Raw genomic sequence first — 57,671 nt, 5'->3', positions numbered from 1 at the left:
GCGCGGCATCGTCTTCGGGCGGCGGGCGCGGCCGGGCTGGTAGTCCGCCCCTACCGGCCGGCTGTCCCGTGCTCGTCCGCGGGGGTCATGGGCAGGCGCAGGGCCAGCAGGGCCACGTCGTCGTCGTTGTCCACGGTGAGCTGGTCGGCGAGCAGCGCGTCGCAGAAGGCCTCCAGCGGGTGTCCGACGGCGGCCGAGGCGTGCAGCCGCAGCCGCTCCAGGCCGACGGCCAGGTCCTCCTCGCGGCGCTCCACCAGCCCGTCGGTGTACAGCAGCAGGGTCGAGCCGGGCAGCAGCGGCTCCACGGCGCTGGCGTACTCGGGCTGGGGATCGAGTCCGAGCATCGGGGACCGGGCCCCGGTCAGGAAGCGCGCGGTGCCGTCCGCCCCGACCAGCAGGGGCGGAGGGTGTCCCGCCACGGAGTAGTTGAGCTGGAAACGGCCGGGGGCCGGGCGTTCGACGCGGGCCAGGACGCAGGTGGCGGTGAACTCCAGGTAGAGGGTCTGCACGGCGACGTCCAGCCGGCGCAGGATCGTGCCGGTCGGTTCCTGGCGGTCCAGGGTGAGCCCGCGGAGCATGTTGCGCAACTGGCTCATGGTGACGGCGGCGGGCAGGTCGTGGCCGGAGACGTCGCCGATGGTGAGGACGGTGGCGCCGTCGCGCAGCACGAACGAGTCGTACCAGTCGCCGCCGACCTCGGCGGCCGCGGTGCTGGGCCGGTAGCGGACGGCGATGTCGAGGCCGGGCACGTCCGGCGGATCGGTGAGCAGGCTGCGCTGGAGGGCCAGCGCCACCTGCCGGGTGCGCTGGTACTCCAGGGCGTTGCTGAGGGGGGTGTGGGCCCGTTCCAGGAGGGTCTGCAGCAGGCCGATCTCGGTCCGGCCGAGGGGAGGGCGGTCGCCGCTGGTGGAGACGGTGACCAGGGCGGCGGTGGTGCCGCCGACGACGACGGGGAACACCACGACGCTGTTGACCCCCTCGGCCAGCCAGGGTTCGCCGTCGGGCGGGGCGATCTCCGGCGGGGGTTCGCCGGGCGGGAAGACGGCGTGGAGCGGGCTGCGCCGGTCGGCGGCGCGGGCGAGCGGGCTGCCGGGCCGCAGGTGCTCCTCGCGGTGCGGGGGCAGGTCGGGCAGGCCCTCGCAGGTGGTCGCGGTGATGCGCTGCGCGGTCAGCGGGGTGCCGGGCAGCCGGTGCAGGGCGTGCGGGAGGATGTGGACGGTGCAGCCGTCGGCGATGTCCGGCACGATCACATCGGCGAGGGCGGTGAACATCTCGTCCAGCCGTACGATGCCGGCCGTGGCGGTGGTGGCCCGCGCCAGCAGTTCCTCACGGCGGGTCTCCTGCCACTGCTGTTCGACGTCCGCGCAGGTGCCCATCCACTCGATCACCGTGTCCCCGTCGCGCACCGGTGCGGCGTCGACGGCGAAGTGACGGTAGCCGCCGGTGGCCAGCCGCAGCCGGTAGGTGTGGGTCCAGCGGGGCGCCTGCTCGTCCAGCGCCCGCTGCCACGACTCGACGGTGGCGGCGCGGTCGTCGGGGTGGAGGGCGTCGATCCATCCGTCGCCGCGGAACTCCTCCCAGCTCTGCCCGGTCACTCGCTGCCAGCCGGGACTCGGCTCGGTGACCCCGCCCATGGGGCCCGTCACCCACACGATCTGGGAGCTCGCGTTCACCAGGCTGCGGTAGCGCTGCAGCGCGCGGCGGCGCTCCTCGGACAGGACACGGATCCGTTCCTCGCTGGTCACCTGCTCGGTGACCTCGACGATCACGCCGAGCACGCCGTGCCGGCCGTCGCTCATCGTGGCGTGGGAGATGCTGAACGAGAAGTAGCGGGTTCCGCCGTCCGCCGAGCCGGGGTAGGCCAGGTCGACGGGTACGGCGGTGAGCACCTCGGCCGTGCCCGTGGCGAAGACCCGGTCGAAGATGTCGAAGTAGCCGGACTGCGCGAGGTCGGGAAAGGCGTCGCGGATCGTCCGGCCCAGCGGACGGTCGCCGAAGATCTCGCGGTAGACCTGGTTGGTGTACGCGAGCCGGTGGTCCGGCCCCTGGGTGAAGACCACACCGATCGGGGCGGGGTCGAACATCTCGAGCCTCATGGGGCCTCCACCTGCCGGTACCCGGGAGCGAACATGGCGGGCGACGTGTGCCCAGTACCCCGCCCCCGGGTTCCGACGCGCGCGGCGCGTACGCGGTGGGTTCAGTGCGCCGTCTGTGTGTGGACGTACTCCACGAGGCGGGTCAGGGCGTCCGGGTCGGTGGACGGCATGACGCCGTGGCCGAGGTTGAAGATGTGGCCCTCCAGGCCGGCGGCCGTGTCCAGGACCTCCCGTGCCTTGGTCTCGACGGCCTCCCGGCCGGCGAACAGCACGGTCGGGTCCAGGTTGCCCTGGAGCGCCTTGCCGGGGCCGACGCGGCGGGCTGCCTCGTCCATCGGGACGCGCCAGTCGACGCCGACGACGTCCGCGCCGGCCTCGCCCATGAGCCCCAGCAGCTCGCCGGTGCCCACGCCGAAGTGGATGCGCGGGACGCCGTGGCCGGCCACCGCGTCGAACACCTTCGCCGAGGCGGGCAGCACCGAGCGCCGGTAGTCGGCGGGGGCGAGCGCGCCGGCCCAGGAGTCGAAGAGCTGGACGGCGGAGGCGCCGGCCGCGATCTGCACCTCCAGGAACGCGGCCGTGATGTCGGCGAGGCGGTCGAGCAGGTCGGCCCAGAGCTCCGGGTCGCCGTACATCATCGCCTTGGCGTTCTCGTACGTACGGGACGGGCCGCCCTCGACGAGGTAGCTCGCGAGGGTGAACGGGGCGCCCGCGAAGCCGATGAGCGGGGTGGACCCGAGCTCGCGGGTCAGCATGCCGATCGCCTCGGTGACGTAGGAGACGTCCTCGGGGGTGAGGTCGCGCAGCCGGGCGAGGTCGGCGCGGGTGCGCACGGGCTGCTCGACGACCGGGCCGATGCCGGGCTTGATGTCGAGGTCGATGCCGATGGCCTTGAGAGGTACGACGATGTCGCTGAAGTAGATCGCCGCGTCGACGTGGTGGCGGCGCACCGGCTGGAGCGTGATCTCGGTGACCAGGTCGGGGCGCATGCAGGAGTCGAGCATCCCGATGCCCTCGCGGACCTTGCGGTACTCCGGCAGTGAGCGCCCGGCCTGCCGCATGAACCACACCGGCGTGTGCGGCACGGGCTCGCGCCGGCACGCCTTGAGGAAGGCGGATTCCTGGACTGCGTCGTTCCTGACGGGATCGGGGGTCGCGGTCGGCGTCTGGCCCGTCGGGCTTGCGTTGGCACTCACACCGGCAAGTCTCGCACGACCCGCCGGCGCGCCCGGACCCCAGGGCCCGCCCGGCGGGATCCGGACACCGCCGGGCGGCGCGGGTGTCCCTCCCTGCGCCGGAAGCCCGTTCCGCTTAATCTTCCCCGCATGGCTGCGGCTCAGGGACGACTGTCGGACGGCGCTGGCGGAATGGACGAACGGAAGGAGACCGGAGGGGACTCCGGACAGGGGGGTGCGGGGGGTGCGCCCCCGCTGCCCTTCCGGACCGCTGTCGAGGCGCTGCGCGGCGCGCGGCTGCGGACACAGATCGAGGTGGATCCCGCGCCCGCCCCGAAGCGGCTCGCCCCGTACGCGTACGCGCTGGAGGCGGCGGTCGTCGACGGCGAGGAGGATCTGGCCGACGGGCGGCTGGTGCTGCTGCACGATCCGGCCGGGCACGACGCCTGGCGGGGCACCTTCCGTCTGGTGACGCTGGTGCGCGCGGAGCTGGAGCCGGAGATGGCGGCGGACCCGCTGCTGCCGGACGTGTGCTGGTCCTGGCTGACCGGTGCGCTGGCGGCGCGCGGACTGACGTACGGCGAGCCGAGCGGCACGGTGACGCGGGCGAGTTCCCACTACTTCGGCGGGCTGTCCGCGCGGCCCGCCGCCTCGCAGATCGAGATCAGGGCCTCCTGGACGCCCCGGGAGGGCCTGGGCGGGGCCCCGGACACGGCCGCCCATCTGGTGGCGTGGTCCGATCTGCTGGCGCAGGTCGCGGGGCTGCCGCCGGCCGCCGCCGGGGACGCGTCCGTGGTGACGCTGCCGCAGCGGAGGGGGCCGCAGTCGCGCTGAACCTCCCGCTCGGGACTCCCGGCGATCACCATCGCCCATCTCTTTGTCGACACGGCCACTTTCGGAAGCGTTACGACGCGGATCGAAACCGTTCGGTCTTCGAATGATCGCTCGTGCGTCCGAATTGCTCGGATTGTTACTCATCACTTCGTGATCATTCGTTAAAGGACACCAGGTTTATTGCCGAAGACGACTGTGACCTTGAAAGCACGGTTCGTCCCCACTGCACCCCCCACGAGCCGGCCCCGTCCCGCACCCAGGAGGCCTGGTGTCCGTTCTCCTCGAGCAGCCCGCAAGCCTGGTCGCCTACCGCCCGAACAAGCCGACCGCCATGGTGGTCGTGGCCGACCCGCGCGTCCGTTCCACCGTCACCCGCCATCTGTGGGCGCTCGGTGTACGCGATGTCATCGAGGCCTCGTCCGTCGCGGAGGCTCGTCCCCGCATCGGCAACCCCCGCGACATCTGCGTCGCCGAAGTCCATCTGCCGGATGGTTCCGGCCTCACCCTCCTCTCCGAGACCCGCGCCGCCGGCTGGCCCAACGGCCTCGCCCTCTCCGCCGCCGACGACATCGGCGCCGTACGCAACGCGCTGGCCGGCGGAGTGAAGGGGTACGTCGTCACCGGCACCCGCACCAACCTCGGGCTCCCCACCCGCCCCGGTGCCGCCCCCATCGGCGCCGCCGCCCGCCTGCACCGCCGCCCCCCGGGTGCCCCGAGCCACCCGGGCGGCTACCGGGAACTGTCCGGCCGCGAGGTCGAGGTGCTGCGACTGGTGGCGGAGGGCCAGTCGAACAAGGCGATCGGCGTCTCCATGGGCCTGTCCGCACTGACCGTCAAGAGCCACCTCGCCCGCATCGCCCGCAAGCTCGGCACGGGCGACCGCGCCGGCATGGTGGCGGTGGCCCTGCGCACCGGCATCATCCACTGACCACCCCGCCCCGCCCACGGGCTCACGAACACAATCTTTCACCCTGCTGACCGGAATACGACCCACCGGCGCCCGTCACGGAACACAACCGGCGACGGGCGCCTTCACGGCACGGATACCCTTGACAGGTGACCGACGCCCACGACACCGCAGCAGACCGTTCACTGCGCACCACCGGAGGCGCCCCTCCGGACGACGGCGGATCTTCTGCTACGGAGGCGCCGATCCCCTTGCTCGAACCGCGTGAGGGCGTTCCGCCCGTGATCGCGGACGAGGCCGCCCTCGCCGAGGTGGTCGCCGCCTTCGCCGCGGGCAGCGGCCCCGTCGCCGTGGACGCCGAGCGCGCCTCCGGCTACCGCTACGGCCAGCGCGCCTACCTCGTCCAGCTGCGCCGTGAGGGCGCCGGCACCGCGCTGATCGACCCCGTCGCCTGCCCCGACCTGTCCGGTCTCGGCGAGGCTCTGTCCGGCGTCGAGTGGGTGCTGCACGCCGCCACCCAGGACCTGCCCTGCCTCCGCGAGATAGGCATGGTGCCCACCCGCCTCTTCGACACCGAGCTGGCCGGCCGCCTCGCCGGGTTCCCCCGCGTCGGCCTGGGCGCGATGGTCGAGAACGTGCTCGGTTTCGTCCTGGAGAAGGGCCACTCCGCCGTCGACTGGTCCACCCGCCCGCTCCCCGAGCCCTGGCTGCGCTACGCCGCCCTCGACGTCGAGCTCCTGGTCGACCTGCGCGACGCGCTGGAGAAGGAGCTGGACCGGCAGGGCAAGCTGGACTGGGCCCGGCAGGAGTTCGACGCGATCGCCTCGGCACCGCCGCCCGAGCCCCGCAAGGACCCCTGGCGGCGCACCTCCGGCATGCACAAGGTGCGCCGGCGCCGGCAGATGGCCGTCGTACGGGAACTGTGGCAGACCCGCGACCGGATCGCGCAGCGCCGGGACGTCTCCCCCGGCAAGGTGCTCTCGGACGCGGCGATCGTGGAGGCCGCGCTCGCCCTCCCGGCCAACCTCCACGCCCTCGCCGCGCTCAACGGGTTCGGGCAGCGCGTGGGGCGGCGCCAGCTCGAGCAGTGGCAGGCGGCCGTCGACCGGGCGAAGGCGCTGGGCGAGGACCGGCTGCCCCAGCCCGGCCAGCCGGTGACCGGCCCCCCGCCGCCGCGCGCGTGGGCCGACAAGGACCCGGCGGCGGCGGCACGGCTGTCCGCGGCGCGGGCGGGGGTCAGTGCGTTGGCCGAGCGGCTGAACATGCCGCCCGAGAATCTGATCACGCCGGATACGGTGCGGAGGGTTTGCTGGGAGCCGCCGAAAATTGTCAGTGCTGAGGCTGTCGCCTCGGCACTGACGGGATACGGAGCCCGGGTGTGGCAGGTCGAGCAGGTCACGCCTGTGCTGGTTGCCGCACTGTCCGCCTAGTCACCGTACGGCGGGTTTCGTCGTACGGCGGGTGCGGGCTGTGTGTGGCTGGTCGCGCCCACGCGGCGGAGCCGCGAATCGACTCGGCCCCGCGCACCTGTGGGCGCCTCCTTTCAGGCGCCCCTACCTCCTTGGTCCCTACTTCGTCGCCCCCCTCGTGAAGCCGTTGTAGATGAAGCGCTGGAGGAAGAGGAAGACCAGCAGGGTGGGGAGGATGACCAGGACCGCGCCTGCCGAGATGGTTTCCCAGTGGGCGCCGAAGGGGCCCTTGAAGCGGAACAGGGACGTCGAGATCACGCCAAGATCTTCGGAGGGCATGTAGAGGAAGGGGATGTAGAAGTCGTTGTAGACGTTGATCCCCTTCACGATCACGACCGTCGCGATCGCCGGTTTGAGCAGCGGGAAGATCACCTTGCGGTAGATCGCGAAGGCGTTGGCGCCGTCCAGGCGGGCCGCCTCGTCCAGGGAGACGGGGATGGAGCGGATGAACTGCAGGAAGATGTAGATCGACACGATGTCCGTGCCCATGTAGAGCGCGATCGGCGCCCACAGGCTGTCGAACATGCCGAAGCTGTTGACGATCTGGAAGGTCGCCACCTGGGTGGTCACCCCGGGCACCAGCGCGGCGAGCAGGAACAGGGCGACGACCAGCTTCCTGAAGCGGAAGTGGAAGCGGTCGATCGCGTACGCCGTCATCGAACCGATGAGGATCGTGCCGCCGACGGCGACGACCAGGATGATCGCCGTGTTGCCGAACGCGGACAGCATCTGGCCGTCCCGGAACGCCGTCACGTAGTTGTCGAAATTCAGCGGGTCGTCGGGCAGCGCCAGCGCTCCGCTGCCGTTCGCCATCTCCTTCGAGGACTTCAGCGAGGTCAGGAAGACCACGGTGAGCGGCAGCAGCACGACGAGCGTGGCGAGGATCAGGGACAGGTACACGAGGGCGCGGGCCACGGTGCGGCGGGTCATACCAGGTCCACCTTCTCGTCGGGGACGATGCGCCGCTGCACCCAGGTGACCGCCAGGACGATCAGCAGCAGGACGACGGCGGCGGCCGAGGCGAGGCCCGTCTTGTTGAACTGGAAGGCCAGCTTCACGGTCTGGATCACGAAGGTCTCGGTGCCGGTGGCGCCGCCGGTCATGATGTACGGGATCTCGAAGACCGAGAGCGAGCCGGAGACGGAGAGGATCACGCTGAGGCCCAGGATGGGCTTGATGCCGGGCGCGATGATGTACCGGAACTGGTGCCAGCGACTGGCTCCGTCGATCTCGGCCGCCTCGTACAGCTCGCCCGGGATGGACTGGATGGCGCCGAGGAAGAGGACGAAGTTCAGGCCCAGGTAGCGCCAGACGGAGACGCCGGCGAGTGAGGTGTTCGCGGAGAACGGCGTGCCCAGCCAGGCGTGGTCGGTCCCGACGCCGAGCAGGCTCAGTACGGAGTCGAGAGTGCCGCCGTCCTGGAAGAAGTAGAGGAAGACGAAGCCGATCGCCACCCCGTTGATCAGGTACGGGAAGAACAGCACACCCTTGAAGAAGTTCCGGAAGCGGACGTTGAAGCTGAGGACCGTGGCGAAGTAGAGGGCGAGGACGATCTGCACCACGGAGGCGACGAGGTAGTAGCCGCTGACGAAGAAGACCTCGAACAGCTCGGACCGGGTGAGGAGTTCGGTGTAGTTCTCGGTGCCGGTCCAGTTCAGTTCGGGGCTGACGCCGTCCCAGTCGGTGAAGCTGTACGCGAGCATGTTGGCGATCGGCGCGTAGGTGAAGGTCAGCAGCAGGGCCAGCGGGGCGACCAGGAAGAGCCACGGGGTGAGGCGGCGCGACAGCCGGGTGCGGCGCGGGGCCGGCGCGGCCCGCTTCGGCCCGGCGGGCGCGGCCGGGGCGACCGGCCGCGCCGCCTTGCGGGTGGTGTCCGTCATCAGGACCCCAGCGAGTTCCGCGCCTCGGCCCACCGCTTGCCGAGGTCGCCCAGATAGTCGTCGAGGCCGCCCCCGCGGGCGCCGCGGGCGAGGTCGACGAGTTCCTGGCGGTAGTCGGGCTTGTAGATGCCGACCTCGGACTGGTTGTCGATGGCCTTCACCTCGGCGCCCTTGCTGTCGTCGAGGTCGATGAGCTTGACGCCCTTCTCCTCGTACGGCTGGAGGATGTCGGGCAGCGGGGCGTCCTTCAGCGGGGACAGGGCCAGGTTGGCCGCCGCGTAGCCGGACTTGTCGGTGAACCAGTCGATCCAGGCGCGGGCGGCTTCCTTGTGGTCGGAGTTGACGTTGACGGCCTGCTGGTAGTCCGGGGAGGTCACCGCGCAGAAGGCGCCTTCCCGCTGGGCGGGGAAGGGCATGAAGCCGATGTCGGCGGGGTCGGTGCCGGCCTGCTCGGCGGCGTCCTGCATCTGGACGACGGCCCAGGATCCGAGCCACATGGTGGCGATCTCGCCCTTGGCCAACTTGGGCTTGGACCCTTCCCAGTTGGTGGTGGTCGGGTCCTTCTCCGCGAGTCCGCCGCTGACGATGTCGTGGAGCAGGGTGTCGCCCACGCGCAGGTCGGCGCCCTCGGCCCACGGGTCGCCCTCGGCGAGCTCCGTGGTGGCCCCGGTGTCGCAGCTGACGGAGCCGTTGACGTTGGTCCACTGGGTCAGCGGCCACATGTCCTTGAAGTTGGTGTAGTACGGCACCGCGTCGGTCTTCGACTTGATCGCCTTCAGGTCGTCGAGGAACTCGGCGGGGGTGGTGGGCCAGTCGGTGACGCCGGCCTGGCTCCACACCTTCTTGTTGTAGATGAAACCGGGGACGACACCGACGGGGCTCTGGCCGTAGACCTTGCCGTCGACGGTGGAGTAGTCGGTGAAGCGGTACTTGGCGCCGCGTTCGGCCTTGGTGCCGAGGGAGGCGAAGAACTTCGGGTAGTCCTTCTTCTGGATGACGGCCGGGATCATGAGGACGTCGCCGTAGTTCTCCGTGTTCATACGGATCTTGACCTCACCCTCGTAGTCGGTGAGGCCGTCGAACTCGACCTTCACACCGGGGTAGGTCTTGTTGAACTCGGCCGCGTACTTCTTCATCGTCCCGTCCTGCACCAGGTCGGTCCGGTGGGTGAGGACCGTGATGGAGCCCTTGACCTCGGACGGGTCGTCGGGCGCCTCGGCGTCCGCGCCCCTGGAGGAGCCTCCCGTGCCCGTGCAGGCGGATGCCAGCAGGGCGAGGGTGGCGATCGATCCGGCGAGTACCTTGCGGCGGTTCATGTGCACCAGCTCCGTTCACGGGGCGGACGAGCACGATTGGGTTGGCTGGTTCGGCACTCTGGCAGCCACTTATTGAACCGGTAAAGTCGCGATTACGCCATCAATGACGAAACATTTCGCTGAGCTTGCGTAGACCGATTTAGGAGTGTGCATGCGTCAGGTCGCCCCGCTCACCGACGGATGGATCCTGCGGCACCCGGACGGCACGGGGGACGCCCTCCCAGCCTCGGTGCCGGGGTGTGTGCACACCGATCTGCTGGCGGCCGGGCTGATACCCGACCCGTTCCTCGGCCGGAACGAGGCCGAGGTGGCGTGGGTGGGCCGGCGGGAGTGGACGTACGAGACGGAGCTGACCGCCGGGGCGGGCGCGCACGAGCGGACGGATCTGGTCTTCGACGGTCTCGACACCGTCGCCGAGGTCCTGCTCGACGGCCGGTCGCTGGGCCGGACGCGGAACATGCACCGCTCGTACCGTTTCGACGTGACGGGGCTGGGCGGGCGGCTGACGGTGCGGTTCGCCTCCGCGTACGCCGAGGCCGAGGCGGTGCGCGGCACGCTGGGCGAACGGCCGGGAGCGTACGCCGAGCCGTACCAGTACATACGCAAGATGGCCTGCTCGTTCGGCTGGGACTGGGGGCCGACGCTGGTGACGGCCGGGATCTGGCGGCCGGTGCGGCTGGAGCGCTGGTCGACGGCCCGGATCGCCCGGGTGCGCCCGCTGGTGACCGTGGAGGACGGCACGGGGCAGGTCGAGCTGGCGGTCGACGTGGAGCGCTCCCGGACCGGGGCACCGCTCACCGTGGAGGCGGGCGTCGGCGGCGTACGCGCCCGCGCGGAGATCGACGGGACGCGCGGGACCGTACGGCTGCGGGTACCGGACGTACGGCTGTGGTGGCCTCGCGGGTACGGCGAACAGCCGCTGTACGACGTCGAGTTGACGCTGCTGCACGGCGAGGGCGCGCTGGACTCGTGGCGGCGCCGGATCGGGTTCCGGACGGTGGGGCTGGACACCTCGGCCGACACCCACGGCACCGGGTTCACCCTGGTCGTCAACGGGGAGCGGCTGTTCGCGCGGGGCGTCAACTGGATCCCGGACGACGTCTTCCCGTCCCGGATCACCCGTGAGCGCTACCGGCGGCGGCTGGAACAGGCGGCCGGCGCGGGCGTCGACCTGGTCCGCGTCTGGGGCGGCGGGATCTACGAGAGCGAGGACTTCTACGACGCCTGCGACGAGCTGGGGCTGCTGGTCTGGCAGGACTTCCCCTTCGCGTGCGCGGCCTACCCCGAGGAGCAGCCGCTGCGCGGGGAGGTGGAGGCGGAGGCCCGGGAGAACGTCGTACGGCTGATGCCGCACCCCTCGCTGGTGCTGTGGAACGGCAACAACGAGAACCTGTGGGGGTTCAGGGACTGGGACTGGGAGCCGGGGCTGGCCGGGGACTCCTGGGGCGAGGGCTACTACCTGGGCGTACTGCCGCGCGTGGTCGCCGAGTCGGACCCGACGCGGCCGTACACGGCGGGCAGCCCCTGGTCCGGTTCCTGGCTGCACCACCCCAACGACCCGGCGCACGGCACGCACCACTCCTGGGATGTGTGGAACCGCACCGACTACGCCGACTACCGCCTCCATGTACCGCGTTTCGTGGCCGAGTTCGGCTGGCAGGCGCCGCCCGCGTACGCCACGCTGCGGCGGGCGCTGCCCGGGGAGGAGCTCGCGCCGGACTCCCCCGGCATGCTGCACCACCAGAAGGCCGACGACGGCAACGGCAAGCTGGAACGCGGCCTGGCCCGCCACTTCGCCCTCCCCGAGGGGGACTTCGACCGCTGGCACTATCTGACGCAGGTCAACCAGGCGCGTGCGGTCGCCGCCGGGATCGAGCACTGGCGCTCGCACTGGCCGGTGTGCGCGGGCACGGTGGTGTGGCAGCTCAACGACTGCTGGCCGGTGACCTCGTGGGCCGCGATCGACGGGGACGGGCGGGAGAAGCCGCTCTACCACGAGCTGCGGCGGCTGTACGCGGACCGGCTGCTGACCGTGCGGGCGGGCGGGGACGGCGGTCTGGTGGTGGCGGCCGTGAACCAGGCCGCCGAGGGCTGGCACGGCACGCTGCGGCTGCGCCGGATGTCCGTGGACGGCACGGTGATCGGGGAGGCGGACCCGGTGCTGGCCGCCGAGGGGCGGACGGTGGCGGTGACCGAGGTCCCGGCGGGGCTGGTTCCGGTCGGGCCGAAGGAGTTCCTGGTCGCCGACGCGGACACGGTGAGGGCACTGCACTTCCCCGTACCGGACCAGGAGATCCCGTATCCGCGTCCGGAGTTCGAGGTCGCCCTCGCGCCGGACGGGATCACGGTCACGGCCCGCACCCTCGTACGGGACCTGCTGCTCCAGGCCGACCGGCTGGACCCGGAGGCGGTGGCCGACCGGGGGCTGGTGACCCTGCTGCCCGGGGAAGAGGTGACGATCGGGGTGCGGGGCTGGAAGACTCCGGACCCGGACACCGCCCGTTCCGCCCTGTACTGCGTGGAGCCCACTCGATGACGGCAACGCCGCTCCCCCGCGTCACCATCAAGGACGTCGCCGCACGCGCCGGTGTGTCCAAGGGGGCCGTGTCCCTCGCCTTCAACCAGAAACCCGGCCTGTCGGAGGCGACCCGCGACCGGATCTTCCGGGCGGCGCGGGAACTGGGGTGGGCGCCGAGTTCGACCGCGCGCACCCTGGCCGGTTCGCGGGTGGACGTGGTGGGCCTTGCGGTGTGCCGGCCCGCCCGGCTGCTCGGCCTGGAGCCGTTCTACATGGAGTTCATCTCCGGGGTGGAGAGCGTCCTGGTCGAGCGGTCCTGCTCGCTGCTGCTGCGGCTGGTGCGCAGCCCGGACGAGGAGGTCGGGCTGATGGAGTCGTGGTGGAGGGGCCGGCAGATCGGCGGGTCGATCCTGGTGGACTTCCGGGCCGACGACCCCCGCCCTGCGGTGGCCGAGCGGCTGGGGCTGCCGGTGGTGGCCGTCGGGCACCCGTCGCTGACCGGCGGGCTGACCTCCGTATGGACGGACGACGCCACGGCCGTGACCGAGGCGGTGCGGTACCTGGCGGCGCTCGGGCACCGGCGGATCGCCCGGGTGGGCGGCGCGGCGGCGCTCGGGCACACCTCGATCCGTACGACCGCGTTCGACGAGGCGGTAGGGGCGCTGGAGCCGGCCGCGCGGGCGTGGCAGGTGGCGACGGACTTCTCCGGGGACGCGGGCGCGCGGGCGACCCGCTCACTGCTGACCGCCGCGCCGCCGGAGAGGCCGACGGCGATCGTGTACGACAACGACATCATGGCGGTGGCGGGGCTGTCGGTGGCGGCGGAGATGGGGCTGCGGGTACCGGACGACGTGTCGCTGCTGGCGTGGGACGACTCACAGCTGTGCCGGCTGACGCATCCGACGCTGTCCGCGATGAGTCACGATATCCACGGCTTCGGGGCGGAGGTGGCCCGGACGCTGTTCGGTGTCATCACCGGGGAGGGGCCGGGGTCCCACCCCGTGCCGACCCCTGTGCTGACCCCCCGGGGTTCCACCGCCCCACCGTGATTCGCCCCCGCCGCCCCTTCCCATTCCCGTCCCCCCGGGGGCGCTGCCCCCGGAACCCCCGCTCCTCAAACGCCGGAGGGGCTGATTTCCAGCCCCTCCGGCGTTTGAGGAGCGGGGTCTGGGGCGGAGCCCCAGGGCCGGGACGGGAAGGGGCGGCGGGGGCGAAAAACCCCTCACCGGACGCCGCCGGACGTGTGATGTTCGCCGCTCCAGCCGACGGGACTGTGCAGTCACGTTACCCACAAGTAGCATGACCCGTAAGCAAGCGCTCAGCGTCCCGCACCCTGGAGGAGAGCCATCGTGCCTCGTACCGTCAGGGACGTCGTCTTCGTCGACGGCGTCCGTACCCCGTTCGGCAAGGCGGGCCCGAAGGGCATCTACCACGAGACCCGCGCCGACGACCTCGTCGTGAAGGCGATCCGGGAGCTGCTGCGCCGCAACCCCGGCCTCGACCCGAAGAAGATCGACGAGGTCGCCATCGCCGCGACCACGCAGATCGGCGACCAGGGCCTGACCATCGGCCGCACGGCCGGCATCCTCGCGGGCCTGCCCACCTCGGTCCCGGGCTACTCCATCGACCGCATGTGCGCCGGCGCGCTGACCGCCGTCACCACGGTGGCCGGCTCCGTCGCCTTCGGCGCGTACGACGTCGCCATCGCGGGCGGTGTCGAGCACATGGGCCGCCACCCGATGGGCGAGGGCGTGGACCCGAACCCGCGCTTCGTCTCCGAGAAGCTGGTCGACGAGTCCGCCCTGTTCATGGGCATGACCGCGGAGAACCTGCACGACCGCTACCCGCACATCACCAAGCAGCGCGCCGACGAGTACGCGGTCCGCTCCCAGGAGAAGGCCGCCAAGGCGTACGCCAACGGCAAGATCCAGGCCGACCTGGTCCCGGTCTCCGTACGCCGCACCAACGCCGAGGCCGGCGAGACCGGCTGGGGCCTAGTCACCGCCGACGAGCCGATGCGCCCGGGCACCACCCTGGAGAACCTGGCCGGTCTGAAGACCCCGTTCCGCGTCCACGGCCGGGTCACCGCCGGCAACGCGGCCGGTCTGAACGACGGCGCCACCGCCTCGCTCATCGCGAGCGAGGACTTCGCCCGCGAGAACGACCTCCCGGTCAAGATGCGCCTGGTCTCCTACTCCTTCGCGGGTGTGGAGCCCGAGGTCATGGGCTACGGCCCGATCCCGGCCACGGAGAAGGCCCTGGCCCAGGCCGGCCTGTCCATCTCCGACATCGGTCTGTTCGAGATCAACGAGGCCTTCGCCGTCCAGGTCCTCGCCTTCCTGGACCACTACGGCATCGCCGACGACGACGAGCGCGTCAACCAGTACGGCGGCGCCATCGCCTTCGGCCACCCGCTGGCCTCCTCCGGCGTCCGTCTGATGACGCAGCTGGCCCGCCAGTTCGAGGAACAGCCGAACGTCCGCTACGGCCTGACCACCATGTGCGTCGGCTTCGGCATGGGCGCGACGGTCATCTGGGAGAACCCGCACTTCGAGGGGGACAAGTGAGCACCACCGCAGAGCTGTTGAAGGGCGCAGCCGAGCTGTTCCCCGGCGAGGTCGTCACCACGGCCCACGTACGCCACTTCGAACTCCCCCTGGGCGTCGGGCGCTTCGCGCTCATCACCCTGGACAACGGGCTCGACCACACCAAGCCGACCACCTTCGGCCCCCAGTCGCTGGCGAACCTCGACACCGCCGTCGACCAGGTCGAGAAGGAGGCCGCGGACGGCGAGATCGTCGGCGTCGGTATCACCGGCAAGCCGTTCATCTTCGCGGTCGGCGCCGACCTCAAGGGCGTCGAGCTGCTGAAGCGGCACGAGGACGCGCTCGCCATCGGCAAGGGCGGCCACGACGTCTTCAAGCGGCTGTCGAAGCTGGCCGTGCCGACGTTCGCGTACTACAACGGCGCGGCGATGGGCGGCGGCGTCGAGGTCGGCCTGCACTGCACCTACCGCACGGTGTCGGCGGCCATCCCGGCGTTCTCGCTCCCCGAGGTCTTCCTCGGCCTGGTCCCCGGCTGGGGCGGCTGCGCCCTGCTGCCGAACCTGATCGGCGCCGACAAGGCCGTCTCGGTCATCATCGAGAACAGCCTCAACCAGAACAAGCAGCTCAAGGGCGCGCAGGTCCACGAGCTCGGCATCGCGGACGCGATCTTCGAGGGCGCGGACTTCCTGGAGCAGTCGCTGATCTGGACGGCGGCCGTCCTCAAGGGCGAGATCGTCGTCGAGCGTCCGGTGATCGACCGCGGTGAGGCCTGGGACCAGGCCGTCGCGCGCGGCCGGTTCATCGCCGACTCCAAGGTGCACGGCGCCGCCCCGGCCGCCTACCGCGCCCTGGACATCATCGCCGCCGCCAAGGACGGCGACCTCCAGCGGGGCTACGACGCCGAGGACCAGGCCCTCGCCGACCTCATCATGGGCGGCGAACTGCGCTCCGGCATCTACGCCTTCAACCTGGTGCAGAAGCGCGGCAAGCGCCCGGCGGGCGCCCCGGACAAGTCGCTGGCCCGCCCGGTCACCAAGGTGGGCGTCGTCGGCGCCGGCCTGATGGCCTCCCAGCTCGCGCTGCTCTTCCTGCGCCGTCTGGAGGTCCCGGTCGTCCTGACCGACATCGACCAGGAGCGCGTCGACAAGGGCGTGGGCTACGTCCACGCGGAGATCGACAAGCTGCTCGGCAAGGGCCGTATCAACCAGGACAAGGCGAACAGGCTGAAGGCCCTGGTCTCCGGCGTCCTGGACAAGGCCGAGGGCTTCGCGGACGCCGACTTCGTCATCGAAGCGGTCTTCGAGGAGATGAGCGTCAAGCAGAAGGTGTTCGCGGAGGTCGAGGCGGTCGCCCCGGCGCACGCGATCCTCGCCACCAACACCTCGTCCCTCTCCGTGACGGAGATGGCGTCGAAGCTGAAGCACCCCGAGCGGGTCGTCGGCTTCCACTTCTTCAACCCGGTCGCGATCCTGCCGCTGCTGGAGATCGTCCGCGGCGAGCGGACCGACGACGCGGCGCTGGCCACGGCGTTCGGCGTCGCCAAGAAGCTGAAGAAGACCGCAGTACTGGTCAAGGACGCCCCGGCGTTCGTCGTCAACCGCATCCTGACCCGCTTCATGGGCGAGATCCAGAACGTCATCGACGAGGGCACGCCGGTCGAGGTCGCGGAGAAGGCGGTGGAACCGCTCGGCCTGCCGATGTCCCCGCTGGTCCTGCTGGAGCTGGTCGGCCCCGCGATCGGCCTGCACGTCTCGGAGACCCTCAACCGGGCCTTCCCCGAGCGCTTCACCGTCTCCCCGAACCTCAAGGCGGTCGTCGAGGCCGGCAAGCGCGGCTTCTACGTCTACGACAGCGGCAAGCCCGAGCTGGACCCGGAGGTCGCGGCACTGCTGAAGCAGGGCGACACCGTCCTCACCGAGGAACAGGTCCGCGCCCGCGTCCTGGACGCGGTGGCCCAGGAGATCGGCCTGATGCTCGCCGAGGGCGTCGTCGCCGAGGCCCAGGACATCGACCTCTGCCTGATCACCGGCGCCGGCTGGCCCTTCCACCTGGGCGGCATCACACCGTACCTGGACCGCGAGGGCGTGTCGGAACGGGTGAACGGGAAGCGGTTCCTGGAGGCGGGCGTGGCCTCGGTCCCGGCGTGACGGTCGTACGCGACTGAAGGGGGCCTCCGCGGTGCGCGGAGGCCCCCTTCGTCATGCGCCGGCCTTCTCGGCCGCTTCGAGCCGCGCCCTCAGCTCGGCGTTCTCCGCCTCCAGGGCGGCTATGCGCTTGCGGGCGAAGTACAGCTCCATGACGGCGTCGTGGAACTCGGAGACGAGTTGCTCAGGAGTCAGTTGCATGTTCTCGTCCTCACGCCAGCGGGACCGGCTTGCCGTCGCCGCCCTTCCAGAACAGCTTGCCGCCCTGGGCGTAGAGCGAACCGCCGCCGGCGGCGGCGGGCGCGTTGGTGGGGACCGAGTCGACGTCCGCGAGCCGCAGCGCGCCCTCGGCGAGGATGGCCGACTCGGCGTCGGCCCCCTGGACCACGTGGAGCTGGGACTGGGGGGCGTCTCCGCGACTGACGTTGATACCCGTCAGACCGTTGCCCTTGACGACGAAGTCGTCCACGTCCGGGTTGTTCCGCAGGATGATCAGGGCGCCCTTGGTCGGCCCGTCGGTCGCGGTGACGAAGATGCCCTGGGCGGCGGTGCCCTGGGTCTTGAGGTCGATCGAGAGGCCGGAGGCCCCGGGGTCCGACCCGTCGGCGTAACCGACGTGCGCGATCTTCAGGGTGCCGCGCTGGCCCTGCTCATGGCCGGTGATGTACATCGCGGACGACACCGGGTTGACCGATGTCACGTTCAGCGCCGCACGGTCGCCGGTCGTGGCCTTGTAGTTGATGGTGACCACGTGCTCGGTCGGCGAGTCGCCCCAGAACGAGGCCGGCGAGGTGTACGGCGTGTACGCGTCCTCGGCGGCGGCCGCCGCCTCCGATCCGGTGGCGACGGTGACGGCGCCCGCGGTGAAGGCACCGAGGAACACTCTTCGTCCCACTGTCATGCGTTCTCCCCGATCGAGGTTGTCAGGTGAAGATCTTCCCAGGTGATGTTCCCTCACCTTCGGCGGCGAGTCATCCCCGCGCCGATCACAACGAGCGTTCGGGGCGGTGCCCGGCTCTACCAGTCGCCGGTGAAGGGACGGTGCTCACACACGTCACCGCACACGTGGCGCGAGGCGCCGAAGGAGCGGATGGGGCTGTTCTCCGGAACACCGACGACCTTGAACGTCGTGCTGGCCGGCGCCGACTCCGTCGCCCCGAAGAGAGCGATCGCCTCCACCGTATGGGTGCCGGGACGCCAGGGATGACCGTGCCTGAACCCCCATTCGCCCTTCTCGTCGACACCGGTCGCCCCGATGAGCAGGCCGCGTTCCATCAGCACGACCTTCGTGGCGCCGGGCTGGACCTTTCCGGAGAAACGGGGCCGTGGCCCGCAGAACGCTCCCTCCGAGGGCACCGAGATCACGGGCGGCAGCACCTCCGTCCGCACGGTGAACCGGCGCTCCAGCACCGGTGAGCAGCCGTCGCCACGCAGTCCGACGCACTGGACGACGTGCTCCCCCGCCGTCCAGTTGACGGAGCGGCGCCAGATCCACTGGCCGGCGCCGCCGACCTGGGTGCCACCGATGTACTGGCCCTGCTCGAAGAAGAGAATGTAGTCGGTGCCGGGCGCCGCGCTACCGGAGAACTTCACCATGGGACCGGCCAGCGCGCCCGTCGCCGGCTTGGACACGGCGGGAGGCTCACCGACCGGCTGCGCGTAGTGCAGCGCCGACTCGGGTGACTGGATGGTGAACTCGGTGGAGACGGGCGGCAGGGTCGGCGGCGTCATGAGCGTGGTGACGTCCACGTCCGCCTTGTCGAGGACGCCGAGGTTGCACAGCTCGGACACGACGACGCGGGCCACCTGGAAGGCACCGGCGTGGTTCAGGTGGGAGGAGTCGATCTGTCCGTCCGGGTGGAGGGGGTGCTCCCCCGCGTCGACCCAGGAGAAGTACTGCCGCAGGCGGGTCGGGCCGATCTGGGCCCACAGTTCCATGGTGCGGCCGGTCAGGTCAATCACCGGGGCGCCCAGTTCGGCGGCGACCTCCAGCATGGCCCGCGGGTACTCCCCCCGCGTGTTCAGCACCTCGCCGGTGGCCGAGAAGGCGTAGCGCGCGCAGGGGGTCACCAGGACCGGCACGCCTCCCTCCGCGTGGATGTACTGCACGAAGAGCCGGAGCAGTTCCTGGTACTCGGGCACGGGCACGTAGCGCATACCGTTGTGGATCATGTGGTCGACGCCGCCGAAGCCGATGAGCACGATGTCGCCGCGCTTCATGCGGTTGAGCATCGCAGGGAAGCGTTCGGTGAAGTACTTCCGTGTGGTCATGGCGCTCCGGGCGTAGTTGGCCACGGCGACCGTCCCCACCAGAAGGTCCTCGATCTTCTGTCCCCAGCCCGCCATCGGGGCTTCTTCGTCCGTCCGCGGGGCGGGTACGGAGTCCCCGAGGACGAAGATGGTTCGGTTCACTGATTTCTCATTCCTAGCGGTCGACCACGTTCATGGCCATGGCTCCCGAAGCCGAGCAGTAGGGCCGCACCCACACAGGGCGGACCGGGTGGACGACGGCGTACTCCGACGTCTCGTCCCCGACGAGCGGCAGAGACGGGTAGGCGTAGGCGCCCTTGACGTCGGGGAAGTCCTCCAGCAAGTGGCACACGCGCACCTTGCGCCGGTCCAGCGGGTCCGGCTGCAACCACCAGTCCCAGTCCTCCCAGCGCTCCAGCCGGTGGTCGACGACCCGGCGCACCGGCACCTCGGCGCGGAACGCCTGCCGGCCTAGCACCTGCACGGGCACGGTGAAGTTCTTGCCGTACCGGCCTCGGCGGCTGACGACGAACAGTGCTCCCGGCTCGATCCGTCGGCCCCCGCACAGCACGCCCCGCAGGGTGATGGCCCCGTCGCCGATCTCGACTCCGGTGCACTCGGCGTGCTCCTCGCGCAGCACCGTGCGCAACATCAGCCGGCCGTTGGGCTGGGCGTAGGGCAGGTTCCAGGTGGTCGGTCCGGTCGGCGGGCGGCCGACGAGGCGTGCGCGCGCGTCGATGAGCGCCCGGGTGTCACGGAGGCCGGCCTTCATGTGCACGTGTGCCGATTTGGCCGATCGCATCGTCACCTGCCAGCGTCCGTCGCCGAGTTCCTCCAGTGACGCGGGGCTGAGCGCGGCGGTGTAGCGGGTCCCGCCGTTGTCCAGGTGTGTGCGGGACGTGCGCAGCGGAAGGTCGGGGCTCCGGTTGCCGCCCGAGGGCTTGTGGCGCAGCACGTACTGCCAGCGGTGGCGGCCCTCCCCCGGGCCGTCGGCGCTGAAGTGCAGCCAGCCCGCGCCGTCGGCGGTGACGTCCACCGTCGCCGCGCCGAGGGCGGTCGGCGGCACGGTGGCCTGGACGGCCGCGGCCTTGCGCGGACCGGCCGGTGCGCGGTAACCGCGGGCGGCGGCGGCCCGGCGGCGGGCGGCGTCCTCGAACAGCTTCACGTAGCGGTCCGCCACGGCGGCCGGGTCGTAGCGGGCCGCGTTGCGCAGCGCGGCCTCACCCATGGCGCGGCGCAGCGGCTCGTCGGCCATGAGGCGGCGCAGCCCCCAGGTGATCCCCTCGACCTCGCCGTTGGGCACCAGGAAGCCGTCCTCGCCGTCGCGGAGGATTTCCCGGGGGCCCACGGGACAGTCGGTGGAGACCACGGGCAGTCCGCAGCGCATCGCCTCGACCAGGGTCATGCCGAAGGACTCGGCGCTGGAGGTGACGGCCGCGATGGATCCCTTGGCCCACTCGGACTCGATCGGCGAGAAACCGCCCATGAGCAGCGCACGGCCGTTCAGCCCGAGTTCGGTGACCAGCGCCCGCAGCTTGCCGGCCTCGCCGCCGTCGCCGTAGATGCGCAACTGCCAGTCGGGGAACTCCTCGGCCAGACCGGCGAAGGCGCGGATCAGCAGGTCGTACCGCTTGATGCGGTGCATGCGGCCGGCGCTGACCACGATCTTGCGGGTGCAGTCGGAGGGCTCCACGGTCGGCTGTGGCACGCTGTTCGGGATGCCGACCACGGAGATACCGGGGATCGGGGTGTTCTCCATGAAGGAGCGTGCGTCGGCCTCGGTGACCGTCGTGATCGCGTCCAGCCGCGGGTAGACCCGTGCCATCTCGGCACGCACGGCTGGCGGGATGGCCAGGTGGGTCATGTGCTCCTGTGCGACGCGCAGGGCGCCGTCCCTGGTGTGGGCGGCGACGAAGAGGTTGAGGCTGGGCCGGGTGCCGACGACCACGTCGGCGTCGGTCTTCCTCAGCTCCCGGATGATGCGCTCGTCGGTGAACCGGCTGTACTGGGCGTAGAACTCCTCCTGGCGGGGGACCACCTCGCTCGGTTCCTTGCTGCCCGCGGCACTGCGGTCGGCCGACCCGGGACGCAGGTCGACGAGGGCCCGGACCGTGATGCGCGGGGATATCTCGAACTTGGTGGTGTTCGCACGCCGGAAGACGGAGACGATCTCCACGTCGTGGTGGACGGAGAGGGCCTCGGCGAGGTTGATGACGGTTCTGTTGGTGCCGCCGATGCCGTAGATGTTGTTGATGAGGAAGGAGATCTTCACCTGACCTCGCGCTCCTTCCGCTCGAAGGGACTGGGTACCGGGTAGTAGGACTCGAGGAACGCGCCGAGCATCGCCGTCTGGCGGTCGGTGTCGTTGCCGTCGGAGAGGGTGTCGTTGATGCAGAACGCCTGCCGGTCGCGACGGGCCAGCAGGATGCCCAGCCGGCGCTGGATCTCGGGCTTGGCGAGGTCGAGGTAGGCGAACTTGATGTCGGCCGGCACGGCCCGGCCGGTGAAGTAGGCGTAGTAGTGGTACAGCGAGGAGGGGATGGAGATGTCGGTGGGGCTGCGGAACCGGCTGTGCGAGGTCTGCCAGTGCGCTTCCCGGTACTCGTGCTCGATCTCCTGCAGCACGCTGCGGCGCAGGGCGTAGGGCGCGTGCCGGAGCTTCTGGACGATGACCGTGCCGAAGTTCTCCAGGAGCAGCCGCCGGTTGTTCTTCCCTGCGGCGTCGACCGGCCGGTCCACGGGGCTGGAGTCCCAGCGGGGCACCTGGGACGGCGAGAAGAAGGTCCGGGTCATGCCGTTGGACAGGAAGAAATCCTGGGGCGTGACGGGGCGGCCGAGGAACATGTCGTCGTTGAGGTAGAGGAAGTGCTCCGCGAGGCCCTTGATGTGGTGCAGGCGGCTCTCGATGGCGTGCGAGTTGAAGGTGGGCAGCGCGGCCGGGTCGGCGAAGATCTCGGAGTGGTCGACGACGGTCAGGCGCGGATGGCTGTCGTTGAGCCAGGCCGGACGCTGCCGGTCCGTCACCACGTAGACGTGGCGCACCCAGGGGGCGTTCTGTTCCAGGGCCCGTAGGGAGTAGCGCAGTTCGTCGCGGCTGATGTACCGGGCCGCGTTCGCCGACTCGGTGTGGTAGCCGCCCCCGTAGACGCTGCGTCGCTGCTGCCAGGCGGGGTCGTTGCCGTCGACCCAGGTGTAGACGACATCGACGGGGAAACGGACGTCCTCGGGCAGGGGGTCGGCGCACGCCTGGAGGGTGCGCACCGAGCGGGTGCGGCGGGTGTGCAGGGCGGCGAAGCCGGTCAGTCGGCTGACCGGCACGGTGACGCGGGCCTCGTGCGGTGACACGTCCTCCGTGACGCGGTTGGGGCGCGGCGCCACGAGGCGTCCGTCCTCCGGTCGCCAGAACTCGATGTCGCAGCTGTGTTCCAGGCCGAGCACGAGCGTGCCGGTGGGATCACTCCACACCATGCCGACCCGCAGTACGGCCGCGTGCCGGGCCAGTTGCCGGCCGGGGCGCGAGCCCGCCAGCGCCGCCCTGCCCTGTGGCGTCTCCCCACGGCAGGCCCGCAGATACACGGGGCTGTGCCCGGCGCAGCGTTCCAGCGCCCTGCCGACCCGATCACGGTCGGCCTCGGAAACGGCGAGGCAAGAACGGAAGTCGGAGGCCCCGCGGATCGCGAAGTAGTCGATGCCCGCCTCCTCCAGTGCGGTCACGACCAGTTCGAGGTTGGCCTCCCGCAGACCGAGCGGTGAGACGGTGGGCCGGACGAGGGCGATCCGGTCTCCGTGTCCGGCCAGCGCGGCGAGCCGCTCTCCCTCGCCGAAGAGGTGCGGCCAGCGGCGGCGGGCCCGGACGCCGCGGAACAGCCGGGGTGCCAGGGAGAACACGTGCAGTCGGCGAAGCACGTGCTTGAGCACCATGCGCAGCCGCGGGGGGACACGGCGTGCGATACGACGTCTGAGGCCGGCCGGGACCAGGCTGCGGTAGACCCCGACCGCGGCGGACGCCTCGGGGTTGCCTGTGCTCACGAGTGGTTGTCCGGATCTGTGGAGGTCCCCGGGCGGTCGTGCTCGAAGACGCTGGGGACGGGGAAGTACTGGTGCAGGAAGCGCACGACGGTCTGGGTTCCGCCGCCGGTTCGCGCTTCCCCGGTGCCCAGCCCGAAGAACTGCAGCTGCTGCAGGTCCCGGCGGACGAGCAGCCGCTCCAGGCGGGTGCCGATGCCGGGCAGTGCCGCGTGCAGCGCCACCGAGGTCTCTCCCGACGGGTCGGCGAGGCCGGCGACGTACCCGAAGTGGTGGACCATGCCGTCCATCGGGTGGGTTCCCGGCACGGCGGGCAGGAGCTGGTCGTCCGCGACGGGCAGCGGGCGCGCGCCCGTCTCCGCGAGCCGGGTGAGGGTGTCGGCCCGGTAGGGCTGGGGGCCCGGAGCGTAGCCGTGCCCGGTGAGGCGGCCCGTGGCGGAGTAGCCGGCACGGACCCACTCGGTGAAGGACTCCGCCGCGTTCCACGGGCCGCGCCGCGGACGGGTTCCGCCGCTGGGTGTGAAGTAGTCGAAGGGACGTACCGGGCGGCCGATCAGCGCCCCGGGACGCAGCAGGAGGAAGTGGTCGGCCACGTCGGGGAGCTGGTCCAGCTGCCATTCGGCGCCGGGCCGGGCGCGGACAACGCTGAGCCGTTCGTCCGCCTTCAGCCAGGCGGGCGGCTCCGCCTGGGCGACGACGTGCACGACGTCGACCCACGGCGCGTACTGGTGCAGGGACCGCAGGGCGGCGCGCAGCAGCTCCTCGCCCCATGGCGTGGGGTGCTGCCACAGGAGCACCGCGTCCACGGGGAAGGCGATCTCCTCCAGCCGTACGACGTCGAAGTTCTCCAGGGTGATCGTCGGCTCCAGGTCGCCGTCGATGTCGCAGTAGCCGGACAGCCGGTCGAGGCCGATCTCGATGCCGGGTGCTTCGGCGGGTACCGCGCGCTGGACCCGGTTGGGGCGTGGGCCGATGAGCCGTTCGTGGGGCAGGTCGGTGTTGGTGGTCCAGAACTCGATCTCGATGCCCTGGTCCTCGCCGAGCCACAGGTGCTCCGTGGGATCGGTGCGGAGCCAGGTCAGGCGGATCACCTTGGCTTTGCCGTAGTTCTTCCACGCCCTGACGTGGCTGCCCGGGATCTCACGGGTGTCGCCCGCGGACGGGGAGACGGAGACGACGTAGCCGGTGTGTTCCTCCAGCAGCGCGCGCAGCACCCGGCGCACCGTGCCCTTGTCCCGCTGTTCCACGGCGATGCAGAGCCGGCGGTCGTCCAGGGCGGGCACGGCGAACCAGGGAACCTCGGCCGTGTCGAGCGCGTGGGTGACCAGGTCGTGGTCGAGCCGGCGGGCGAGGTCGACGGTGAGGCCGGTGTGCACGTGGGCGACCCTGCCGTCGGGTGCCTGCGTACGGCGTTCGGACTGTCCGAGCCCCGCTCGGCGCACGCGCCGCAGGGCCTTGCGGTGCAGTCGGGCCTCTCGGCGGCTCAGGGTGCGTGCGAGGCCGCCCTTGACCTTGCGCCGCACGCCCGCCGGGAGCGTGGTCGCTGCCGCCGAGCGCACCGGCTGGGGGACGAACCGCCGGTAGACGTGGGCCGCGGAGCTCATCGACGTCGGATGGGACACGTCATGAACTCCGTCTCATCGTTCGAAAGGACTGGGGGTGGGGAAGTAGGAGGTGAAGAAGTCGTCCAGCAGTTCCTGCTGCGCCTCGATGTCCTCGGGGGTCGAGAAGGCGTCGTTGAGACAGAAGGTGTCCTGGTCCCGGCCGTCGAGCAGCCGTTGCAGTCGGTCCGCCAGGTCCGATACGGCCAGCTGGAGGTAGGTGAAGGGCATGGATCCCGGCTGTGCCCGCCCGGTCAGCGCTGCGTAGTACAGGGCGAAGGACGAGGTGGGCGACAGGTCGGTCATGGCCCGGAATCTGCTGGCCGAGGTGCGCGCCCACGCCTCGGGGAACTCGAGTTCGGCCTCCTCCATCGCCGAGCGGCGCAGGGCGTAGGGGATGTGTTCCATGGGCTGGGTGATCACCTTGCCGAAACGTTTGTGCAGCAAGGCCCGGTTGTTCTTGCACGCCGCGTCCACCGGGGTGTCGGTCTCGGCGACCGGACCCTGCGGGATGCGGTTGCGCGAGGGGAAGTAGCGGGCCGTTCCGTTCGGGGTGAAGAAGGCGTGCGGGGCCACCGGACGGCCCATGAACATGTCGTCGTTGAAGTACAGGAAGTGCTCGGCGAGCCCCTCGATGTGGTGGAGCTGGCTCTCGATCGAGTGCGAGTTGAAGGTCGGCAGATCCTCCGGGTCGCGGAAGATCTCCCGGTGGGTGGCGATACGGATCCCGGGCACGTCCTCACGCATCCAGGCGGGGACCTGGTCGTCGGTGACCACGTAGATGTTCCGGATCCACGGCGCGAACATGTGGATGGACCGTACCGAGTAGCGCAGTTCGTCCCGGCTGATGAAGCGGGCGTCACTCGCCGACTCCGCATGGTAGACCTCACCCTTCGCCCGGGCCTTGCGCTCCGCCCAGACGGGGTCGTTGCCGTCGACCCAGGTGTAGACGGCGTCGACGGCGAAGGCGATGTCGTCCGCGCAGTTCACCAGGAACTCGGGCCGGGTGGGCAGCGCGGGCGCGAGGTGCCCCGGGGTCCAGTCCGAGACGAACCGGCTGAACAGCCGGGCGGCGCCCATGACGTTCCCGCCGTCGGCCGCCACGGCCCAGGTCGCCCGGTTGGCCCGGGGGGCGACGAGGTGGGTACCGTGCTGCTGCCAGAACTCGATGGCGCAGCCGTACTCGTGCTGGAGCAACAGGTGCCGGCCCGGGTCGGTGCGGTACCAGCTGATCTGGAGCACACGCGCATCGGCGACCTCCCGCCAGGCCCGGGGGTCGCGCGAGGAGACCGGCTTGGCGGGCCGGGGCGCGTCCGGGTCTACGACGGACAGATGGCCCGGGAACTGGCCCAGCCCGCGGAACACCGCCTGCAGCACGCGTTCCCGGTCCTCCTCTGCGACGCCGAGGACCGTGCCGTGGTCGACCGTGCCCCGGACGGCGAAGTGGGGGACGCCGACCGCGTTCAGCAGGGCGGAGAGCGCCGAGCGGTTGGCCTCACGGGCCGCCAGCGGCGTCAGCCCCGGCTCGACGTAGACGTCGCCGTGCTCGGCCGTGAACGTCGTGGGCGCGGTCGCGGCGGCACGCCGCGGTCCGGCACCACCGCCCCGCCGCGAATCGTCCGGCCTGGCCGTCCGCTGGGCGGGGAAGTCAGATACGGTCGTCACGCCACTGCCCCTCACGGGACGACGCATGCAGCGGCACAGTCACCCACCCTCTCCTCACCCGGGACATGCCGCAGTGAGCACTGGTGGCCGTGAGCCCTCGTGCCCCCCGGCTCGATTCACGACCACATCCGGCACCGGCACACCGGCCGGCGCGGTCCACACCGTTGATTCAACCTTCACAGGACCGCCACAGTGTCACCAATGGTCCCGATAGCTGTCAACAGCAATCACTTATGACAGAAAATACATGGCTCCCTGACATGCGGTTGAACGTCGAACATCGGGGAGGTTTCCAGGGCCACCATCCGACTCGTCCGGCAATCGGTCTATAGTTCGGAAACGCTTCGGCAGCGATCGCCGCGGCGGGGCCCGGCCTCTCCCCCCACTCGTGCCCTGCATCCCATGCCCGGACAGCGAGCCGGCAGACGAGAGAGGACCGAGGTCCATGACGCACGCCCCGACGGAGACGACGAGCCCCCGCCGGTCCAGACGTGCGCCCTCCGGCCGACGGCCGACCTCGGGCCGACGGTCGGTCCGGCCACCGCGACGACGCCGCGTCTGGCGCTGGATCGCGCTGAGCCTGGTGCTGCTCGTCCTGGCCGCGGGCGGTGTCGGCTACTGGCTGTACAGCGACCTCAACGGCAACATCAAGGGCGTCGACATCAACGAGGCGATCGGCGACGACCGGCCCGAGAAGCTGCCGACCTCCGGGCAGAACATCCTGGTCCTGGGTTCCGACTCCCGCTCCGGGGACAACGCCGAGCTGAAGACCGGCAAGGTCGCCGGCGCCCGCTCGGACACCGCGCTGGTGATGCACATACCGGAGGGCCGCACGGAGGCCGTCGCGGTGAGCATCCCCCGCGACACCCTCGTGACCCGGCCGGCCTGCTCGAAGCAGGACGGCTCCGAGGTGGCGTCGGCCGAGCGCGTGATGTTCAACTCCATCTACTCGCAGGTCGGTCCGGCCTGCGTGGTCAAGACGGTGGAGCAGATGTCGGGGATCCGCATGGACCACTACATGGAGATCGACTTCGCCGGCTTCAAGGATCTGGTGGACGCGATCGGCGGAGTGACCGTCACCGTCGAGGAGCCCATCAAGGACACCGCCAGCGGTCTGGACCTGGCCGCCGGCACGCACAAGCTGAACGGCACCGATTCACTGGCATTCGTACGCACCCGGCACGGCGTCGGCGACGGCAGCGACCTCGGCCGCATCGGCCTCCAGCAGCAGTTCATGCTCGCGCTGCTCAGCGAGATCAAACGCCAGGACCTGTTCGGCAGTCCCACCAAGACCTACAAGATCGCCGACCAGCTCACCTCAGCGCTCACCACCGACTCCGAGCTGGCCTCCCTCACCAAGCTCGCCGAGTTCGGCCGCAGCCTCAACGGCGTCGACCCGTCCTCCATGGAGACCATCATGCTGCCGGTGGCCTACGACGCCCAGGACCCCAACCGGGTGGTGGCGGCCCAGCCGCAGGCGGACGACCTGTGGAAGGCGCTGCGCAAGGACGAGGACATCCCGGAGTCGGCCAAGAAGTCTCCCGCCACGGGTGGCGGCGCCTCCTGAGCCACCGGCCCCGGAAGCACCAGGGGCCTCGCCGCACGGATGTCCGGCAGGAGCTGAGCTCCCCTCCTGCCGGACATCCGTGCGTACGTCAGACGCTCACCGCCGGATCGAGCGACAGACCCGGACCCGCACCCTGCCGGGCGACGCGCGGCGCCCCGTCCGGGCCGATCACCGCGAGCACGACCCGGCCGTGGCCGTCCAGAGCCAGCGCCGGTGCTCCCACACCGAATTCACCGGTGGGCGACCACCACAGGCCCGCCCCCTCGTTCTCGGTGCCGCACACGGCGAGCATGACCTGCCCGTCGAGTCCCCGGTGCGCCAGCACCGTGCAGTCGTACCCGTCGAGCACCGCGCGCAGCACCGCGATCCTGTCACCGGTCGACGCGCCGCCGAGCGGTACCACCCAGCCGCCGGGGCGATGGGCGAGGAGCTGCCCCGTCTCCTCGTCGGCCCAGTAGTACGTCGCCCGGTCCGGTGCCGTCTCCAGCAGGGCAAGGGTGCCGGGCGTCACCCGCAGCGCGATGTTCGGTTCCTGGCCCAGGTCGCCGTCGGCCTCCGTCTGGCGCCACCTCATGGCGTGTGCCCGGTTGCCCGCGAGCACCTCGATACGACCGGAGGCATGGGCAACCGCCGCGAAACCGTCCCGCACCCCGCTGCCCTTGAGGTCCGCCCAGGGCTCCCACTTGCCGCTCGCCGCCTCCCTGCGGAGCATCAGTCCCCCGCCCGCGTTGGGTACGAGGACGTGCACCCGGCCGCTCGCGCTCACCGCGGCCACCGGTGCCCCGAGCCGGGCGGCCCGCTCCCGGTCCTTGTGCGGATTGCCCAGCGACCGCCACTCGGTGACCGGGCGGGCGGTCTGGTACTGGATGGCGTGGACGATGTCGACGGCGGGCGGGCCGTCGCCCTCGCGGGCGCGCCGGCCAAGGAAGTGGACATAGGTGTCCGCGCCCTGCGTCACCGACAGATGGGTGAGACCCGGGATGGCGACGGACTCCGGCTCCGACCAGTGCGGGCCGCCGGGCCTGGTCTCCGTCCAGCGCAGCAGCCCGGCGCGGGTGCGGGCGTAGGCGGTGAGCCTGCCGTCCTTGCCGAGGACGAGCCAGCGGCCGTCAAGGGTCTCCTCGGCGGCGTGCCGCTCGCTCGCGGCACCGATGCCCCGGTCGGCCGAACTACCGCGGGCCGTGCCGCGCCCGGATCTGGTCCGCATGACGTGACCTGCCCCTCCTGCCGCTGGATGCGACTGACCTGCCGTCCTCCCGAGCAGCTGTTCTACGCGGAGGCTGAGCGCAGACCATCATAGATCGAACGTTTGACGACCATGATGTGACAACCACTGCACGGATCCACCTTGAGTCAGGGCGTCTTCAGACCGTCTGCCACGCCCGGAGCGCCAGCCCCGGCTCGTCCTTGCGGCGGGTGAGCAGGAGGGTACCGGTGGGCGGGGTGAGGGTGGCCGCGACGACCTCGTCGTGTTCGTCCAGGGCCACGGCCACCTCCGCGTCGGGAGGCAGCTGAGGGCCGGACTCGGTCCACCATGCACCGGCCCGCTCCCGCTCGGTGGGGTAGGCGGCGAAGGCGACGCGGCCGCTCGCGGACCGCTGGGCGAGCACCGTGCAGTCGTGGCCCTCGATGTCGCAGCGTACGGCCGATACGGGGCCGGGGCCGGCCGCGGTGATGAGGGGCACCGGCTCGGACCCGGGGCGCCAGGCGCACAACTCCCCGCGTTCGTCGGTGAAGTAGAGGGTGGTGTGTTCCGCGGAGGTGGCCAGCGCGCGGAGGGTGCCCGGACGTGCGGAGGCGCCGGTGTCCTCCGTCCGCACGGGCTGCTTGCCGGGCTCCTCCTGACGCCAGTGCGCGATCCCGCCCGGGACGGCCGCGTACAGCTCGACCAGGCCCGACTCCCCCGTCACGGCCGCGAGCCGGTCCTGGACGCCCTCTCCCCCGAGGTCCTGCCACGGGTTCCAGCCGCCCTTCTCCTTCTGCGCGAGCAGGCTCACCCCGCCGCCCTTGTTGCGGACGAAGACGTGCGCGCGGCCCCGGTCGTCGACGGTGACGGCCGGAGTGCCGGTGCGGTCGCCCTTCTTGTCGGGGTGGCCGATGGGGGCCCAGTCCAGCGGGGCGAGGCGGGGGCGGAAGTGGGTGGAGTGCACCAGGCCCGACTCGCCGGACCCGATGGGCCGCCAGGCGACCAGGTGGGCGTAGCCGTCGGCGCCCTGTCCGACGGCGGGCCCCGGGTGGAGTCTCTGGTCGCCGCCGGCCCTGCGGGGTGCCTCCCAGGGGCCGCCGGGGGCGAGTTCCGCGCGGCACAGGACGGCGTCGTCCGACGGCAGGTAGACGGTGAGGCGGCCGTCGCGGCCGCGGAGGAGCCAGTCGCCGTTCACCAGTTCACCTTACGCAAACCGGTTCGTGGCGCACGGGCGGGGCGGGCCCGGGGTCCGGCACGTGTCTGCCGCGTTGTCGTCGGTCACCGGATCCCCACGACCGGCTTCGCCCGCGTGCGGCGGGGTGGGCGGGCCTCGCGTGGGAGGCTGGCCGTATGGATGACACCGCCGCCCTGCTCGTGATCGTCGACGCCGCGAACGTCGTCGGGTCGGTGCCCGACGGGTGGTGGCGGGACCGGCGGGGGGCCGCGGAGCGGCTGCGCGACCGGCTGGCCGCGGACGGTCTGCCCGGTCGTTCCGGTCCGGTGGAGATCGTGCTGGTGGTCGAGGGTGCGGCGCGCGGGGTGGAGTCGGTGTCGGGCGTCCGTGTGGAGTCCGCTCCGGGCAGTGGTGACGATCACATGGTCGCGTTGGCGGCCGGGGCGGGAGACCGCCCGGTCCTGGTCGTCACGGCCGACCGCGAGCTGCGCCGCAGGGTGACCGCCGTGGGCGCGGAGGTCGCCGGTCCGCGGTCCGTGCCCCGCTGAGACCGGCGACGCCCGGTGCCCGCTACGTGTCGGCGTTCAGCTCCAGCCGCTGGTGGATCAGGCGGGCGAAGTGGGCCAGGGTGCGTCCGGTGGCCAGGTCGGCCGGGCCGAGGCGGATGTCGAACAGGTCCCTCGTCTGGACCAGGAACTGCATGCCCAGCAGCGAGTCCAGTCCGAAGTCGGTGACGTTGCGCGTGGGGTCCAGGTCGGCCGGGTCGGTCTGCAGGACGCCCGCGAGGAGCTGGGCGATCATCTCGGTGATCTTGCGCACCGCCTCGTCCGCCGGGAGGTCCGCCAGTGTGCTCAGGAGTTCGTTGCGGGCGTCCGGGGAGGCCGTGGAGGAGGACGGGGCCAGCGGGGCGAACCGGGGGGTGGCCAGGGCGGGCAGCAGATGGCGTGCGGCTCCCCAGCGGTAGCGGCCCGCTCCGGCGACGTCGGTGCCGGCGGCCAGGAGGCGGTCGGCGGTGGCGAGGACCTCGGCGGGGGTGAGCAGTTCGAGGCCGCGCCCGGTCATGGCGGGGCCCATGCCGCTGCGGGCGACGTAGCCGGTCTCGGCGATCGGCCCCCAGGCCAGTGCCGTACCCGGCCGGCCGGCGCCGCGCCGGGCCCGGGTGAGGGCTTCCAGGTAGGCGTTGGCCGCCGCGTAGGCGGCCTGGCCCGGGTTTCCGATGCCGGCGGAGACGGAGGAGTAGGTGAGGAACAGGTCCAGGTCACGGTCGGCGGTGAGGCGGTCCAGGAGGGCCGCGCCGCCCGCCTTGGGCGCCAGTACGGCGGCGAACCGGTCGTCGGTGAGGTCGGCCAGCACCGCGTCGTCCATGTGCATCGCCGCGTGGACGACGCCGCGCAGGGGGTGTCCGGTCGCGTCGACGGCGTCGAGGACCCGGCGCAGCGCGGTTTCGTCGGTGACGTCGGCGGCGTGGGCGGTGGCGTGCACACCGCGGTCGGTGAGTTCCTGAAGGAGGGCGGGCGCGTCGGGGGCGTCGGGTCCGCTGCGGGAGAGGAGGGCCAGGTGGCGGGCTCCGCGGTCGGCCAGCAGGCGGGCGGTGGCGGCGCCGAGTCCGCTCAGTCCGCCGGTGATCAGGTAGGTGCCCTCGCTGTCGAGGCGGAGGGTGCCGGGCGCGGGTTCCACGGGGACGGGTTCGTCGAGGGGGTCGAAGGTGACGACGACCTTGCCGGTGTGCCGGGAGTGCTGCAGGAGGTGGAAGGCCTCCTCGACGCGTGCGGCGGGGTGGACCGTGTGGGGCAGGGGCCGGTAGGTGCCGGAGGTGGCCTCCGCCTCGAAGTCCGTGAGGAGCAGGGCGCCGAGTTCCGGGGAGTCGATGACGGCGTCGAGGTTGAAGCCGATGAAGGTGAGGCTGCGGTCGAAGGGGCGCAGTGTGATCGGGTTGTTGAGGAAGATGTCCTTCTTGCCGAGCTCGACGAAGCGGCCGTTGGGGCTCAGGAGGCCGAGGCCCTGGGCGATGGCCTCGCCGCTGAGGGAGTTCACCACGACGTCCACGCCCCGGCCGCCGGTCAGTTCCCGTACGCGGGGGACGAAGTCCAGGCTGCGTGAGTCGAGTACGTGCTCGGCGCCGAGGGTGCGCAGCAGGTCCCGTTTGGTCTCCGTGCCGGCGGTGGCGATGACGCGGGCACCCTGACGGCGGGCGCACTGCAGGACGGCCAGGCCCACCGCCCCGGCTCCGCCGTGGACGAGCACGGTCTCCCCGGGGCCGAGCCGGGCCTGGTTGACGAGGGTCTGGTGGACGGTCAGGAAGGCGACGGGGAAGGTCGCCGCCTCCGTGAAGCCCAGCCCGTCGGGGATGCGGACGACGGCGGAGGCGGGGGTCGTCGCGTGGGAGGCGAGGGCGGCGGGCACGAGGCCGCAGACCCGGTCACCGGGCTTCAGGTCCCGTACGCCCTCCCCCACGGCGCGTACGACACCGGCGCCGTCGGTGCCCAGTCCGCGGCCGATCGGGCTGTTCTCCACCGCCTCGGGCGGCAGCAGGCCGTTGGCCCTCATGGGGTCGCGGTAGTTGAGGGCCACGGCCCGCATCTCGAGGGCCACCTCGCCCGGTCCGGGTGCGGGGAGGTCCGTCTGCCGCCAGATCAGCCGTCGGCGCAGACCGGGGTCGCGGGCTTCCAGGATGTACGGCGTGCCGGCGGGGACGCCGGGGGGTTCGTCCGCCGGGTGCTGGACCTGCCGGGGGACGAACCGGCCCCGGGCGGTCAGGACGATCTCGTCCTCCTGGGCGCCCGGGTCGTCGCCGGGGGCGAGGAGTTCGCCGGCCAGGCGGCGGGCGTCGGTGCCGGCGTCACCGGTGCGGTGGCACGAGAGGCGTCGCAGGGACAGGTCGGGGCGCTCGTTGGCGAGGGTGCGGCAGGCCGCCCAGACGGCCGCGTCGACCGGGTGGGAGGGCTGCTCCGGGGCCGGGAAGAGGCCGGTCGGGCGGGTGACGAGCCATACGCGGGGGCCGGTGGCGCCCTTCGGGCCGTCGCAGGCGGTGGCCAGGGAGCGCAGGAGGGCCGCCCGGCGGGTGGTCCGTGCGACGGTGTCGTGCGGGCCCGGCTCGGCGAGCAGCAGGACGACGCGCGGATCGGTGTCCGTGGGCAGGGCCTCGCTCCAGGCGGCTGCCCGGTCGGGCGCGACGACGACGGTGGCCTTCCCGAGGAGGGCGGCCAGTGCCCGCGCGGTCGCCGTCTCGGTGTCGTCCTCGACGGCGATCACCCAGGCGGCGCCGGGAACCGCCGGCGGTGGCCCGGCGTTCGGACCGTGGTCGTGGCCTGGTCCGTGGTCGTGGTCGCGGTCGTGGCCCGGTCCGTGGTCGTGGCCCGGACCGTGGTCATGGCCCGGACCGTGGTCATGGCCCGGACCGCCGTCGTGGTCCGCCGCCGCGAGGAGGACGGAACGGTCCTCGGGTCCGGTCTGCGCCACACCGGAGAAGCCGCACCGCCGCAGCAGCGGTGCCCACTGGTCGCGGGGGAGGATGCGGGACGCCGGGCGCAGGGTGTGGTCGCCGCGCTCCCAGAAGTCGTCCAGCATGCCGGAGAGCAGGGCCTGGAGCCGGGCATGGTGCGGTTCGGTGGCCAGCAGGTGTCCGCCGGGGGCCAGCACCGTGTGCAGCCGGCGCAGGGTCGCGGCCAGGTCGGTGGTGGCGTGCAGGGCGTCACCCGCGAGGACGAGGTCGAAACCGGACCGGGGCAGGCCCTGACCGATCAGGTCGGCGTCCGGGTCCAGGGTGCGGTGGTCGACGAAGTCGTGGTCGGCGAAACGGTGTTCGGCGCGGGCGAGACCGCTGCCGGTGGGGGCGGTGCAGGTGTAGCGGGTCCGGTCGGCCGGCAGCACGGGCAGCACCGCGGCGGTCAGGGCGGTGGTGGTCGCGCCGATTTCCAGGACGCGCAGCGGACGGTCGGCGGGCCAGCGGCCGACGATGTCGCCGAGCAGTGCCTGCACGGCGCGGTGGGCGAAGCGGTGGGCCGGGCCGGTCTCATGGAGTTGCTCGTGCGCGCTGTCCCCGGCCGGCAGGAGCTCGCGTGCGTCGACGCGTCCCCGCACCACGTCGGGCAGCCGGCGCAGCTGCCGGTTGAGGAGCAGCGTCTCGGCGCCGAACGGGGGGTGGTCCTCCACCAGGCCGCGCAGCAGCGTCTCGGCGTGGGTCTCCGCGCCGGTCAGCTGCCAGGTCTGGCCGGTCGTCCGGGCGAGGCCGTGCTCGGCCAGCAGGGGCAGCATCAGCCTCACCGCCCGCCGGTGCCGGGGTTGCAGGCCTCCGGCCACCAGGTCGCCCATCGAGAACGGGGCCGCGGGGTCGGCGAGGAGGCCGTGCAGTGTCTCGGCCCAGCAGTGGGCGCCGGCCTGTTCGGCGGCGGCGGTGAACCGGTGGTGGCCGCTGTCGTCCAGGGCGGCGCGTGCGGCGGCGATGCGCGGTTCGGCCGCGCGCGCGACCTCGGCGGGCGCGGGGAGCGGGGAGGGCGGGGCGGGGGTTCCCGGGTGGGGGGCGGCCCGGAGCACGGTGCGCTGGACGGTCAGCGGGGTGCGCTCGGTCAGGTGGCCGCGGCGGGTGCGGCAGCCGTCGATCTCGGCGGTGACCGTGCCGTCCGGGTCGGCGTAGGTGATGTCCCAGCACATCTCGTTGGCGCTGCGGCCGCGTCGGCGCAGGTGCACGACGCCGGTGGGCGCGGGGGTGCGCCACACCCGTACGGACCCGAAGACGGTCGGCAGGAAGGCGGCGGACTCCGCCTCCGCCCCGGCGAGGGCCACGGTGGCCTGCAGCGGCGCGTCGATCAGGACCGGGTGGGCGGTGTAGGCGTCGGCGGTGTGCTCCAGCCGGTAGGTGACCAGCACCTCTTCGTCGCCGGCGTCGATGCGGTCGATGAGCTGGAAGTCCGGCCCGCAGTTCAGGCCGATGCCGTGGCACGTCCGGTAGAAGTCGGGGCCGTCGACGCTCCGGTCGCAGCGGGCCCGGAGCGCGGCGAGGTCGAGCGGGTCCGGTGCCGTGCCGAGCAGGGTGCGGACCTGGGCGCGTACGACGGGTTGGCACTCCCCTCCGTGTTCCTCGCGGACGCTGATGGTGACGGCGCCGTCGTCGGGGGTGACCGCGGTCTGCAGGGCGACCGGTGTCGGGTCCGGCCACGGCACGGACAGCGGGCGGCCGATCTCCAGGTGCCGTACTTCGACCGGGCGTTCCAGGGCCCGGCGGCCGGCGCTCAGGACCATCTCCACGTAGGCGGCGGCCGGCATGAGGACGTCGTCCCCGATCCTGTGGTCGCCCAGCCAGGGCACCAGTTGCGGCTCGACGGTGCCGTGCCACACGGGGTGCGGGGCGGGCATCCGCTCGCCCACCAGCGGATGGTCCAGCAGACCGCTGCCACTGGTGCCCGCGATCCGGTCCTGCGCGGTGCCGTGCCAGTACCGTTCGTGCTGCCAGGCGTAGGCGGGCAGGTCGACCACCCGGCCCGGCCGGGGGAAGTGGTGCCGCCAGTCGGTGGCGGTGTCGGCGGCGAGCAGGGCGGCGACGGCCGCCGCGGTCTCGCGGGGGCCGTCCCCGTCGCGGTGCAGGGTGGCGACGCAGGTGGCGCCGGTGCGGCGCAGGTAGGGGCGCAGCACCGGGTGCGGGCCGATCTCGGCCAGGACGCCGGCGTGGGCGTCGAAGAGGCGGGCGGCGGCCTCGGCGAACCGGACGGGTTCGCGGACGTTGCGCCACCAGTACGCGGCGTCGAGTTCCGGCCCGTTCAGCTCGGTGCCGGTGACGGTGGAGACGAACGGGATGCGGGCGGGGGCGGGTTCGAGTCCGTCGAGGGCGTCGAGCAGCGGTTCCCGGATGGGGTCCATGGCCCGGCTGTGGAAGGCGTAGTCCAGGTCCAGTTCGCGGAAGAAGACGCCGCGGCCGGTCAGTTCGGCGCCCCAGGCGGCGAGTGCGTCGGCGTCCCCGGCGACAGTCACGTCGCTCTCGCTGTTGATGCCCGCGATCTCCAGGGCGCCGTCGTGGCGGAGGAGTTCCTCACGTGCCCGCTCCTCGGGCAGGCCGACGGCGGCCATGCGGCCCCGGCCGGCCGTGGCGCCCTGGGTGCGGCTGCGCGCGGCGATCACCAGCGCCGCCTGTTCGAGGGTGAGGACCCCGGCGGCGTGGGCGGCGGCGACCTCACCGACGCTGTGTCCGGCCACCGCCCGCGGGCGCACGCCGTGGGAGGCGAGCAGCCCGGTCAGGCCGACCTGGACGGCGAACAGGGCCGGCTGGGCGATCTCCGTGCGCTGCCACTTCCGGGGGGACGGGTGGGCCAGTTCCTTGGCCACCGACCAGCCGAGGCGGGGCGCCAGGGCCGCGTCGGCCTCCTCGACGGCCCGGCGGAAGGCCGGTTCGCCCTCCAGCAGGTCGGCGGCCATGCCCGGCCACTGGGAGGCGTTGCCGGAGAACACGAACGCGGCCCCGGCCCGCTCGCCCGTGCGCACGACGGCCCCGCGGGCGGGCTCCGCGGTCGTCAGCCGCTCCAGCTGCCGGGCGGCGTCCTGCGGGTCGGTGGCCAGTACGGCGGCGCGGTGCGGGTGCGCGGTGCGCCGTACGGTGCTGGTGTGGGCCAGGTCGTAGAACTCGCCGGGCTCCGTGTCCCGCAGTCGCTCCGCCATGCGGACGGTCATCTGCTTCAGCGCCTTGGGGGACCGCGCGGAGACGACCAGCGGCAGTGGGCGTCCGTCCGGCACCGGATCCGGCTCGAGCTCGCGGGCGGCGGGCGGCGGGGTGACGACGACGTGGGCATTGGCCCCGCCGAAGCCGAAGGCGCTCACTCCCACGGCGGCCCGCTCCCCCACCTCCAGCGGGACGGGTTCGACGGCGGGGGCCAGTCCCAGGCCGTCGAAGTCGATCCGGGGGTTGAGGGGGAGGGCGTGCAGGGACGCCGGCACCAGCCGGTGGCGCAGCACCAGGATCGCCTTGAGCAGGCCGGCCATCCCGGAGGCGGGCTCCAGGTGGCCGAGGTTCGACTTCACCGAGCCGATCGGCAGCGGGCCGCCGCGTCGGCTCCGGCCCAGCGCCCGGCCGATGGCCTCGGCCTCCGCCGGGTCGCCGACCTGGGTGCCGGTGCCGTGGGCCTCGACGTAGACCAGGTCGTCCGCGTCGATCCCGGCCTCCGCGTAGACCGTGTGCAGGAGCGCCTCCTGCGTCTCGGCGCTGGGGACGATCATGCCGGTGCTGCGGCCGTCGGTGTTGTTGCCGGTGGCGGCCAGCACGGCGTGGACGCGGTCGCCGTCCGCCACCGCGTCCGCGAGGCGCTTGAGGACGAGCACCGCGCCGCCCTCCGCGCGGACGAACCCGTCGGCGTCGGCGGAGAACGCCGCGCAGCGCCCGCGCCGCGACAGCATGTTCGCGTAGGAGAACCCGGCGAAGGAGTAGGGGTTGGACAGCACGTTGACGCCGCCGACCAGGGCGACGCGACTGGATCCCTCGCGCAGGGTGCGGCAGGCCCGGTCCAGGGCGACCAGGGCGGAGGAGCAGGCCGTGTCGACGGCCATGCTCGGCCCGCGCAGGTCGAAGGCGTACGACATCCGGTTCGCCGTGATGGACAGGGTGGCGCCGGGCATGGTGTGCGGGCTCGTGTGGTCCTGCATCATCGACAGGTTCACGCCGTAGCCGGGGTCCGAGACGCCCACGTACACGCAGGTGTCCGTTCCGGCCAGTGACGCGGCGGGGACGGCGGCGTCGTCCAGTGCCTCGGCGGCCATCTCCAGCAGCAGCCGCTGCTGCGGGTCGATGTGCCGGGCCTCCGCGGGGGACATGCCGAAGTAGGCGGCGTCGAACGAGGCGACGTCGTCGAGGAAGCCGCCGGCGGCGGTGTAGCTGCGGCCGGGGCGCACGGTCCCGGGGTCGACCGTACGGTCGCGGGGCAGCCGGTCGGCGGGCATCTCGCCGACCACGTCCCGTCCGTCGCGCAGCACGGACCACAGGCCGTCCAGGTCGGTGATGCCTCCGGGAAGCCGGCAACCCACGCCCACCACCGCCACGGCCCGTTCAAGCTGCTGCATCGCCAAGTCCCCGCCCCTTCACGCCGATCACTGGCTCTCGTGCGGATTGAAGCGGACCGGAGGGGACAACGAACGGGAAAATCCATTTCATATCACTCGTTAGGGTGGATGTCATGACGCATGCGTCATTCCGGTCCGGCAACGGCTACGTTGACGCGGTGCCCGAAGCCATCCGTGCCCGTATCGCCGCCGTCTCCGCTCATCTTCCGTCCCGGTACCGGACCTTGGACGAGATCCGCGTCAGGATCACCGAGACGGGTGGCTACGCTCCGCCTCCCGGTCTGCTGGAGGATCTCACCGGGGTGCGCGGGGTCCATGTGCACGAGGACGGCGAGGACGCCTCCGACCTCGCCGTGAAGGCCGCCCGCGCGGCGCTCGACGAGTCGGGGCTGAAGATCGGCGACATCGGTCTGCTGCTGTTCGCCTCGACCTCGCAGGACCTGGTCGAACCCGCCACGTCCCACCTCGTGGCCGCCAAACTGGGTGCCTCGTGCCCGGTGTTCGACGTCAAGAACGCCTGCAACAGCTTCCTCAACGCCATGGAGGCGGCCGCGTCGTTCATCGAGACCGGCCGCTACCGCACGGTCCTCATCGCCTGCGGCGAACCCTCCACCCTGGCCACCCGCTGGCACGCCCCCGACCGGGAGGACCTGCTGAGGGCCCTGCCCGGTTACACCGCCTCCGACGCCGGCGCCGCGATGGTGCTCACCGCCGGCCCCGCGGGTGACGGCGATCCCGGCATCCTGGCCCAGCGGTTCGTCAGCAACTCCGCCGCCTGGAACGCCTGCACCGTGTCCGGCGGGGGAAGCATGCACCACCTCTCCGTCCACGACGACCACACCACCCTGCGGCTGAACGGGGACCTGCGCCAGGCCGCGCTCGACGTGCTCCCCCGGATCCTGGACACCGCCGGGGAAGGACTCGAGGCGGCGCGGTCCGGCGCCTACGCCTTCATCGCCTTCCACCAGATCGCCATGCCGCAGTACCGCGAGGTGATCGACCTGTTCTCCCTCCCCGAGGACCGCTGCCTGCCCGCGGTGGCCGAGCACGGGAACTGCGCGGCGGCCTCCCTCCCCCTGCAACTGGTCAAGGCGCGGGAGGCCGACCGCATCGAGAGCGGGGACCTGGTGGCGATGATCGGCCTGGCCAGTGGTTTCAGCTTCGGCCTGGCCCTCGTACGGTGGTGAGCGCCCGAGCCGGAGACGCCCCGGCCCCCGCCCCCGCCCCGGATCCCGCCACGCTGGAGCGGCTGCTGCCGGGCTATCCCGCGCCCCGGCACTGGCGGCGCGTGCCGGTCACCGGACAGCACTACCTCGATCTCGGTTCCGGGCAGCCGGTGCTGTTCCTGCACGGCAACCCGTCGTGGAGCTACGTCTGGCGCACACTGCTGCACCGGCTCTCCCCTCACGCCCGCTGTCTGGCACCGGACCTGCCGGGCTTCGGGCTGTCCCGGCACCTGCGGCCGGCGGACGGGGTGCCGGACCCCTACGAGGCCCAACTGGAAGGCCTGGACAGCCTCTACCGCCACCTGGTGCGGGACGAGGGCCTGCCCGAGCGGGGCTGGACGTTCGTCCTGCACGACTGGGGCGGCCCGCTCGGCGCCGCCTGGACCCTGCGGAACCCGGGCGTCGTGGCCCGGCTGGCCTTCTGCAACACCGTGGCCTTCCCCTTCCCGGACGGCTTCCGGCTGCCGTTCTACCTGCGGTGGATCCGTGACCACCGGCCGGTCGCCGAATTCGTCCACGCCACCAACGCGTTCGCCCGTGTCGCCGTGCGCGCCGGGGTCCACCGCCCGCTGCCCAGGGCCGAGCGCAGGGCCTACCTACGGCCCTGTGCCCGCCGCGCGGAGCGCCGGGCGGTCACCGACGCCGTCCGGGCGATCCCCCGCGACCCCGCGGACCCGGCCTGGCGGCTGCTCGAACCTCCCGGCGCCGGGGCGCACTTGTCGGACCTGCCCCTGCTCGTCGGCTGGGGCATGCGTGATCCCGTCTTCACCCCGGTCCTGCTGGAGGAGTGGGCCCGCCGCCACCCCCACGCCGTCATCCACCGCTTTCCCGACGCCGGGCACTTCGTGATGGAGGACGCCGCCGCCGAACTGGGCGACCACATCCGCGACTTCCTCCAGGGGGCATCATGACCGCCACCGTTCCCGGCATCGCCGCACGCCTGACCGACGGGCCCGACGCCGTCGCCCTCGTCGAATGCCGCAGGGGAACCTCCCGGACGACCCGGCGCGGCGAACTGGTGCGGCGCTGCCACCACCTCGCGCGGGCCCTGCGCGACGCGGGCGTCCGGCCCGGTCACAAGGCCGTCGTGATGACCCGCGACGCCCACGACCTCACCGCCGTCTCGTACGCCCTCGGTCTCGTCGGCGCCGTCCCCGTGCTGATCGAACCGCGCGCCGAGGTCGGCCGCTGCCTGGAGGACGTCGCCCCGGACGTCTTCGTCGGGGAGGCACTGGCCCACCTCGGGCGCCGGGCCCTGGGGTGGGGCCGCCCCCACGTGCGCGTCCCCCTGGTCACCGGTCCCGCGCCGTTCCCCCTGGGACGGCGGCTGGTCACCCGCGCACCGGCCGGTGACACCCCGGTCCCGCGGATGCGGGAGCCCGGCGGCGACGAGCCGGCCCTCATCGCCTTCACGTCCGGCTCCACCGGACGGCCCAAGGGCGCCGAGTACCGCCACGCCACCCTGGCCGGGCAGCTCGACGCGCTGACCACGCTGATGGAGCCCCGGCCCGACGACGTGCTCCTCGCCGGCTTCCTGCCGGTCGCCCTGCTCGGCCCGCTGCTCGGCGTGACCACCGTCGTCCCGGCCGTGAACCACCTGGCCCCGGTCCGCACCCCGCCGGAGGAGCTCGTCGGGCCGATCCTGGAACACCGGGCGAGCATCGTCCTGGCGTCACCCGCCGTGCTCACCCTGATCGCCCGGCACTGCGCCCGCCACGGCATCACCCTGCCCTCGGTCCGGCAGATCCTGTCCTTCGGCGCCCCGCTGCGCGTCCGCCTCGCCGACGCCCTGCGCGGGGCCGTGCCGGAGGACGCCGAGATCCTCAGCGTCTACGGCGCCACGGAGTGCCTGCCCGTCTCCGCGATCGCCGACCACGACCTGCGGGCCTCGCGCGCCGCGCCGCCCGCCGGGCACGCGGGCACCTGCCTGGGCCGGCCGCTGCCCGGCATCCGCGCCCGGATCCTGGACGCCGACGCCACGGGGCTCGGCGAGATCGCCGTCACCGGTCCCACCGTCAGCCCCGCCTACCACGCGCGCCCCGACGCCGACGCCGTCACCAAGAGCGACAGCGACCACGGTGTGCTGCACCGCACCGGAGACCTCGGCCGGCTCGACGACGAGGGCCGGCTGTGGTTCCTCGGCCGCAAGGCCCACCTGGTCACCGGCACCGGCTTCACCCTGACCACCGAGGACATCGAGGCCGCGGCGGACACCGCCCCCGGCGTCCGGCGCACCGCGCTGGTCGGGGTCGGCACGGCCGTGTGCCAGCTCCCCGTGCTGTGCGTGGAGCCCCTGCCCTCCACCCCGCGCGCCGCCGCCCTGGCAGCCGTGCGCGCCGTCCTGAAGGACCATCCGGACGGGCACCGCGTCGGCGCCCTGCTGATCCGGCCCGGTTTTCCCACCGATCCCCGGCACAACTCCAAGATCGACCGCATGCGGCTGGCCGGCTGGGCCGCGAAGCGCCTGCGCGGGAGGCTCCGATGAAGGTACTGGTCACCGGTGGAAGCGGCTTCCTCGGCCTGGAGATCTGCCGGCAACTGACGGCGCGCGGCGAGGTCGTCTCCTCCCTCGGCCGCCGTCCCAGCGGCGCGCTGGAGCGGCTGGGCGTCCACCAGCACCTGGGGGACCTCGCCGACGCCGACGCGGTCTCGCGTGCCGTCGCCGGGTGCGACGCCGTCGTCCACAACGCCGCCCTGGCCGGTGTCAGCGGCCCGCCGCGGCCCTACTGGGCCACCAACGTCGTCGGCACCCGCCATGTGATCGGGCAGTGCCGCGCCCACCGTGTGCGCACGCTCCTCTACACCTCGACCGCCAGTGTCGTCTTCCGGCCCGGCGGTCTGGAAGGCGTCGCCGAGAGCCTGCCGCCCGTCCCCCGCCACCTGGCTGCCTACCCCGCCACCAAGGCCCGCGCCGAAGCCCTGGTACTGGCCGCGCACGGTCCGGAGCTGGCCACCGTCTCGCTGCGCCCGCACATCGTCTGGGGGCCGGGCGACCCCCATTTCGCCCCGGCCCTCGTACGTGCCGTGCGGGCCGGGCGTCTGCTGATGCCCGGTGACGGCGGCAACCTCGTCGACACCACCCATGTCCGTACCGCCGCCCACGCCCATCTGCTCGCCCTGGACCGGCTGCGGCGGTCACCGGACACGGTGGGCGGCCGTGCCTACTTCATCGGCCAGGACGACCCGCGTCCCCTGCGCGAGATCACCCGGCACTTCCTGCGGGCCGCCGGCGTCGACGCCCGCTGGTGCTCCGTACCGCCCCGGCTCGCCACCGTCGGAGCCGCCGTCGGTGACACGCTCCTGCGCGCGGCCCGCAGTCCCCGCACCCACGCCCTGAGTCGCTTCCTGGTCGCGGAGCTGCTGCATCCGCACTGGTTCGACCTCACCGCCGCCCGCCGCGACCTCGGCTTCGAGCCGCCGATCGGATTCGACGCCGGTGTCGCGGAGCTCGCCCCACCCGCCCCGAACGACAGCGAGGAGACACCGTGCCGGAAACCTACGACACCGTCCGTTCCATCCTGACCAGCGCCTTCCGGGTCCCGGAGGACGAGATCCGGCCCCAGCTCACGCTGGGGCAACTGGACCTGGACTCCCTGGCCCTGACGGAACTGGTGCTCATCCTCCACGAACGCCTCGGAGTGCGGATCGGCAACGAGGACCTCTCCCGCGGCACGACCCTCGCTCAGGTCGTCGACCGGCTGGACGCGCTGCGCGCGGGCAGCACGAGCGCGGTGGCACCGTCGTGACCGAGCCCGTCGCCGTCACCGGCCTCGGCCTGATCACCCCCGCCGGGGAGGACGCCGACACCACCTGGGAGACGGTCTGCCGCGGCGAGGGCACCGCGGCCGTCCGCGATCCGGCGACGGCCGGCCTGCCCGTGGACTTCTCCTGCCGCGTCCCCCTGTCGCGCGACGCCCTGGACCGGCGCGTCGGGCGCACCGCCTGGCGCATGTCGCGCAACGCCGTACTGGCGGTGCTCGCCGCCCGTGAGGCGGTGCGCGACGCCGGCCTCGACCCCCGGACGTGGAACGGCGACCGGGTCGCCGTCGTCATCGGCTGTGGGATGGGGGCGGACGCGGAACGCGAGGAACAGGCCGGGCGGCTGCGGGAACTGGGCGCCGACATGGTCTCCGCGCTCACCGTCCCGCAGATCATCCCGAACATGGCGGCCGGAGAGGTCTCCATCGACCTCGGGGCCCGCGGCCCCGGCCTCGCCCCGGCCACCGCCTGCGCCTCCGGCGCCACCGCCGTCGCCGTGGCCCGCGACCTCCTGGTCTCCGGCCGGTGCGACGTCGCGGTGGCCGGGGCCACCGAAGCCGCCGTCACCCCGCTGACGGTCGCCGGTTTCTGGCGCGCGGGCACCCTGTCCCGGCGCACCGGCGAGGTCACCGGCGCGTCCCGGCCCTTCGCCGCCGACCGCGACGGCTTCGTCCTGGCGGAGGGCGCGGGCGTCGTCGTCCTGGAACGGACCGGGGACGCGGCCGCCCGCGGGGCGCGCGTCCGCGCCCGGCTGGTGGGCTGCGGCAGCACCTCGGACGCCCACCACCCCACCGCGCCCGCCCCGGACGCCCGGGGCGCGGAGGCGGCGCTGCGCACCGCCCTGGCGGACGCGGGCCTGGCTCCGCACGACGTCGGCCACGTCAACGCCCACGGCACCTCCACTCCGCTGGGCGACGCCGTCGAGGCGGCCCTGATCGCCCGGGTGCTGCCGCACCGCCCCTGCGTCACCGCGCCCAAGGGCGTGCTCGGCCACAGCCTGGGCGCGGCGGGCGCCGTCGATGCGGCGCTGACCGTGCTCACCCTTCAACACGGCACGGTGCCGCCGATCGCGAACCTGCACGCCCCGGCGCCCGGTTTCGACATCGACTGCGTCACCAAGGAGCCCCGCCGACAGGACGTCCGGGTCGCCGTCAGCCACTCCTTCGGCTTCGGCGGCCACAACGTCGTCCTCGCCCTGGCGAAGGCCTGACGCCCGCGGGGTCCGTCGCGCCGGGCGAGGGGGCGGCCCCGGGCCGGTTCAGCGGGAGTCCGGGCCGCCGGACGGTCCGGGAGGCGCCCCGGGTTCCGCCCCCTCGGGCTGGGCCATACGGCTGTGGGTGCGGCTGTAGAGGAAGTAGACGACGATGCCGATCGCCATCCAGATGCCGAAGCGGACCCAGGTCTCGGCGGGCAGGTTCAGCATCAGCCACAGGGACGCGCCGACCGACACGATCGGCAGGACGGGCACCCAGGGGGTGCGGAACGACCGGTGGAGGTCGGGCCGGGTCCGGCGGAGGATGATCACGCTGATGGCGACGATGACGAAGGCGAACAGCGTGCCGATGTTCACCAGCGCGGCCAGCTCGTTCAGCGGGGTGAAGCCCGCGAGGATCGCGATGACGACACCGAGCAGGATGGTCGGCCGGTGCGGGGTCTTGAACCGGGGGTGGACCCGGGAGAAGAACCGGGGCAGCAGTCCGTCGCGGCTCATCGCGAAGAAGACCCGGGTCTGCCCGAGCAGCAGGATCATGCAGACGGTCGTCAGGCCGACGGCGGCGCCGAAGCTGATGAAGCCCGCGAACCAGGGATGCCCGGTGGCCTTGAAGGCGTCCGCCAGCGGGGCGTCCACGGACAGCTCGCTGTAGTGCTGCATACCGGTGACGACGATCGACACCAGGACGTACAGCGCGGTGCAGATGAACAGGGAGCCGAGGATGCCGCGGGGCATGTCGCGCTGCGGGTTCTTGGTCTCCTCGGCGGCCGTGGCGACGATGTCGAAGCCGATGAAGGCGAAGAACACCACCGAGGCGGCGGTGAAGATGCCCATCACGCCGAAGTTGGCCGGGGCCCAGCCGAACATGAGCTGGATGAGCGGGGAATCGAGGCTCTCGCCGGCGGGCACGGGCTTGGAGTCCGGGATGAACGGGTCGTAGTTGTCGGCGGTGACGAAGAAGGCACCCGCGATGATCACCACGAGGACCACGGTCACCTTGATGGCGACGACGATCGAGGTGACGCGGGCGGACAGCTTCATGCCGAGGACGAGGATGCCGGTGAGCACCAGCACCAGGACGGCGGCGAGGATGTCGAACCCGAAGACGTCGGAGCCCTCGCGGCTGCCCAGCGCCGCGGGCATCTCCCAGCCCGCGTTGTCCATGAGCGACTGGATGTAGCCGGACCAGCCGACGGCCACCACCGCCGTGCCGAGCGCGAACTCCAGGACCAGGTCCCAGCCGATGATCCAGGCCGGCAGCTCACCCAGAGAGGCGTAGGAGAACGTATAGGCGGAGCCCGCCACCGGGACGGTGGAGGCGAACTCGGCGTAGCAGAGCGCGGCGAGCGCGCAGACGACGCCGGCCACGACGAAGGCCAGGGCCGTGGCCGGCCCTGCGTTGTCCTTGGCGACCGTACCGGTGAGGACGAAGATGCCGGTGCCGATGATGACACCGACGCCGAAGACGGTCAGATCCAGCGCGGACAGGGATTTCTTGAGCGCGTGCTCAGGTTCCTCGGTGTCGCGGATGGACTGCTCTACCTTCTTCGTCCGGAAGAGGGGGCTTGTCACGGGTACCTCCCACGCTTGTCGTCCTCGACATGATCGAGAGGGGGCGTAGGTCGTATGCCCCGGCGCGGGCGCTTTCACGCGGACGGGCCGCGCGCGCCACTCTTCACAGTGGCACGGGCGGCCCGTCCGGGCGACGCGTGAGGCGCGGGTCAGTCGCGGGCCGGCTCCACCGAGTCGACCGCGTCCGCGGCGGACCGCTCGTACCGGCCGTCGAGCTTCGCCACCAGGCCGGTGACCTGGCGGGCGATGTCGGGGGCGGTCAGTCCGATCTCGGCCATGACCTCGGCGCGCGAGGCGTGGTCGAGGAAGCGCGGCGGGATGCCGAAGTCGCGCAGCGGTACGTCCACGCCGGCGTCGCGCAGGGCCTGGGCGATCGCGGAGCCGACGCCGCCGACGCGCGAGTTGTCCTCGACGGTGACGACCACGCGGTGCTTCTCGGCGAGCGGGGCCATGGCCTCGTCGACGGGCTTGACCCAGCGCGGGTCGACGACGGTGGTGGAGATGCCCTGCCGGTCGAGCAGGGCGGCGATCTCCAGGCACATCGGCGCGAGGGCGCCCACGGAGACCAGCAGCACGTCGGGGGCGTCGGTGCCGGGCTCGCGCAGGACGTCCATGCCGCCGACGCGGCCCACGGCGGGTACGGCGGGGCCGACGGCGCCCTTGGAGAAGCGCACCACGGTGGGGGCGTCCTCCACGGCGACGGCCTCGCGGAGCTGGGCGCGCACCTGGTCGGCGTCGCGCGGGGCGGCGAGCCGCAGCCCGGGGACGACCTGGAGGATCGACATGTCCCACATGCCGTTGTGGGAGGCGCCGTCGGTGCCGGTGACACCGGCCCGGTCGAGCACGAACGTCACGCCGCACTTGTGCAGGGCCACGTCCATGAGCACCTGGTCGAAGGCGCGGTTGAGGAAGGTGGCGTACACGGCGAAGACGGGGTGCACCCCGGCGTGGGCGAGGCCGGCCGCGGAGACGGCGCCGTGCTGCTCGGCGATGCCGACGTCGTAGACCCTCTCGGGGAAGCGCTTGGCGAACTTGTCGAGGCCGACCGGCTGGAGCATGGCCGCGGTGATGGCGACGACGTCCTCGCGCTCCTCGCCGAGCTTGACCATCTCCTCGCCGAAGACACTCGTCCAGTCGGCGCCGGAGCTGGCGATCGGCAGGCCCGTGTCGGGGTGGATCTTGCCGACGGCGTGGAAGCGGTCGGCCTCGTCCTGGAGGGCGGGCTGGTAGCCGCGGCCCTTCTCGGTGAGGCAGTGCACGATCACCGGGCCGCCGAACCGCTTGGCGCGGGCCAGGGCGGACTCCAGGGCCTCGATGTCGTGACCGTCGATGGGTCCTACGTACTTCAGGCCGAGGTCCTCGAACATGCCCTGCGGGGCGATGAAGTCCTTCAGGCCCTTCTTGGCGCCGTGCAGCGTGTCGAAGAGGGGCTTGCCGACGACCGGGGTGCGCTCCAGGAGGTCCTTGGTGCGGGTCAGGAAGCGCTCGTAGCCGTCGGTGGTGCGCAGGGTCGCGAGGTGGTTGGCGAGGCCGCCGATGGTGGGCGAGTAGGAGCGCTCGTTGTCGTTGACGACGATGACGAGCGGACGGTCCTTGGCGTCGGCGATGTTGTTCAGCGCCTCCCAGGCCATGCCGCCGGTCAGCGCGCCGTCGCCGATGACGGCCACGACGTGGCTGTCGCGCTTCTTGATCTGGTTGGCCTTGGCGATGCCGTCGGCCCAGCCGAGCACGGTGGAGGCGTGGCTGTTCTCGATGACGTCGTGCTCGGACTCGGCCTGCGAGGGGTAGCCGGACAGGCCGCCCTTCATCTTCAGCCTGGAGAAGTCCTGCCGGCCGGTCAGCAGCTTGTGGACGTAGGACTGGTGGCCGGTGTCCCAGAGCACCTTGTCCTTGGGCGACTCGAAGACCCGGTGCAGGGCGATGGTGAGCTCCACCACACCGAGGTTGGGGCCGAGGTGGCCGCCGGTCTTGGAGACCGCGTCGACGAGGAAGGTCCGGATCTCCCCGGCCAGCCGGTCGAGCTCCTCCAGGCTGAGCCGGTCCAGATCGCGCGGTCCCCTGATGCGGGTCAGCAGCGGCACCCGTGCCTCCTTGCAGTAGAGCTGATCGAGCTGTTGCCGGGCGGGTCGAGTCTAATGTTCCGCCCGGCGGGAACGACTCCGGGCGGTGCGTCGTACGTCACCCGATCAGCAGTACCCATAAACGACACGACTGTGCCCGGTACCTGTAAGGCACCGGGCACAGTCACACCCCAAGGGGCGCGGGGAACTGCGCGACAAGCCGCAGCGCACCCGCAGCGCAGCTACTACGCGCGCCCAGCCGTCTTCTGCGTCTTACGGGTAACCGCGTCGATGACGACAGTGGCGAGCAGCACACCACCGGTGATCATGTACTGGACCGGCGAGGCGATACCCTCGAGCGCCAGCCCGTACGTGATCGAGATGATCACCATCACACCGAGCAGCGCGTCCCACGTGCGGCCACGACCGCCGAAGAGCGACGTACCACCGATGACCGCCGCGGCGATGACGTTCATCAGGAACTCACCGGTACCCGCGCCCTGGTTGGCGGAGGCGATCTTCGACGCGACGAACAGGCCGCCGATCGCGGCGAACGTACCGGCGATCGCGAAGACCGAGATGCGGACCATCTCGACGTTGATACCGGCACGGCGGGACGCCTCGACGCTGCCGCCGAGCGCGAAGACCTTGCGGCCGTACGCGGTGCGGCGCAGCACGAAGTCCGTGAGCACCAGGAACGCCAGGAAGATCACCACGGCCAGCGGCAGGCCCTTGTACTGGTTGAAGACGATCGCGGCGGCGAAGGCCAGGATCGCGAGCAGCACGGTCCGCACGATGAGCTCGTTCAGCGGGCGGGAGGGCACACCGGCGGCCTCACGGCGGCGGTTGTCGAAGAACGCGGTGAGGAAGTACCCCACGGTCACGACGATCGCCAGGCCGTACGCGGCGGCCACATCGCTGAAGTAGTAGCTGGTCAGCTTGACGACGATGCCCTCGGAGTCGAGGTTGATCGTGCCGTTGGCGCCCAGGATCTGCAGCATGAAGCCCTGCCAGAACAGCAGTCCGGCGAGTGTCACGGCGAAGGCCGGGACGCCGATGCGGGCGAAGATGAAGCCGTGGATGGCGCCGGCCACCGTGCCGGTGAGGATCGCCAGCACCAGGGCCAGCACCTCGTTCATCCCGTGGGTGACGTTCATGACGGCGAAGGCGGCGCCCGCGACACCGCTGACCGAGCCGACCGACAGGTCGATCTCGCCGAGCAGCAGGACGAAGACGATACCGACGGCGATCATGCCCGTGCCGACCATGGCGACGGACATGTCGGAGAAGTTGCCGGCGGTGAGGAAGTTGGAGTTCAGGCTGGTGAAGATGGCCCAGATGATCAGCAGGCCGACCACGACGGGGATGGAGCCGAGGTCACCGGCCTTCATCTTCCGCTTGAACTCGTTCCAGTAGCCCAGGAAGCCCTGTTCGCGCACCAGCAGCCGGGGGTCGACCACGGTGACCGCCGAGGCGGCCGCCTCGGGGTTCTCCACGGCGTGGTCCTCGGTGGGGGTGGTGGTCTTTTCGGTGCTCACTTCTTGATCTCCCCATTGGTGCGCGCCGCACGACGGGTCACGGCGTTGTCCGTGGCGCCCGTGATGGCGGAGATGATCTCTTCCTGCGAGGTCGACTTGACCTCGAAGACGCCGTTGTTGCGCCCGAGGCGCAGCACGGCGACCTTGTCCGCCACGGCCTTCACATCGGCCATGTTGTGGCTGATGAGGATGACCGCGTGACCGCGCTCGCGCAGCCGCTCGACCAGGTCGAGGACCTGCGCGGTCTGCTCGACGCCGAGGGCGGCGGTGGGCTCGTCCAGGATCACCAGCTTGGGCTCGCCGAGCATGGACCGGGCGATGGCCACGACCTGGCGCTGACCGCCGGAGAGGGAGGCGATCGGGATGCGGACGCTGGGGATGCGGATCGACAGGGTGTCGAGGAGTTCGCGGGAGCGGCGCTCCATCTCCACCTCGTCCAGGACTCCGCGCCTGCGGATCTCCCGGCCCAGGTAGAGGTTGCCGACGACATCGATGTTGTCGCACAGCGCGAGGTCCTGGTAGACCGTCGCGATGCCCAGGTTCTGGGCGTCGTGCGGCTTGCTGATCTGGACGGCCTTGCCGTCCCACTCGATGGATCCCTCATCGATGGGATGCACGCCGGCGATCGTCTTGACCAGCGTGGACTTTCCGGCGCCGTTGTCGCCCACCAGGGCGACCACCTCACCGGCGTGGACCTCAAGCTCTACGTCGGTGAGCGCCTGGACGGCACCGAAACGCTTGGAGACCCCGCGCAACGCCAGCACGGGCGTAGCGGACACGTGAACCATCTCCTTCGCCGCCTGACCCGGCGGGAGGTTGTGCAGAAGTTTCTGAGGGGGGTGTTCCGTCCGGCGCCCCGCGTAGCTTGCGGGGCTGATGTGTGCGGGGCGCCGGCGGAGCGCGTGGCAGTCGGTCCCGTGCGGGGAGTCCGGGTCACGGACTCCCCGAGGCATCACGGGAGTTGGGGACTGCTTACTTGAGGCCGATCTTGTCGCAGGCCGCCTTGTACTTGTCCGTGCAGATCTCCTGGACGGTGTAGATGCCGTCCTTGATCACGGTGTCGTTGATGTTGTCCTGGGTCAGCGAGACGACCGGGACGATCACGGACGGGACACCCTTGGTGGTGGGGCTGTCGACCTTGTCCTTGGCGACGGAGTCCAGCGACTTGCCCTGCGCCAGCAGCACGGCCATCTCCGCGGCCACGTCGGCCTCCTGCGGGTACGGCTTGTAGACGCTCATGTACTGCTCACCGGTGACGATGCGCTGCACACCCGCGAGTTCGGCGTCCTGGCCGGTGACCGGGATGTCGGCGATGCCGGCGGCCTTCAGGGCGGTGATGATGCCGCCCGCCATGCCGTCGTTGGCGGAGTAGACGCCGACGATCTTGTCCTTGCCGAGGGCGGAGATGGCGCCCTCCATGTTGGCGTTGGCGTTCTCCGGCTTCCACTCCTTGGTGTCGTACTCGCGGCCGACCTTCACCTTGCCGTCGAGGACGGAGTGCGCGCCCTCCTTGAACATGGCGGCGTTCGGGTCGGTGGAGGAGCCGTTCATCATGACGATCTGGCCGTCCTTGGCCTTGTCGCCCAGCGCCTTCAGCAGGGCCTCGCCCTGGGTCTTGCCGACGGTCACGTTGTCGAACGAGGTGTAGGCGTCGATCGGGCCCTCGGCGAGGCGGTCGTAGGCCACGACCGGGATGCCGGCGTCCTTGGCCTTCTTCACCGAGCCGGCGATGGCCTTGGAGTCCACCGCGTCGATGATGAGAACGTCCACCTTGTTGGTGATCATCGTCTCGACCTGCTGGTTCTGCAGGCTGGCGTCCTGCTTGGCGTTGTTGTAGACAACCTCGCCCTTGTTGTTCGTGAGCTCCTTGACCTTCTTCTCGATCAAGGGCTTGTCGAGCTTCTCGTACCGCGCGGTCTGGTTCTCCGGCAGGAGCAGACCGACCTTGATCTCATCGCCCTTGGCGGCGGAGTCGCCGGAGTCCTTCTTGTCGCCGGACTCGGCGGCGCTGCCGCAAGCGGCGAGCGAGACGGCCATCACACCGGCGGCGACGGCAAAGGCAGCACGACGCATACGCGTGTTCACTTCTACAAACCTCCCTGACGAGGCCGCGTCGTTGCGGCCGAGGTGGCTGGAAGTCAACTCGGCCACACGTGCGACGTCAAGAAGTAAATCCTTAACGAGATGGCAACGGTGCCATCCGTTCTCTAAGTGAAGGCAGGGGCGGCCGCGGTGAGCGACCCGGTCGCGGTGCCGTCCAAAAGGGTCGAATCGCCCATCTCGCTCAGCGCGAGGGCGAGCGCTCCGAGCACCTCCGCACGGCCTCCAAGTGCCCCGGGGAGAATGGACAGTTGACGTGCCGCACTGGGGATCGCATAGCGGCCGACGGACTCCCGGATCGGCCCGAGCACCAGCTCACCGGCCTCGGCGAGATCACCGCCGAGCACCACCCGGCTCGGGTTCAGCAGGTTGCAGAGATTGGCGACTCCACTGCCGACGTGGCGGCCGACGTCGGCGATCACCCGACGGCAGCCAGGGTCCCCGTCCCGCGCCAGCCGTACGACGCCCTCCATCGTGAGGTCGGTGCCGTGACTGGGCTGGAGCAGCGGGAGCACATAGCGCGCGGCCGTGAAGGTCTCCAGGCAGCCGCGGTTGCCGCAGCGGCAGACGGGTCCGGATTCATCGAGTGTAATATGCCCGATTTCGCCTGCGGTGCCGCCCGGGCCGCGATAGATCTTCCCGCTGATCACCAGACCGGCGCCGACACCGCTGGCGACCTTGATGTACGCCAGGTCGCGCACGCCCCGGCCGCTGCCCCAGACCATCTCGCCGAGGGCGCCGAGGTTGGCGTCGTTGTCCACGTGCACCGGCACGCCGAGCCGCCCCCGCAGCTCCTCGGCGGGCCTGGCGCCGGTCCAGCCGGGCAGGATCGCGGTCGAGCCCAGGGTCCCGGACTCCACGTCGATCGGCCCCGGTACGCCGAGACCCACCCCCGCGACCTTGGACGGGTCCACTCCGGTCGCCTCGATCAGCCGTTTGACCAGTTGTTCCGCCCGGTCGAGGCCCTGCGTCGCGGAGGCGTCCACATCCAGCGGCTCGGACTCCTCGGCCAGCACCTGATGGGCGAGGTTCCCGACCGCGACCCGCAAATGGGTGTGGCCGAAGTCGACCCCGATCACGATGCCGGCGTCCCCGCTCAGCGAGACGCTGCGCGCCCTGCGCCCGCCCGCCGAGGTGGGCGTGACCTCGACCGTTCCGCCGTCCTTCAGCTCCCGGACGATGTTGGAGACCGTGGCCGCGGACAAACCGGTCGTCCTCGCGATCTCGGCCTGGGTGAGGGATCCCGCAAGACGTACTGCTCGGACGACCCGCTCCAGGTTGGCTCGGTGCAGCGACGACTGCGACCCCGGAGTCTCCACGACGACCTCCTGCGCGCGGGGGCCGCTTCGGTGAGGCCCCTCTCATGTCCAACTAGTGAACTCTAAGATGAGCCGTTCGGGTTGCCTCCCGTCAAGAGGTTGAACCGTTTCCGGGTGCACGGACACATGGACACGCGCCGCTCCCAGGGGCGGGAGCGGCGCGTGTACGAGGCGTTCCGGTGCGTCACTTCAAGGCTGTACCAGTGGGTTACTTCAGGGTGGCGGAGGTGAGCCCTGCCTGCACCTGGCGCTGGAAGGACAGGTAGACCACCAGCATGGGCACCATGGCGATCGTCACGCCCGCGAAGAGCACCGGGAGGTCCGAGGCGTAGCCCTGCTGCTGCTGGAGCTGGATCAGCCCCTGGGTCAGCACGTAGCGTTCCGGGTCGTCACCGCTCTGCGGCTGCATCAGCACCGTCGGCAGGATGTACTGGTTCCACTGGCCCAGCGTGTTGAAGATGCCGACGCTCAGCAGACCGGGCTTGGCCATCGGCAGCATCACCTGGAAGAAGGTCCGGGTGTGCGAGGCGCCGTCGAGGATCGCCGCCTCGAAGACCGCCGTGGGCAGGGTCCGGAAGAAGGCGTGCATGAAGAACACCGTGAACGGCATCGAGTAGGCGACGTACACCAGGATCAGCCCCTGGTAGCTGTTCAGCATGTCGAGCCGTTTGACCATGAAGAACAGCGGCACCAGGGCGAGGAACACGGGGAACATCGCGCCCGCGACGAAGAAGTAGTACAGGAACCGGTTGCCCCAGAACTCGTACCTGGCCAGCACGTACGCCGCCATGGAGCCGAGCAGCATCGTCAGCGGCACGGAGAAGACCAGCACGATGACGGTGTTGAGGAAGTAGTCCCCGATGCCCTTCTCCCAGGCGCGGGAGAACACGCCCGGGTCCCAGTTCTGCGGCCAGCCGAAGGCGGAGCCGCCGATCTGCGTGTCGGTCTTGAAGGAGCTCAGCACCAGCCACAGCAGCGGCAGCACGATCAGCACCGCCCACACGACGAGGAAGCCGTGCGAGAAGACGTTCAGCACGACGCCTTCGCCGCGCCGGTCGCCGGGGCGGACGGTGCCCTTGGCCACCGGCGGCGGGGGCGGGGTGGGGCCCCCGGTGGGGGCGGTTTCCTTGAGGGGTGCGCTCATCGTCGTTACTCCGCCTCAGAACTCGATGCGCTCGCGACGGGTGGCGCGCAGCATGACCACGGACACGATCAGGGTGAGGACCAGCATGACCACGCCCATGGCGCAGGCGTAGCCGCTCCGGCCGTACAGCAGGAAGTTCCGCATCATCACGGTCGACATGACCTCGCTGTGGTGGTCGGGCCCGCCGCCGTAGTCCCCGGCTGTCATGGTGGAGACCAGGATGAACATGTCCATCGCCGCGATGCCGAGGTAGACCCAGGCGGTCTGCACGGAGTCCCACAGCAGCGGCAGGGTGATGCGGAAGAAGGACTGGGCGCGGCCGGCGCCGTCGATCAGCGCGGCCTCGTAGACGTCCCGCGGAATGGACTGCATGGCGGCGGAGAACAGCACCAGGTAGAAGCCGACGCCGTGCCAGACGACCACCGCGATGAGCGCCCACAGCACGAAGTTCGGCTCGTTGAGCCATTCCACCGGATTGTTCTTGTCGACCAGTCCGAGTTTGATCAGGACGCCGTTGAGCATGCCGCCGCCGTCACTGCGGTACACCGCTCCGAAGAGCACCGCCATGATGGCCAGGGACAGCACCTGCGGGAAGAAATAGATGACCCGGTAGTACTTGGATCCGGCGACTCCCGAGACGCCTCCGGAACGTCCGCGTCCGCCCGCGTTCACCATGAAGGCGAAGAACAGCGCGAGCAGAATGGTGATCACCGGGATGAACACCAGGAACAGGATGTTGTGCCAGATGGCTCCCATGAAGATGTCGTCCTGGAGCAACTTCGTGTAGTTGTCCAGTCCGACGAAACTGAAGGTCTGCGACTGGCCCTTCCAGTCGGTCAGCGAATAACCGAACGTCTGGATGTACGGCCAGATCACGAAGATCAGATAGAGCGCCACAGGAAGGAGGAGAAATCCCGCGACGAACCGGTGCTGCCCTTTGCGCATGGCGTTCCTGCCCCTGGGTGTGGCCGTTCCGGGCCGGGAATCCTCCCCGGTCGTGCACGCGGTCGATCATCCTCACCGGCCGTGCGCGCGGTCGGGAGGATTCCCGGCCCGGAATGCGGTCGGTCGAGCGAGATCAGTCGCGGCGGTTCTGCTTCGAGGCCGGGTCCTTGGCCTGCTTGTCGACCGCGGCCTGGGCGCGCTTGAGCCATTCCTTGGGCTGGATGCGCTTGGCCATCAGCTCGTTGGAGGCGTTCTCGATGGCGGTGCCCATCTCGCTGTACCACTCGGTGTACAGGAAACGGAAGGTGTTGTCGCCGGCCGCCTTGGATGCCTCGACCGTGGACTGGGTGCCCGGCCGGAGCTGGACGCCCGTGTCGACGCCGTCCTTGAGGATGGTCAGCGAGTTCGCCTCCTTGGCGAACAGGGTCGACCACTCCTTGGAGAGCATCCTGCGCATGAACTCCTTGGCCGCGGGGAGGTTCTTGGCCTTGGAGGGGATGATGAAGGGCTCACCGGAGCCGGCCCGGATCGCCTCGAACGGCAGCGCGCTGTCCGGCAGCAGCGGCATCGGCAGGAACTTCATGTCGAAGTCGTCCGGTGTCGTCTTGAGCTGCTCGTTCTCGAGCCAGGAGCCGCTGGTGATGAAGGCGGCCTTGTACTGGTTCCAGCGGGTCTGCGACTCGTTGTGGGTGAGGCCGTTCGTACCGGGCATCAGATAGCCCTTCTCGACGACCTCGTAGACCGCCTCGATGGCCTCCTGCGCGGCGTCGGAGCCGACGAACGCCTTGGGGTCGAGGTTGTCGATCGCCTTCATGGCGTCCAGGCCGCCCTTCTTGGCGATCAGGTCCATGATGGCGACGTTGATGTAGTACGGGTACTTGCCCTGGTGGGCGAGGCCGCCGATGCCCCCGTCCTTGGCGTCCTTGCAGATGGCGAGGAAGTCGTCCCAGGTCTTGGGCGCCTCCCAGCCCTTCTCCTGGAAGAGCTTGCCGGAGTACCACAGACCCCACACCGTGTAGATGTAGTTGAGGGCGACGACCTTGCCCTCCTGCATTCCGGCGTCGAGCGTGCCGGGGATGAGGGTGTCGCGGACCTTGACGTCCGGATCGTCGACCGAGGGGGCGTCCAGCACTTCGGCGAGGTCGAGGAGCTGGCCGTTCTTGTGCAGCACGTCGATCGGGATCTGCTGGGCGCCGGAGTCGTCGACGATGTCCGGCGGGTTCCCGGCGTTGAAGCGGGGCTGGAGCTTGCCCGTGATCTCCTGCGTTCCGGTGTGGACGGAGGTGACGCCCCACTCCTTCTCGAACGCGGCCTCCCACGCCTTGGCGTAGTCGTCGCCGTAACCGCCCTTGAAGATGACGACGTCGAGTTTGCTGCCTTCCTTGACGCCGAACGGGTTGGATTCGGACGTCTTGCCCTCGTTGTCACCGGAGTTGTCCTCCCCGCCCCCGCTGGCACACGCGGACAGGAAGCTCATCGCCGGTACGGAAACCAGGCCGAGCGCGGCGGACCGCTTGATCAGTGCGCGGCGCCCCACACCGGACGTGCCGTTGTTCTCGGTGGAACCGGTGCCGTTGTTCTCGGCGGAAGTGGATCCCATGCTCAAGTCCTCGCCTTCTCCAGGACTCAGGCGGTGAACCGGATCCTCCCCGGCACCGCGTTCGGGTCAAGCTGGGTCGTGCAGGAAGTGCGGCCGTACAGGGTCGGGTGCGGTGAAGATGCCCCGGAGTGCCGACAGGTATAGTCCACTTCCCGCCGATGGATCAAGATCGAATGCAAGGTTCACCTCCGGTCTTTTCCGAGTTGAGACCTCGCGGAAATATCGGCCTCCGGCGCGTTCCCCGGCGGAAGAATCATTGCCGTTGGACTGGAATGCCGCATTCAACCCCCTTGACACCACGGGCCACTTGACCCACTACTAGACCTTGCGCATCTCATTGACAACGTTGTCCGGCGCAGGGAGGGTACTCACGCATGCACAGCAGGGTTCGGCACAGATGGGGAACGGCGGTCGTCGCGGCGACCGCCTTCGCTTTGGCCGCGGGCTCACAGGGCGTCGCGGTGGCGCTGCCCCAGGCGCCGCCGAAGGCGGACCGTGAGTTCGCGTCGTCGTTCGAGTCCGGGGAGCCCGCCCCGGACTGGCAGAACACCGTCGACACCACACGGAGCGGCGAGAAGCGCGCCTCGGGCGTGGACGGCGGTTACAGCTCCGGCATTCCGGGCAATGTCACCGACCATGTCACGGACGTCCGCGCCAGCGCGGAGAACACCGGCGGCGGGGAGGTGAAGGAGAACCTCGTCGACGGCGAGCCGAGCAGCAAGTGGCTGGCCTTCGAGTCCACCGGCTGGGTGGAGTTCGACCTGGACGCCCCCGTCAAGGCGGTCCGTTACGCCCTCACGTCCG

General features: G+C 71.4%; 41 protein-coding genes (2 of these 41 cut by a window edge). 17 read left to right on the top strand and 24 right to left on the bottom strand.

The genetic code is table 11. The annotated features are described in order from the left end of the window. Positions 1–43, top strand: the end of a protein-coding gene (locus tag AMK33_RS02085; RefSeq protein ID WP_073930926.1) for a rhomboid family intramembrane serine protease. It extends 779 nt beyond the left edge of the window; the window shows 43 of its 822 coding nt (coding positions 780–822); the start codon falls outside the window, past its left edge; it ends in the stop codon at positions 41–43. 7 nt (positions 44–50) lie between these two features. On the opposite strand, the gene AMK33_RS02080 is transcribed toward AMK33_RS02085, so the two are convergent. Together AMK33_RS02080 and hemE are read right to left on the bottom strand one after the other, a co-directional pair. Continuing rightward, positions 51–2,096 (bottom strand): SpoIIE family protein phosphatase, encoded by a 2,046-nt coding sequence (locus AMK33_RS02080; RefSeq protein ID WP_079194713.1) that lies wholly within the window; start codon positions 2,094–2,096, stop codon positions 51–53. A gap of 101 nt (positions 2,097–2,197) precedes the next feature. Continuing rightward, positions 2,198–3,292: a uroporphyrinogen decarboxylase gene (gene hemE / locus AMK33_RS02075; RefSeq protein WP_073930925.1), complete on the bottom strand. Its 1,095-nt coding sequence runs from the start codon at positions 3,290–3,292 to the stop codon at positions 2,198–2,200. A gap of 129 nt (positions 3,293–3,421) precedes the next feature. Between hemE and AMK33_RS02070 the strand changes: the two genes are divergently transcribed. From AMK33_RS02070 to AMK33_RS02060, 3 genes are all read left to right on the top strand, one after another. Continuing rightward, positions 3,422–4,105: a DUF3000 domain-containing protein gene (locus AMK33_RS02070; protein ID WP_073930924.1), complete on the top strand. Its 684-nt coding sequence runs from the start codon at positions 3,422–3,424 to the stop codon at positions 4,103–4,105. A gap of 268 nt (positions 4,106–4,373) precedes the next feature. Continuing rightward, the gene (locus AMK33_RS02065; protein WP_073930923.1) at positions 4,374–5,033 is read left to right on the top strand and encodes a helix-turn-helix transcriptional regulator; all 660 of its coding nucleotides are present in this window, start codon (positions 4,374–4,376) and stop codon (positions 5,031–5,033) included. A 128-nt stretch (positions 5,034–5,161) separates the two neighbouring features. Then, positions 5,162–6,442 (top strand): ribonuclease D, encoded by a 1,281-nt coding sequence (locus AMK33_RS02060; RefSeq protein ID WP_073930922.1) that lies wholly within the window; start codon positions 5,162–5,164, stop codon positions 6,440–6,442. 138 nt (positions 6,443–6,580) lie between these two features. On the opposite strand, the gene AMK33_RS02055 is transcribed toward AMK33_RS02060, so the two are convergent. From AMK33_RS02055 to AMK33_RS02045, 3 genes are read right to left on the bottom strand one after another with little or no spacing between them, the layout of a single operon-like run. Next, a complete protein-coding gene (locus AMK33_RS02055) occupies positions 6,581–7,411 on the bottom strand; it encodes a carbohydrate ABC transporter permease (protein WP_073930921.1) in 831 nt (276 codons plus the stop codon). Next, complete coding sequence (locus tag AMK33_RS02050; protein ID WP_073930920.1) at positions 7,408–8,361, bottom strand: carbohydrate ABC transporter permease; 954 nt, start codon at positions 8,359–8,361, stop codon at positions 7,408–7,410. Before AMK33_RS02050 ends, AMK33_RS02055 begins: the two co-directional genes overlap by 4 nt. After that, positions 8,361–9,677, bottom strand: a complete 1,317-nt coding sequence (locus AMK33_RS02045; RefSeq protein ID WP_073930919.1) for an ABC transporter substrate-binding protein — start codon at positions 9,675–9,677, stop codon at positions 8,361–8,363. Before AMK33_RS02045 ends, AMK33_RS02050 begins: the two co-directional genes overlap by 1 nt. Positions 9,678–9,828: 151 nt before the next feature. Here AMK33_RS02045 and AMK33_RS02040 point away from each other — a divergent pair, with 151 nt between their 5' ends. From AMK33_RS02040 to AMK33_RS02025, 4 genes are all read left to right on the top strand, one after another. Further along, complete coding sequence (locus tag AMK33_RS02040; protein WP_073930918.1) at positions 9,829–12,213, top strand: glycoside hydrolase family 2 protein; 2,385 nt, start codon at positions 9,829–9,831, stop codon at positions 12,211–12,213. Beyond that, positions 12,210–13,244, top strand: coding sequence for a LacI family DNA-binding transcriptional regulator (locus AMK33_RS02035; RefSeq protein ID WP_073930917.1), 1,035 nt, complete (start codon positions 12,210–12,212; stop codon positions 13,242–13,244). Before AMK33_RS02040 ends, AMK33_RS02035 begins: the two co-directional genes overlap by 4 nt. 300 nt (positions 13,245–13,544) lie before the next feature. Next, on the top strand, positions 13,545–14,762 hold the full coding sequence (locus tag AMK33_RS02030) for a thiolase family protein (protein WP_073930916.1): 1,218 nt from the start codon (positions 13,545–13,547) through the stop codon (positions 14,760–14,762). After that, positions 14,759–16,888, top strand: a complete 2,130-nt coding sequence (locus AMK33_RS02025) for a 3-hydroxyacyl-CoA dehydrogenase NAD-binding domain-containing protein (RefSeq protein WP_073930915.1) — start codon at positions 14,759–14,761, stop codon at positions 16,886–16,888. The genes AMK33_RS02030 and AMK33_RS02025 overlap by 4 nt, the downstream gene beginning before the upstream one ends. Before the next feature lie 51 nt (positions 16,889–16,939). On the opposite strand, the gene AMK33_RS42750 is transcribed toward AMK33_RS02025, so the two are convergent. From AMK33_RS42750 to AMK33_RS01995, 7 genes are all read right to left on the bottom strand, one after another. Next, entirely contained in the window at positions 16,940–17,086 is a 147-nt protein-coding gene (locus AMK33_RS42750; RefSeq protein ID WP_167748546.1) for a hypothetical protein, read from the bottom strand. Between the two features lie 10 nt (positions 17,087–17,096). Next, positions 17,097–17,786 carry a hyaluronoglucosaminidase gene (locus AMK33_RS02020; RefSeq protein WP_073930914.1) on the bottom strand — a complete coding sequence of 230 codons (690 nt, stop codon included), beginning with the start codon at positions 17,784–17,786 and terminating at the stop codon, positions 17,097–17,099. Positions 17,787–17,902: 116 nt separating this feature from the next. Continuing rightward, positions 17,903–19,297, bottom strand: coding sequence for a GDSL-type esterase/lipase family protein (locus tag AMK33_RS02015; protein ID WP_073930913.1), 1,395 nt, complete (start codon positions 19,295–19,297; stop codon positions 17,903–17,905). 13 nt (positions 19,298–19,310) lie between these two features. Further along, on the bottom strand, positions 19,311–21,407 hold the full coding sequence (locus AMK33_RS02010) for a glycosyltransferase family 4 protein (RefSeq protein ID WP_073930912.1): 2,097 nt from the start codon (positions 21,405–21,407) through the stop codon (positions 19,311–19,313). Next, entirely contained in the window at positions 21,404–23,164 is a 1,761-nt protein-coding gene (locus AMK33_RS02005; RefSeq protein WP_073930911.1) for a stealth family protein, read from the bottom strand. Before AMK33_RS02005 ends, AMK33_RS02010 begins: the two co-directional genes overlap by 4 nt. Next, positions 23,161–24,783 (bottom strand): sugar phosphotransferase, encoded by a 1,623-nt coding sequence (locus tag AMK33_RS02000; RefSeq protein ID WP_073930910.1) that lies wholly within the window; start codon positions 24,781–24,783, stop codon positions 23,161–23,163. The genes AMK33_RS02005 and AMK33_RS02000 overlap by 4 nt, the downstream gene beginning before the upstream one ends. Before the next feature lie 15 nt (positions 24,784–24,798). Beyond that, positions 24,799–26,454: a stealth family protein gene (locus tag AMK33_RS01995; protein WP_073930909.1), complete on the bottom strand. Its 1,656-nt coding sequence runs from the start codon at positions 26,452–26,454 to the stop codon at positions 24,799–24,801. A 418-nt stretch (positions 26,455–26,872) separates the two neighbouring features. Here AMK33_RS01995 and AMK33_RS01990 point away from each other — a divergent pair, with 418 nt between their 5' ends. After that, on the top strand, positions 26,873–27,994 hold the full coding sequence (locus tag AMK33_RS01990; RefSeq protein ID WP_073930908.1) for an LCP family protein: 1,122 nt from the start codon (positions 26,873–26,875) through the stop codon (positions 27,992–27,994). 88 nt (positions 27,995–28,082) lie between these two features. Here the strand turns inward: AMK33_RS01990 and AMK33_RS01985 are convergent, their stop codons facing one another. Next, complete coding sequence (locus AMK33_RS01985) at positions 28,083–29,201, bottom strand: hypothetical protein (protein ID WP_073930907.1); 1,119 nt, start codon at positions 29,199–29,201, stop codon at positions 28,083–28,085. 157 nt (positions 29,202–29,358) lie between these two features. Beyond that, entirely contained in the window at positions 29,359–30,375 is a 1,017-nt protein-coding gene (locus AMK33_RS01980; protein ID WP_073930906.1) for a hypothetical protein, read from the bottom strand. A gap of 155 nt (positions 30,376–30,530) precedes the next feature. Here AMK33_RS01980 and AMK33_RS01975 point away from each other — a divergent pair, with 155 nt between their 5' ends. After that, complete coding sequence (locus AMK33_RS01975) at positions 30,531–30,902, top strand: NTP pyrophosphohydrolase (protein WP_073930905.1); 372 nt, start codon at positions 30,531–30,533, stop codon at positions 30,900–30,902. A 22-nt stretch (positions 30,903–30,924) separates the two neighbouring features. Here AMK33_RS01975 and AMK33_RS44655 read toward each other — a convergent pair whose 3' ends face one another. Next, positions 30,925–38,391 carry a type I polyketide synthase gene (locus AMK33_RS44655; protein ID WP_073930904.1) on the bottom strand — a complete coding sequence of 2,489 codons (7,467 nt, stop codon included), beginning with the start codon at positions 38,389–38,391 and terminating at the stop codon, positions 30,925–30,927. Positions 38,392–38,504: 113 nt separating this feature from the next. Between AMK33_RS44655 and AMK33_RS01965 the strand changes: the two genes are divergently transcribed. The 6 genes from AMK33_RS01965 to AMK33_RS01940 are packed head-to-tail and all read left to right on the top strand — an operon-like array spanning position 38,505 to position 44,586. Next, positions 38,505–39,578 carry a 3-oxoacyl-ACP synthase III family protein gene (locus AMK33_RS01965; protein WP_235617947.1) on the top strand — a complete coding sequence of 358 codons (1,074 nt, stop codon included), beginning with the start codon at positions 38,505–38,507 and terminating at the stop codon, positions 39,576–39,578. Further along, entirely contained in the window at positions 39,575–40,528 is a 954-nt protein-coding gene (locus tag AMK33_RS01960) for an alpha/beta fold hydrolase (RefSeq protein WP_107424989.1), read from the top strand. Before AMK33_RS01965 ends, AMK33_RS01960 begins: the two co-directional genes overlap by 4 nt. Beyond that, entirely contained in the window at positions 40,525–42,102 is a 1,578-nt protein-coding gene (locus AMK33_RS01955) for an AMP-binding protein (RefSeq protein WP_073930902.1), read from the top strand. Before AMK33_RS01960 ends, AMK33_RS01955 begins: the two co-directional genes overlap by 4 nt. Further along, positions 42,099–43,139, top strand: coding sequence for an NAD-dependent epimerase/dehydratase family protein (locus AMK33_RS01950; protein ID WP_073930901.1), 1,041 nt, complete (start codon positions 42,099–42,101; stop codon positions 43,137–43,139). Before AMK33_RS01955 ends, AMK33_RS01950 begins: the two co-directional genes overlap by 4 nt. Further along, on the top strand, positions 43,103–43,363 hold the full coding sequence (locus tag AMK33_RS01945) for an acyl carrier protein (protein ID WP_073930900.1): 261 nt from the start codon (positions 43,103–43,105) through the stop codon (positions 43,361–43,363). The genes AMK33_RS01950 and AMK33_RS01945 overlap by 37 nt, the downstream gene beginning before the upstream one ends. Next, the gene (locus AMK33_RS01940) at positions 43,360–44,586 is read left to right on the top strand and encodes a beta-ketoacyl-[acyl-carrier-protein] synthase family protein (RefSeq protein ID WP_073930899.1); all 1,227 of its coding nucleotides are present in this window, start codon (positions 43,360–43,362) and stop codon (positions 44,584–44,586) included. Before AMK33_RS01945 ends, AMK33_RS01940 begins: the two co-directional genes overlap by 4 nt. A gap of 48 nt (positions 44,587–44,634) precedes the next feature. Here the strand turns inward: AMK33_RS01940 and AMK33_RS01935 are convergent, their stop codons facing one another. From AMK33_RS01935 to ngcE, 9 genes are all read right to left on the bottom strand, one after another. Continuing rightward, positions 44,635–46,161, bottom strand: coding sequence for an amino acid permease (locus AMK33_RS01935; protein WP_073930898.1), 1,527 nt, complete (start codon positions 46,159–46,161; stop codon positions 44,635–44,637). A gap of 149 nt (positions 46,162–46,310) precedes the next feature. Further along, positions 46,311–48,242 carry a 1-deoxy-D-xylulose-5-phosphate synthase gene (dxs, locus tag AMK33_RS01930; RefSeq protein ID WP_073930897.1) on the bottom strand — a complete coding sequence of 644 codons (1,932 nt, stop codon included), beginning with the start codon at positions 48,240–48,242 and terminating at the stop codon, positions 46,311–46,313. Positions 48,243–48,466: 224 nt separating this feature from the next. Then, complete coding sequence (locus AMK33_RS01925; protein ID WP_073930896.1) at positions 48,467–49,759, bottom strand: sugar ABC transporter permease; 1,293 nt, start codon at positions 49,757–49,759, stop codon at positions 48,467–48,469. Further along, positions 49,756–50,547 (bottom strand): ATP-binding cassette domain-containing protein, encoded by a 792-nt coding sequence (locus AMK33_RS01920; protein ID WP_030832927.1) that lies wholly within the window; start codon positions 50,545–50,547, stop codon positions 49,756–49,758. Before AMK33_RS01920 ends, AMK33_RS01925 begins: the two co-directional genes overlap by 4 nt. Positions 50,548–50,731: 184 nt before the next feature. Next, positions 50,732–51,832: an ABC transporter substrate-binding protein gene (locus tag AMK33_RS01915; protein ID WP_073930895.1), complete on the bottom strand. Its 1,101-nt coding sequence runs from the start codon at positions 51,830–51,832 to the stop codon at positions 50,732–50,734. A 134-nt stretch (positions 51,833–51,966) separates the two neighbouring features. Continuing rightward, on the bottom strand, positions 51,967–53,178 hold the full coding sequence (locus tag AMK33_RS01910) for an ROK family transcriptional regulator (protein WP_073930894.1): 1,212 nt from the start codon (positions 53,176–53,178) through the stop codon (positions 51,967–51,969). Between the two features lie 208 nt (positions 53,179–53,386). Next, positions 53,387–54,322 carry a carbohydrate ABC transporter permease gene (locus AMK33_RS01905; protein WP_073930893.1) on the bottom strand — a complete coding sequence of 312 codons (936 nt, stop codon included), beginning with the start codon at positions 54,320–54,322 and terminating at the stop codon, positions 53,387–53,389. A gap of 15 nt (positions 54,323–54,337) precedes the next feature. Next, entirely contained in the window at positions 54,338–55,267 is a 930-nt protein-coding gene (locus AMK33_RS01900) for a carbohydrate ABC transporter permease (protein WP_073930892.1), read from the bottom strand. A 133-nt stretch (positions 55,268–55,400) separates the two neighbouring features. Further along, complete coding sequence (gene ngcE / locus AMK33_RS01895) at positions 55,401–56,867, bottom strand: N-acetylglucosamine/diacetylchitobiose ABC transporter substrate-binding protein (protein WP_073930891.1); 1,467 nt, start codon at positions 56,865–56,867, stop codon at positions 55,401–55,403. Positions 56,868–57,241: 374 nt separating this feature from the next. On the opposite strand from ngcE, the gene AMK33_RS01890 reads away from it, so the two are divergent. Continuing rightward, on the top strand, positions 57,242–57,671 hold the 5' end (the start) of the coding sequence (locus AMK33_RS01890) for a GH92 family glycosyl hydrolase (RefSeq protein WP_073930890.1). 3,374 nt of this gene lie beyond the right edge of the window; the window shows 430 of its 3,804 coding nt (coding positions 1–430); it begins with the start codon at positions 57,242–57,244; its stop codon lies beyond the right edge, outside the window.

The organism is Streptomyces sp. CB02400 (genome assembly GCF_001905725.1).
Taxonomy (GTDB): Bacteria; Actinomycetota; Actinomycetes; order Streptomycetales; family Streptomycetaceae; genus Streptomyces; species Streptomyces atrovirens.
Note: the sequence above shows the minus strand (reverse complement) of the source record. Positions and strands in the feature narration are given on the sequence as shown.

Bases quoted from the DNA above. Each gene is read 5' to 3' on its own strand.
- AMK33_RS01985 (WP_073930907.1), bottom strand. From the start codon at position 29,201: ATGCGGACCAGATCCGGGCGCGGCACGGCCCGCGGTAGTTCGGCCGAC.
- AMK33_RS01965 (WP_235617947.1), top strand. From the start codon at position 38,505: ATGACGCATGCGTCATTCCGGTCCGGCAACGGCTACGTTGACGCGGTG.
- AMK33_RS02070 (WP_073930924.1), top strand. From the start codon at position 3,422: ATGGCTGCGGCTCAGGGACGACTGTCGGACGGCGCTGGCGGAATGGAC.
- AMK33_RS02035 (WP_073930917.1), top strand. From the start codon at position 12,210: ATGACGGCAACGCCGCTCCCCCGCGTCACCATCAAGGACGTCGCCGCA.
- AMK33_RS02040 (WP_073930918.1), top strand. From the start codon at position 9,829: ATGCGTCAGGTCGCCCCGCTCACCGACGGATGGATCCTGCGGCACCCG.
- AMK33_RS02055 (WP_073930921.1), bottom strand. From the start codon at position 7,411: ATGACCCGCCGCACCGTGGCCCGCGCCCTCGTGTACCTGTCCCTGATC.
- AMK33_RS01955 (WP_073930902.1), top strand. From the start codon at position 40,525: ATGACCGCCACCGTTCCCGGCATCGCCGCACGCCTGACCGACGGGCCC.
- AMK33_RS01915 (WP_073930895.1), bottom strand. From the start codon at position 51,832: ATGCGTCGTGCTGCCTTTGCCGTCGCCGCCGGTGTGATGGCCGTCTCG.
- AMK33_RS44655 (WP_073930904.1), bottom strand. From the start codon at position 38,391: ATGCAGCAGCTTGAACGGGCCGTGGCGGTGGTGGGCGTGGGTTGCCGG.
- AMK33_RS01995 (WP_073930909.1), bottom strand. From the start codon at position 26,454: ATGCGTCGTCCCGTGAGGGGCAGTGGCGTGACGACCGTATCTGACTTC.
- AMK33_RS01950 (WP_073930901.1), top strand. From the start codon at position 42,099: ATGAAGGTACTGGTCACCGGTGGAAGCGGCTTCCTCGGCCTGGAGATC.
- AMK33_RS01990 (WP_073930908.1), top strand. From the start codon at position 26,873: ATGACGCACGCCCCGACGGAGACGACGAGCCCCCGCCGGTCCAGACGT.
- AMK33_RS01975 (WP_073930905.1), top strand. From the start codon at position 30,531: ATGGATGACACCGCCGCCCTGCTCGTGATCGTCGACGCCGCGAACGTC.
- AMK33_RS01900 (WP_073930892.1), bottom strand. From the start codon at position 55,267: ATGCGCAAAGGGCAGCACCGGTTCGTCGCGGGATTTCTCCTCCTTCCT.
- AMK33_RS02050 (WP_073930920.1), bottom strand. From the start codon at position 8,361: ATGACGGACACCACCCGCAAGGCGGCGCGGCCGGTCGCCCCGGCCGCG.
- ngcE (WP_073930891.1), bottom strand. From the start codon at position 56,867: ATGGGATCCACTTCCGCCGAGAACAACGGCACCGGTTCCACCGAGAAC.
- AMK33_RS01905 (WP_073930893.1), bottom strand. From the start codon at position 54,322: ATGAGCGCACCCCTCAAGGAAACCGCCCCCACCGGGGGCCCCACCCCG.
- AMK33_RS02020 (WP_073930914.1), bottom strand. From the start codon at position 17,786: ATGACAGTGGGACGAAGAGTGTTCCTCGGTGCCTTCACCGCGGGCGCC.
- AMK33_RS42750 (WP_167748546.1), bottom strand. From the start codon at position 17,086: ATGCAACTGACTCCTGAGCAACTCGTCTCCGAGTTCCACGACGCCGTC.
- AMK33_RS02045 (WP_073930919.1), bottom strand. From the start codon at position 9,677: ATGAACCGCCGCAAGGTACTCGCCGGATCGATCGCCACCCTCGCCCTG.
- AMK33_RS02080 (WP_079194713.1), bottom strand. From the start codon at position 2,096: ATGAGGCTCGAGATGTTCGACCCCGCCCCGATCGGTGTGGTCTTCACC.
- AMK33_RS01920 (WP_030832927.1), bottom strand. From the start codon at position 50,547: ATGGTTCACGTGTCCGCTACGCCCGTGCTGGCGTTGCGCGGGGTCTCC.